This is a genomic window from Chitinimonas viridis, assembly GCF_030409555.1.
Lineage (GTDB): Bacteria > Pseudomonadota > Gammaproteobacteria > Burkholderiales > Chitinimonadaceae > Chitinimonas > Chitinimonas viridis.
In genome coordinates, this window is the sequence record NZ_JAUFPU010000005.1 from 57,672 (window position 1) to 113,801 (window position 56,130).

Sequence of the window (56,130 nt, forward strand, 5' to 3'; positions counted from 1 at the left end):
CCAACGCCCTGGCCGCCGGCAGCATCATCAACTTTGTCCTGCACGATCAGCGGGTACGGTTCGAGATCGCCCTGGGCAAGGCGGAGCACAGTGGGCTCAAGCTGAGCGCCCGTTTGCTGGCCGTTGCCACGCAGGTCAGGAACGGCACGCCATGAAGCTCCGATACGGCTTGCGCTCCATACGCTACAAGCTGCTGCTGACCCTGCTGGCCAGCAATCTCTGCACCCTGCTGGTCGCCGCGGTGGTGCTGACCTACAACGACCTGCACGAATACCGGCAGAACCTCAGCAGCGAGCTGGATACCCAGGCAGAGATACTGGGGCAAGCCAGCATTGCCGCGCTGGAGTTCAACGACCCCAAGGTGGCCCAGGAGAACCTGGCCCTGCTGAAGATCAAACCCGGCATCATCGCAGCCGGTCTATATACCGCGACCGGCACACTATTCGCCGGTTATTCCCGCGAGCACACGCAGCCGCATCGATTCCCCACGCTGCCAGGGCTGGATGGCATACAGACCGCAGATGACGAGATGTGGCTGTACAAACGGGTAGTGAACCAGCAGGAAATACTGGGGACCGTCTATCTGCGTGCCCAATACGACCTGCAGCAGCGACTGGAGCATCATCTGGGCATCCTGGCGGGCGTAGGCCTGTTGAGCCTGCTGGCCAGCCTGCTGATCTCCACCTGGCTGCAGGCCTATGTCAGCAAACCCATCACATCGGTCAGCAACACCGCCCTGCAGGTGGTCAGCAGCCGCGACTTCAGCCTGCGTGCCCACAAGAGTACCGATGACGAGATAGGCTATCTGGTGGATGCCTTCAACGAAATGCTGGCCGAAATAGGCCGCCGCACCGAAGCCATCGAAGCCTCGCAGCAAGCCCTGGAACATGAGGTAGCCGAGCGTCGCGAGACGCAGCTGGCCCTGCAGCACAGCGAGCGCCGCAACCGCTCGCTGCTGACTGCCATGTCGGTGACCATCTGGATTAGCGACAAGCTGGGCGGATTCACCACCGAACAACCAGCCTGGGCCGACTATACCGGCCAGGCCCTTGCCGACTACCAGGGTCTGGGATGGCGTAGTGCCTTTCACCCGGATGACCAGGGCCATCTCGATCGGGCCTGGGCCAGAGCACTTAGCCAGCCGGCTTCGTTTGAGCTGGCTGCGCGCCTGTGGCATGCCGGCTCAGGCCGACATCGCCATATCACCCTGCGCACCGCCCCGCTGTTTGACCAGGCCGGCGAACTGGTGGAGTGGATAGGCGGGATCAGCGATACCGACGATCGCTACGCGGCAGAACAGGCCGTCGCCCAGCTGAATGCCGAACTCGAGCAACGGGTAGCCGAGCGCACCGCCGAGCTGGAAGCCGTCAACAAGGATCTGGAAAGCTTCAGCTATTCGGTCTCGCACGATTTGCGCGCCCCGGTGAGGGCCATCGGCGGCTTCGCGGCCCTGCTCAACCAGCATCAGGGCGCCCAGCTCAACACCGAGGGCCAGCGCCTGCTGGGCATAGTGCGCAGCGAAGCCAGCCGCATGGGCTACCTGATAGACGATCTGCTGGCCTTTTCCCGATTGGGGCGGCAGGCCATGCAGCTGAAGCCGCTGGACATGATGGCACTGGTGCAAAGCACCTACAGCCACCTGGAAAGCCAGCACCAGGGGCCACCCGTACAGTTCAGGCTGGACAACCTGCCCGACACCCTGGGTGATATGAGCCTGCTCAGGCAGGTTTGGGTCAACCTGCTGTCCAATGCTCTCAAGTTCAGCAGCAAGCAGGCGCAGCCCAGCATCGAGGTTGGCGCCATCAGCGATGACGAAAAGCATACCTACTATGTGCGCGACAACGGCACCGGCTTCGACCCCGCCTACAAGCAAAAGTTGTTTGGCGTGTTCCAGCGCCTGCATGATGCTGCCGACTACCCAGGCACAGGCGTAGGATTAGCCCTGGCACAACGCATCATCAACCGCCACAACGGCACCATATGGGCGGACAGCACTCCGGGTGAAGGCGCCACCTTCTACTTCACCCTACCGCGCAGCCATTGAATATCTTGCAGGAGCAGCACCATGGAAGAGATTGAGCACATACACATACTGCTGGTAGAGGACAACCCGCTGGACGCCGAGCTGACCATGTACGGGCTGCGCAATACCATCGCCAATACCATTACCTGGGTGAAAGATGGACAGGAAGCCCTGGACTACCTGTTCCGCCAGGGCGAGTACCAGCACCTGGACGCCGCCATGCCCGGCCTGATACTGCTGGACCTGAAGATGCCCAGGGTGGACGGCACCGAAGTGCTGCTACAGGTCAAGGCCGACAGCCGCACCCGCCGCATCCCCGTGGTGGTCATGACTTCCTCGCGCGAGGAGTCGGATATCCTGCGCAGTTACGACCTGGGGGCCAACAGCTATGTGGTAAAGCCGGTCGATTTCGACGGTATCAGCGACGTGGCCAAGCAGGCCGGCTTTTACTGGATGGTGGTGAATCGGCATTTGCAACAGTGACGGTTGGGCGGGCGCCGGGCATTGCCCGCCGGCATAACTGGAGGCTCCTCTGGCTATGTGCGTACTGTTTTTGCTAATTATCGATGCGATTTGAAAGCAATGGATTTTCACCTTCTGCAATTAATGATAGAAAATGCAGCCAAACAAGCCTTCGATGGTGTTCGCTTGCGTTACCCCGACCAAAAATTCTGCGGTTACGCTCTGTATTCCGACCCGGATGCCATCACAATTTTCCCTGCGGTAAATTCTCTTCAAAACCTAGAGAAACTCGTTGACAGCGACCCAGGAGATGCAGTCTATTATAGATGGAGCCCTGGTGAGTGGGATCACGAGTTCGAGGGTGCCGAACACTTCCAAGATATATGTAGAATATTGCAGGAAGAAGCACATTGCAGTCATTCAACTGAAGCAAGCAAGAGACTTAAGGAGAGAGTTTATGAAGCCTGCGTGCTTGTATTGGAAAATATGAAAATCCAGGGATATTTTTACAATAGCAATGACCCCTTTGCTTTGGTCTTCACCGTTACAGGAGGAGAGACACAAAGTGAAATAGATTGGATTGGAAAATTAAACAACAGCGAAGCACTTAATGAGTTTATTCGATGATCCGACTCCAATGCATAGAACATCTCCTCAATCCACAAAGAAACCGCTCTTCAGGCCCGTGAACTTCCTTGCTGAAACACATGGCTCACCTGTCAAAAAATTTATCTCAAAAGGCAGCAAATAAACCAAATATGAATGTGTGGTTTGGCCTCAATACTATTCGGTCAGATTGTTAGCGCGATCATCGCTATCCACGACGTCAGAGTCTGGATTGCACTGCAGCAATGCTTAAGCCCAAGCTGATTCATCCACGGTAGCAGCCGTTGAAACCAATCTAACCGAACAGTATTGAGACCTGCCCCGCGACCCCTCTAGTTCTTTGAGCGACTTTAAAACAAATATGCAGCCGCGGGCTGAAAAGTGGATTAATGGTAGGCTATAAAGCATTACCATCTGGGTTTCATGAATAAATGAGAGGATGATTACGACTAGGAAAGACTACTCTGATGAAGATGAGTACTACACCCAAGGCTTTGAGCGTGAAGGTGTTCTATCAATCTGGATCGGTTTACTCGGTGATAAAATAGACGCGGGCGCAGATGTTTTACAGGACTTGTGTGGAGTCGGCCATTACCGCCTTGATGATCAAGAAATTAATAGCTTAGACTTTGAAACAGCTGGGATTGATAGATTGCTAGGTGATTTATCTTATTCAAGGTCGTTTCTTGTGCGTGCGGTTGAGGCTGCAAGTAAGAAGGGATTGAGTGAAGCCAAATGGGTCACGGCGCAATATAACTTCGATTATGATCCTTCCCTAGTTTGTAGGCTGGTTGCTGCAGACCCCGTTTTTATCGGGAGTTTCACATACTCGGAGGATGAGTAACCTGTAGTCCCAAACAGTGTATCTACAACTCTGCACTCTGTGAAGTTTAGCAAAAGCAATCGTGCATATGACAGCTATGAAGCATATTTATATGCACGTAGCTCCGAGGCACAAATTCAAAGCGAAATCGCAGAATTTGGCTTGGACAAAAATCATGGCGATATTAAAATCCAGTACGCCGGAGCGAGTATCGGAACGTCGGGGAGGGGGTCCCCCACTGAGTCCGAAGGTAATAAATATTTACCAAGAAGGTCTTGGCTCAACCAATCGGGAGTTTATTGAGCTTATGGCGTAAGAAATCCATCGCTCGAAAACAATGGGCTTGTTTCCTGCAAGCCTTTAATCAAACTTGGATTCTACTGTGGGGTCAATGGCAAAATCCTATGCAATTGAGTACGCCAACCGCTTACTTGGAAAGGACAACCAAATGCAATCAAACGGAATGCTTGCAGAAGAAATCGATTGCCTGGAAAGGGCTATCTTTTATGGAAACTTGGAGCTGTTGAAAGGAAAGAAATGTCCAATATGCAAACAAGGTAAGTTGCTTTATAGCGTTACCAAGAATCTCATTAACATCGAAGCTAAGCCAGGGCGGCGATATAAGGGATCGGTAAATATATACTGCACGGGTCTTTGTAATAAAATGATTACGCATGCGAACGCATTCATCCCTGCTTGGGCGGAAACTATCTCTAATTGGGATGAGCTATCTGACTCTTTGGCTTAATGGGTGCCGAGCAAGCTCAAGCAGCGGTTGGGCTTGCTGTTCCAAACAAGAATGCTCGCGCAGCAAAACACCATGCGGGCCTTTACTATCCCGAGTCTACCGGGATGACTATCGGTCCCAATCAGCCCATCAACGCTGAAACCCGCTTGCCAGCCCGTACGCAACGCCACAAAGCAGAAAGGGGCTACGTTTTCACGTAACCCCTTGATTTTCTGGTGCCGACAACCGGAATCGAACTGGTGACCTGCTGATTACAAGGCAGCTGCTCTACCAACTGAGCTATGTCGGCACAGGGGGCGAATTATACCGATCTATCAGCTTTTGCGAAGATCTTTCGACAGAAAAAATGCATCCGAGAAGAACTCGTCTGCCGGAAGGCCACGGCCGGTGAAGCTGCCGTGGGCGGCTTCCACCATCACCGGGGCGCCGCAGGCGTAGACCTGGTAGCCCGCCAGGTCGGCAAAGTCGTGCAGCACGGCCTCGTGCACAAAGCCGGTACGGCCATGCCAGGCGTCTTCGGGCTTGGGTTCGGACAGCACCGGGATAAAGGTGAAGTTGGGCATCTCGGCCTGCCACTGGCCTGCCAGCTCGGGCATATAGAGGTCGTCCAGCGTGCGGGCGCCCCAGTAGAGGATCATCTCGCGCTGGATATTCTTCTTGATGGCGTATTCGACAATGCTCTTGATGGGGGCGAAGCCGGTACCGCTGGCCAGGAAGATGATGGGCTTGTCCGATTCTTCACGCAGGAAGAAGGAACCCAGCGGGCCGGTGAAGCGCAATATCTCGCGCTCGCGCATCGAGTTGTGGACGTACTCGGAGAATTCGCCACCGGGCACCAGCCGCACATGCAGTTGCAGGTAGTCTTCGGTGTGGGGTGGGTTGGCCAACGAGAAGCTGCGCTTCTTGCCATCCTTGGTATGGATGTCGATGTACTGGCCGGCCAGGAACTGCAGGCGCTCATTGGTAGGCAGCTTGAGCGAGAGCACGGCCACATCGTGCGATACCCGGTCTATCTTCTCTACCCGGCACGGCAGGGTGCGGATCTGAATATCCTTGGTGGCCTGGATTTCGCGGCATTCGATCACCACGTCGCCTTGCGGTTCGGCGCAGCAGAACAGGGCCAGGCCTTGGGCTTCTTCGGTCTTGTTGAGCGCCGAGCCGGAGTGTTCGCGATGGCTGATCTCGCCCTGCAACACGCGGCCCTTGCAGGCGCCGCAGGCACCGTTACGGCAGCCGTAAGGCATGTTGAAGCCGACGCGCATGGCGGCATCCAGCAGGGTTTCGCCTTCTTCTACGGTAATTTGCTGCTTGCTCGGTTCGATGGTGAGCTGATGCGACATGTTGATTCCTGCTGGCGCACACGGTACGGCTACAATCGCACCATGCGTAAAAGAAGACTATTGATCGTGGGTTGCGGCGACGTGATGCAGCGGGCCTTGCCCTGGCTGACGGCACGTTTCCGTGTCTATGCCTTGTGTCGCAGTACCGAGCAGGCCCTGCGGCTGCGCAGCCAAGGCGTGGTGCCGGTGCGCGGCGACCTGGACCAGCGCCACAGCCTGCAACGCCTGGCTGGGCTGGCCGAGTATGTGCTGCATAGTGCCCCGCCACCCAATACCGGCAACAACGACCCGCGCAGCATGCGATTGGCCGCAATGCTCGCGCAAGGCGCGATTCTACCACGGGGGCTGTGCTACATCAGTACCAGCGGGGTATATGGCGATTGTGGCGGCGCACTGCTGAGCGAAAGCCAGCCCTGCCGGCCCGAATCCGCCCGTGCCTGGCGCCGGGTTGCGGCTGAGGCCTTGCTCCGGCGCTATGGCCGGCGCAGTGCTTGCCGGGTAAGCATACTGCGCGCCCCTGGCATCTATGCCGCAGACCGGCTGCCGCTGGAACGCCTGCAAAAGGGCACTGCCGCACTGCGGCCGGAAGACGATGGCTACAGCAACCATATCCATGCCGATGATCTGGCCCACGCCGCCTGCCTGGCCTTGTTCCGTGGCCGCCAGGGACGTGTCTACCACGCTTGCGACGACAGCCGCTGGAAGATGGGGGAGTGGTTTGACAAGGTAGCCGATACCTATCGCCTGCCCCGACCACCCCGGCTATCGCGCGCCGAGGCAGAACAGCAGGTATCGCCGGCTTTGTGGTCGTTCATGCGGGAATCACGCCAGCTGAGCAATCAGCGGCTGCGCAAGGAGTTGCGACTGCGGCTGGCCTACCCTACGCCGCAAACCCTACTCGACCGGCTGGGCGATCAAACGGCCCAGTGATCAGTTGCGCAGCAGCTGGTGTCGCTCGCGCTCCAGTTGCGCAATATAGCGCTGGAGCAGGTTCTCGGTCTGCCGTGGCAGGTCGACAAAGCGAGTGCCCAGCATGGTCTGCACGGTGCCGTCCCGCTTGGTGACCTGGCGCTTGCTGCGTATCTCTATGGTCAGCTCCACCATGCCGAAGGTGCCAAGGTCGACACGGCAGCCGGGGAACACATCCAGCTGCTCCACTTCGACCTGGCCCTGCATCCACAGCCCCATGCCGCCGATGGAGATATCGTGCAGTGGGAGATCCAGCACCCGGCCATTGGGGTGGCGCAGCTTGCACAGCAGCGGCTTGCCTATGGGGGTATCGAGCCGGAAATACTCGCGCCGCTGCAGCTTGATCAGATCGTTGGGGAAGGCGGCTTCAAAAGCCGGGCGCTCGTCGTAATCAACCAGCGAGATGCCGCCATCGAGCACAAACTGGATGCGCACGCCCTCGGGCGCTGCAGCGAATACGATGTGATCGGCACGCAGCAGCGAGCGGTTGATGGCCTCTACCCCGCAGATGTCGAACCAGAAGCGCTGCTGCTTGGTGTCGCACTCCAGTATGGCGGACAAGAAGGAGAACTGGCCGTGATCGAAGTACACCGAGACCAGATCACCCTTTTGCGCCAGCGAACGAAGCACGAAACCGATTTCTACCGGCGTACGCAGCAGAAAGCTGCTGACGTCCACGCCTTCTGGAATCAGCGCAACGGGTGCCTTGCCTTCCTGAGAGGGGTTGTTTTCCGCTTCCGCCACAGTGTTTGGGAGCCTGTTTATATATTGATGATTTCGGGATTTTGCCACAGCCGGCGCGGCATCCACACTAGCGCGATGTTATCCACAGCCCAAAGTCCGGCACCACATCGACCCATTTTTACAACAATAGACCAATGTCATGAGAAAACACCTTTGCCCCTGCACCATAGCTGACAAACAGGCGCAACTTGCCTTCCCTGTCCAGAATATAGCTGCCCGCGCTGTGGTCTACGGTGTAATTTGTCGCATCGGTGCCATTCCGCTGAAAAACAATGCGGAATCGGTCGGTCACCGCCCGAATTTCCGCCGTGCTGCCGCGCAATCCCAGAAAGTCGGGATGGAAGGCAGGCACGTACTGGCTCAGCAGCGCCTGGGTGTCCCGCTCCGGGTCCACCGTCACGAATAGCACCTGCACCTGCTTGGCCTTGTCACCCAGTTGCGCCATGGCCGCCTTCAGTTCGCTCATGGTGGTGGGGCAGACATCGGGGCAATGGGTGTAGCCGAAGAACATCACCACCACCTTGCCCTTGAACTCCTCCAGCCGGCGTTGCTTGCCATGGTGATCGGTCAGCGCAAACGGGCCGCCTATGGGGGCGCCGGTCACATCGGTGGAGAGGAAGGCCGGCTTGGGTGCCTCGCTGCAAGCAGTGAGCGCCAGGCAGGTAGTCAGCAGCAAAGTACCCAGAGTACGCAGGGATATCATCGTAGCGGGATGTGCAGATAGTGATCCACCAACAGCGCGGCAAACAGCAGCGAGAGGTAGAGGATGGAATAACGGAAGGTGCTGCGTGACAATTCATCGGTATAGCTGCGCCAGATGCGCCAGGCGTAGACCAGGAAGATGGCATCGAGTATCAGGGTGGACACCAGATAGATGCCGCCCCCCATGCCGGTGGCCACGGGCAGCAGGGTGACTGCCGTCAGTATCAGCGTGTAGAGCAGCACATGCAGCCGGGTGAAGGCTTCACCGTGGGTGACGGGCAGCATGGGCAGCCCGGCACGGGCATAGTCGTCGCGCCGATAGAGCGCCAAGGCCCAGAAGTGGGGTGGGGTCCAGGCGAAGATGATGAGGAAAAGTATCATCGCATCATGGCTGACTTCGCCCGTGACTGCCGCCCAGCCCAATATCGGTGGCATGGCGCCCGATGCCCCGCCGATCACGATGTTCTGCGGGGTGCTGGGCTTGAGCACAACCGTATAGATGATGGCGTAGCCGACAAAGGTCGCCAGGGTCAGCCACATGGTGAGTGGGTTGGCCCATTGGTGCAGCACAAACAAGCCTATGCCGCCAACCACCAGGGCAAAGCCCAGTGTCTGGCCGCTGGTCACCTGTCCACGCGGCAGGGGGCGGGCCCTGGTGCGGGCCATCAGGGCGTCAATCTTCTGCTCTACCAGGCAATTGATGGCCGCAGCGGCACCGGCCACCAGGGCAATGCCTATGGTGGCGGCCAGCACGGGCAGCCAGGGTGGCAAGGTGGGGGTCGCAAGGAACATGCCGATGACCGCACAGAAGACGATCAGGGCCACCACTCTGGGCTTGGCCAGGGCAAGGAATTCACGCAGCCGGGCTTTCAGGCCCAGTGGCGGTTTGGTCAGGGTCACGGCACTCATCACATTTCTCCTGCGCTTTGCCCTTAGCGGCGCTGCGCCAGCCGGTAATTCAGCACCACCATCAGCAGCAGCAGCATGGCAGCGCCAGCATTGTGCAGCACGGCAACCGACAGCGGCAGATGGAAGACCACATTGCTGATACCCAGGCCTACCTGCAGCAGCAACATGCCAGCAATGGCGAGCGCTAGGCTACGCAAAACACCCTGTGCGTACAAGCGCCAGCTCAGTATGCCAATAAAACAGAACGTCACCAGCGCCCCCAACCTGTGCAGCCAGTGTATGGCGGTCAGGTTGGCCATGCTCAGCAACTCCCCTTCCGGTGTCTGGCCCAGCTCGCGCAGCACATGGAAGGCATCACGGAAATCCATCTGCGGTACCAAGGCACCCTGGCAGGTGGGGAAGTCGGTGCAGACAACGGCGGCGTAGTTGGTGCTGACCCAACCACCCAGGATGATCTGGCAGGACACCACCAACAGGCCGACGAAGGCAGCCAGGCGGAATCCGCCTGCACGCTCTACCCTGGCCCAGTCCCGCTGCCGCAAGGCCAGCCAGGTCAGCATGGCCACCAGGGTCATGCCACCGATCAGGTGGCTGGTGACGATGGCGGGCTTGAGCAGCTTGGTTACCGTCCACATACCGAGCGCACCTTGGAAGCACACCACGAAAAAGATGGAAACCGCCAGCAGGGGCGATTGCCGCAGGCGATCGCGATGCTTGACGGCCATCACGGCCAGCACCAGCACCAGCAGGCCCAGGGCGCTGGCCAGATAGCGATGCACCATCTCTTTCCAGGCCTTGGCCATGCTGACCGGGCCATGGGGTGCCTCAGCATGTGCCGCCAGTATCTCGTCCACCGCATGTATCGGCGTGGCCTTGCCATAGCAACCGGGCCAATCGGGGCAGCCCAGGCCGGCATCAGACAGGCGCACATAGGCGCCCAGCACCACCACGCAAAGCGTCCAGACGACGGCCAGGAGAGTGAGTTTACGAAACATGATCAACCCAGGTTCTCATTGTTCTTCAGGAACTTGCCCACTTCCTTGATCACCCGTACCGGGTCGGCGGTACGTGGATAGCGGATCACCTGGTTGCCCAGCGGATCGATCAGGTAGTAGCCGGTGGCCACGTCGCCCTGCAAGGGAATCGCCTCCAGTGCGCGCACCGTGCGGGCACCATCAGCAGCGGCCACTGCCTGCGCCGATGGCGCGGCGGCATCGGTCACCAGCCACAGCCGTTCTACCCTATCCATGAACTTGCCTTGCGCCATGCGTATCTGGCGCAGGGCATGCAGATCTTTCTGGCAGGCTTGCTGGCAGTCGCCGCTGGCGGCCATGACCAGCACCCAGCGCCCTTTCAGATCAGCCAGCGCTGCCGGCTTGCCGTCCAGCCCTGCTTGCCGGAACGCCGGCACCGGGCCAACCTTGAGCAACTCGCCATAGGTCTTGCCGCCCTCGGGCCGCCAGACGTAATAAGCCAGGTAGGAAGCCAGCACCGGTGCGATGGTGATGGCGATCAGGGCAAACAGTATCCAGCGGCCGTTGCGCTTGGGTTGAGTGGCAGCATTCATGTGTTACGGCGCTTCCAGTGCAAGATAAAAAACAGAACGACGGCCAGGGCCGCAAACAGAAACCACTGGCCTGCATAGGCGTAGTGCTTCTCCACGCCAAAATCCACGGCTGGCCAATCACGGGCCAGCGCATCACTCTCACCTAATTGCTGCGCCAGTGCCGGCACCACCGATGCCGGCACCAGCTTGCGGTACCGTGCCCAGTCCAGATTCTGCCAGACCACGCCACCAGCCTGATCCGCCGCCAGCTCCACATACTGCTGCTGGGGTGGCTGCAGGCGTATCTGCAACACCACAGGCCCGGCCGGTAGCGGTACCTGTGGCTGTACCCCTGGCACCTTGGGCAGCCATCCCCGGTTGACCAGCAACAGGCGACCATCCGCCAACTGCAGCGGTGCCAGGGCATGGAACCCTGCCCTGCCCTTGTGTATCCGGTTGTCCAGGAATATCTGGCCGCTGGCCAGCCATACACCTTCGACCTGATAGCGCCTTTGCCATGCGGACTCCCCAAGCTCGCCCCGCCAGGGCAGCAGTGCCAGTTGGTCCATGGCCTGCTGGCGCTCCGCCAGCGCCTGTTTGTGCTGCCCCCGCCCCAGTTGCCAGCAGCCCAGACGCAAGGTCAGCACCACAAACAGCAAGGTAGCGATGATGATCAGCAGGCGGGGACGACGCAAGGGCATGGCAAGAAGCAGACGGGGATGGCGATAGGGTTGGATACCGAGGGGTGACTGGGCATAAACTCGGGTTTTTCCCGCTTGCGCCCTACATCATGAAAATCATTGTCGTGCTGATGATACTTGGCATCCTGTTTGCACTGGGTAGCGCCATGTTCTCGCTGATACGCAGCAAGGACAGCTCCAAACGTACCGTCAAGGCGCTGACCCTGCGCATTAGCCTGTCGGTCGCCCTGTTTCTGTTCCTGATGCTGTCCTACCGCCTGGGCTGGATACAGCCACACGGCGTGTACTGAGCCAGTGAGCGCCGCCAACCGCAACCGGTTGGCGCTGCAGCTGGCCTTTACAAACAAAATGGTGCAGCCTGCGCTGCACCATTTTTACGCCTTGCGGCAGGCCTTACAGCCAGTACACGAATACAAACAGGATCAGCCACACCACATCCACGAAGTGCCAGTACCAGGCGGCAGCTTCGAAAGCGAAGTGGTGCTCGGCGGTGAAGTGACCCTTGACCGAGCGGAAATACATGACGGCCAGCATCAGCGCGCCGATGAACACATGCATGCCGTGGAAGCCCGTCATCATGTAGAACGAAGCGCCATACACGCCGGAGGCCATGGTCAGGCCCAAATCGCCCCAGGCGTGGGCGTATTCATAGACCTGCAGGCCCAGGAACAAGGCGCCCAGCAATACGGTGAGCAGCAGGCCCAGCTTGAGCTGGCCACGCTTGTTTTCCATCATGCCCCAGTGCGCCCAGGTGAGGGTCACGCCGGAAGTCAGCAGGATCAGGGTGTTCCAGGCCGGCAAGCCCCACGGGCCCATCACCTGGTAGGGTTCGGTGCCATTGGGCGCGACGGACATGGGCCACATGGCCTTGAAATCGGGCCACAGTATCTTGTGTTCCATATTGCCCAGCTCGGGCACCGAGATACTGCGCAGGTAGTAGAGGGTGCCGAAGAAGGCGGCGAAGAACATCACCTCAGAAAAGATGAACCAGCCCATGCCCCAGCGGAAGGAGATATCAACCCGCTTGGAGTAGACACCGCCTTCGGACTCGCGGATCACATCACCAAACCAGCCGAACAGCATCCACAGCAGAATGGCGATGCCGATGGCCAGCGGCACCCAGGAGAACGGCACCGAGTTGACCAGCAAGGCGGCGCCCAGGCCGATGCCGAACAGCGCGACGGCGCCCTTGAATGGCCACCAGGACGGTGCGGGTACGAAATAATCAGGCTGCTGCGTTGTTGCCATGTTGTCTGCTCCCTTTTCGGTCTTGCGTGTCCGCCGCTACTGCGCCGGCACGATGCTTTTTACCAGGATGATCAGGCCGGCAATCAAGACTGCGGCACAGATCAGTGCGGCCAGAATGATCTGGACCGGCTTGAGTTTCTGCAGATCTTCCTTGGAATCCTTGCCTCGCCGTATGCCGGTAAAGGCAGCCAGCACGGCGCCTACGGCGCGCAGGGGATTCATGCTGGACTTCTCTTGCTCACGCATGTTCTAGGCTGCCGGTTGGGCCGTGCCGGCCACTTCAAAGAAGCTGTACGAAAGGGTGATGGTATGGATGTCCTCAGGCAGGCTGGGATCAATCACGAACACCACCGGCATGCGGCGCTTCTCACCGGCCGCAAATTGCTGCTTGCTGAAGCAGAAGCACTCCAGTTTGTTGAAGTATTCGCCAGCCCGCTTGGGGCCATAGCTGGGTATGGCCTGCGCCACGATGGGGCGGGGTCCGTTGTTCTCGATATCGTAGACCACCTGCACCATCTGGCCCGGATGCACCTGCAGCTTGCGCTGCTCCGGCGCAAAGCGCCAGGGCAGGTCGGCCCGCAGGTTGGCATCCAGCTCCACCGTCACCGTCCGGCTGGCCACCACCTGGGTGTTTTCCACCTTGTCGGGGCGCAACAGGTTGTTGATGCCCGTGGCTTCGCAGATCTGGTCATAGAACGGCACCAGCGCAAAACCGAAGCCGAACATGCCAACGGCAATCACGATCAGCTTGGCCATCAATCGGCGGTTATCGGACTGCAGCGTATCCATCAACAGGCCTTATTGACCAAACAACCATAAACGGGCGGCAAAGCCGAGACACAGCACCACCGCAACGCTAACCAGCACCGCGGCGGTACGCAGGTTCTTGCCAGCCATGCTTAGTGCAACTGCTGCTGGGCGGCGAGCTTGTCAACCAGCTCACGCGACGGCGGTTGCTCCCAGGTGTGGAACGGCGCCGGCGACGGCACTTCCCACTCCAGGGTATTGCCGCCTTCCCATGGCTTGGCCGGTGCTGGGCCGGCACCACCACGGATGGTGGGCAGCAGCACAGCGAACAGGAAGTAAATCTGGGCGATACCGAAAGCAAAGGCGCCGACCGAGGCCAGGGCATTGAATTCGGTGAACTGCACGGCATAGTCGGGGATACGACGCGGCATGCCAGCCAGGCCCAGGAAGTGCATGGGGAAGAAGGTCACGTTGAAGGCGATCATCGACCACCAGAAGTGAATCTTGCCGCGGGTTTCGGAGTACATGAAGCCGGTCCACTTCGGCAGCCAGTAGTACACGGCGGCAAACAGCGAGAACAGCGCGCCGGCGACCAGCACATAGTGGAAGTGGGCTACCACGTAGTAGGTGTCATGCAGCTGGATATCCACTGCGGCAATCGACAGCACCACACCGGAGAAGCCGCCCATGGTGAACAGGCAGACGAAGCCGATGGCAAACAGCATGGGGGTCTCAAATGTCATCGAGCCCTTCCACATGGTGGCGATCCAGTTGAACACCTTCACGCCGGTAGGCACCGCGATCAGGGTAGTGGCGTACATGAAGAACAGCTGGGCCGTTACCGGCATACCCACGGAGTACATGTGGTGCGCCCACACCATGAACGACAAGATGGCGATGGACGAGGTGGCGTACACCATGGAGTGGTAGCCGAACAGGGTCTTGCGGGCGAAGGTGGGGATCACCTGGCTGACCACGCCGAATGCGGGCAGCGCCATGATGTACACCTCGGGGTGGCCGAAGAACCAGAAGATGTGCTGGTACAGCACTGGATCACCACCGCCGGCAGCATTGAAGAAGCTGGTGCCGAAGTGACGGTCAGTCAGCACCATGGTCACGGCACCGGCCAGCACAGGCATCACGGCAATCAGCAGGTAGGCGGTGATAAGCGAAGTCCACACGAACATCGGCATCTTCATCATGGTCATGCCGGGGGCACGCATATTGAGGATGGTGGTGATGATGTTGATCGCGCCCATGATGGACGAGATACCCATGATGTGGATGGCGAAGATGGTCAGGTCCATGCCCATGCCCATCTGCGTGGACAGCGGGGCATACAAGGTCCAGCCTGCGGCAGCGGCACCACCTGGCACGGCAAAGCTGATCATCAGCAGCAAGGCCGCCGGTGGCAGTAGCCAGAACGACCAGTTGTTCATGCGGGCGAACGCCATGTCGGGCGCGCCTATCATCAGCGGAATCATCCAGTTAGCCAGGCCGGTAAAGGCCGGCATGATGGCGCCGAACACCATGATCAGGCCATGCAGGGTGGTGAACTGGTTGAACAGCTCAGGCCGGACAAACTGCAGGCCGGGGCTGAACAGCTCAGCCCGGATACAAAGGGCCATCACGCCGCCGGTGAGGAACATGATGAAGGCAAACCACATGTACAGCGTGCCGATGTCCTTGTGGTTGGTCGCTGCCAGCCAGCGGGTCAGGCCGTGTGGATGGTGATCGTGGTGATCATCGCCGTGGGCGTGATCAGGCGTGTGAACGGTAGTGGTCATATTCTTGTCCTCGCTCTGTGCTGCCGTCACATGCTACGGGCGGCTTTGATCTCGGCAGGCTGGATCAGCTCGCCGGTCTTGTTGCCCCAGCTATTGCGGGTAAAGGTTATCGCCGCAGCGATTTCGGTATCGGACAGGGTCTTTTCCCATGCCGGCATGGCGCCCTTGCCCTTCAGCAGCAGATGCACCTGATCAGCCTTGGGGCCAACCACCATCTTGGAGCCATCCAGCGCCGGGAAGGCGCCCTGGCCCTTGCCGTTGGCCTGGTGACAGATGGCGCAGTTGCTGTCGTAGACCTTCTGGCCACGCGCCACCATCTCGGGCAGCGTCCAGACCTTGTTCGGGTCGTCCTGGTTGGCGGCCATCAGCTTCTTCTGCTCGCCCACCCAGGCATCGTACTTCTCTTGCGAAACCACATTCACCACGATGGGCATGAAGCCATGGTCCTTGCCGCACAGCTCTACACACTGACCACGGTACACGCCTTCCTTCTCGGCCTTGAACCAGGTGTCACGTATATAGCCGGGGATGGCATCCTGCTTGACCGCGAAGGCCGGCACCCACCAGGAGTGGATCACATCATTGGCAGTCAGCAGCAGACGTACGCGCTTGCCCACCGGCACCACAACGGGGTTATCCACTTCCAGCATGTAGTCGGCATTGCGTACCGGCTTCTGGCCTTCGTAGTTCTCGTACTGTTCTTGCGGGGTAGCCAGGCGGCTGTGGAAGCTGATGCCCTCGTCGAGGTAGTCATAGCCCCACTTCCACTGGTAGCCGGTGACCTTGATGGTCATGTCGGCACCACGGGTGTCCTTCTGGGCAATGATGACCTTGGTGGCAGGCCAGGCCATGGCCACCAGGATCAGCGCCGGGATAATGGTCCAGACGATTTCCACTGTGGTGCTTTCGTGGAAATTGGCGGCCTTGTGGCCCGCTGCCTTGCGGTGCTTGAAGATGGAGTAAAACATCGCTCCAAATACCACCACGAAGATGACCGAGCAGATCACCAACAGGAAGGTATGGAGGTCATATACCTCTTCACCGAGTTTGGTAACAGGTGTCTGCAGATTGAGCTTGTAGTCTGCCAAGGCAGATAGGCTGGTGCCGAGCGCCAGCGCTGCAAACGACCAGGATGCGCGTTTTTTCATGTTGTCCCCATGACGGAACGCCCACGGATGCAGGCGTCTTTTCCCTCTGCGCCGGTGTTCCGGCGTCGTGTCTGTTTCGCGGCATGTCTTGATGACGATCAAGGCATGTGGCAAAAAGTCGCACGTATGCTAGCAGAGCTGTCGGGGCGGCTCAACGGCAGTTCAGGGCCGAAGTCCTTATTTGATAAGCATTTTGAGCTCGAATCCGAGCATTTGCTCTTGATTCGACTCGGCTTTTTGCCCGGCAGAGAAATTAGGGATCACCCCAAGGCAAGGGGCCGCAATGTGTTGCGTTAAATAGGCAAGATTGTCCTCGCGCGCCCGCATGGCCGGATCCACGCAGTTTGCCACCCAGCCTGCCAACGGCAAGCCCCGTGCCGCAATGGCTGCCACCGTCAGCATGGCGTGGTTCAGGCAACCCAGCCGCAGGCCCACCACCAGGATCACAGGCAGCCCCAGTCTGGCGGCAAGGTCCGCCATGGTATGGCTGTCGTCCAGCGGTGCCAGCCAGCCCCCTGCCCCCTCCACCAGCACCAGTTCTGCCTGCCCTTGCAGTTGCTGGTAGCGTGCCTGTATCAGGCCGATATCGATCGCCACGCCCGCGCCGCGCGCCGCCAGATGCGGCGAAACAGGCGGCACAAAGGCATAGGGATTGGTCAGTGCACGGGGCGCCACCACATTGCCGGCGGCCTCATGGGCCAGCACATCTTCATTATCCAACCCGCCATGCGGTCCCGGCACGCAGCCTGAGGCAACCGGCTTCATGCCAACCGCCTGCACGCCGCCCGCGACAGCCGCGCGCAGCAGGTGGCAAGTGGCAACCGTCTTGCCTACCTCGGTGTCGGTGCCGGTAATGAAATAGCCATGGGCCATATCGACCTCAGGTCTTGGGGCGGGGACGGAACTCGATGACCTGACGGCCATCAGCCAGTTGCGGCTTGGCTTGCGGCTTCCAGGCGTGACCATAGACCACCTCATAGGTGGCCGGCAGCTTGCCATCACGGCGCAACTGCTCATAGGCGGCCTCGGCACGGGCAAAGGCCTGCTTGCCCATCAGGCCGCGGCTACGCCCCATGGCCACATTGTGGGCACCGATGGCTTTCAGATCTCGCATCACGCTGCGGACGTCGGCATAGGTCAGCACGATCTTTTCCATATCCATGACGGGCGCAGAAAAGCCGGCATGACTCAGGGCATCGCCCAGATCGTGCATATCGATAAAGCGGTTAACGTGGGGCTTGTCATCCACCTGGCCAAAAGACTGCTTCAGTTCCAGCAGGGTATCCGGCCCGAATGTACTGAACATCAGCAGGCCCTCCGGCCGCAGCACACGATGGCACTCATGGAATGCCGCATCGGGCTCGTTCAGCCATTGCATGGCCAGACTGCTCCAAACCAGGTCTACCGAATCATTGGCCAGCGGCAGGGACTCCAGATCGGCGCAGACCTGCCAGTGACGCTTGCCGAATACCTTGCCCAGCAAGCCTATCCGGCCTGCCGCCACCTTGAGCATGGCCATGGCCAGATCCAGCTCGATCAGCCTGGCATCGGGATAGCGGCCACGCAGCTTGGGGCCGGCATAACCCGTACCACAGCCTGCATCGAGCATCTGTGCCGGCGCCAGCTTGACCAGTTCCAGCCGCTCGAACATACGATCGGCCACTTCGCGCTGCAGCACCGCCGCGCCATCGTAGGTGCGTGCCGAACGCTCGAAGGCACGGCGTACCTGCGATTTATCGGTGTAGAAACTTTCCATGGGCACTGCCACCTTCAATCCATCAGGCCCGTGCAGCCATGCGGCCATGCACCAGCTTGATCAACATGGGCAAGAGGGAGAGTACCACCACCACCACCACCATCAGCGACAGGTTGTTCTTGATGAAAGGCACGTGGCCAAACTGGTAGCCCAACGTCACCAGCGAACCCACCCAGGCCAGGGTGCCCACCACGCTGAAGAACAGGAATTTGCCGTAGGCCATATGGGCCATACCCGCCACGAAGGGCGCAAAGGTACGGACAATGGGTAGGAATCGGGCCATGGCCACGGTCTTGCCGCCATGACGCTGATAGAACTCCTTGGTGCGCTCCAGGTAATCCCGCCGGAATATCTTGGACGACGGATTGCTGAACAGGCGCTCGCCAGCCCTGCGCCCTATCACATAGTTGACGCTGTCACCCAGTATGGCCGCCACGATCAGGCAGCCAGCCAGCAGGAAGGGATCCATATCGCCCTGTGCCGCCACCGCGCCCGCCACAAACAGCAGCGAATCGCCCGGCAGGAAGGGCATGACGACCAGCCCGGTCTCGCAGAAGATGACCAGGAACAGGATGACGTAGATCCAGGGGCCGTACTGCGACACCATCATGGCCAGAAACTGGTCCAGATGGAGAATGATGTCTATCAGGTTGAAATCCAAGGCTACATCCCGGCAGGTGAATCAGGGCCTTGCCCTAGGCAAAGACCAGCAAGCAGTCGGCTACAAATGGACAACGCCGACAGCACAACCCGAACCCAGGTCGTACTGCCGGCGAGCATCCCGAATCAAACGACCGCTTCTTCCTTGACCCTGACTGGCTTGACCATGCTTTCACGGGTCAGGCCAAACAGCAGCAGCAGGGGCGAGGCCACCAGCACGGAAGAATAGATACCGAATACGATACCGATGGTCAGCGCCATGGCAAAACCATGCAGGGCCGGGCCGCCAAACAGCAGCATGGCCAGCACCATCACTTCGGTCGAGCCATGGGTAATCACGGTACGGCTCATGGTGGCGGTGATGGCGTTGTCTATCACCTCATTGATGCCCTTGCCACGCATACCAGCCTTGCGGAAGTTTTCGCGGATACGGTCGAACACCACCACCGATTCGTTCACGGAGTAACCCAGCACCGCCAGCACCGCTGCCAGCACGGTGAGCGAGAACTCCCACTGGAAGAAGGCAAATACACCGAGAATGATCACCACGTCATGCAGGTTGGCGATGATGGCCGAGACCGCAAAGCGCCACTCGAAGCGGATACCCAGGTAGATGATGATGCCAACGCACACCAAGGCCAGGGCTGTCAGGCCATGGGTCACCAGCTCCTCACCCACCGAGGGGCCGACGAACTCCACCTTGCGGCTCTCGACCTTGGCATCGGTCTTGCGCAACTCGGCCATCACCGTCTCGGATAGCTTGGCGCTGGTGATATTGCTGACATTGGGCAGACGTATCATCACGTCACGCGGGCTACCCAGCAGTTGCACCTGGATTTCCTGGTGCTTGCCACTGAGATTGAGCGCCTCGACCGACTGCCGTACCTGGTTAGGGTCGGCCGCCTGGCTGTAACGCACCTCCAGCACCGTACCACCAGTGAACTCAATACTGAGGTTGAGGCCCTTGTAGAACAGGAAGAACACCGCGAGCAGGAAGGTGGCGAGCGAGATGGTCGTCGTCAGCCGCCCATAGCTCATGAACGGTATGTCTTTTTTAAGGTGGAACATTTCCAACATGATCTTGCTTCCTTATACAGCCAGCGACGTGACCTTGCGGCGGTAGCCGTAGATCAGGTTGACGAGAGCGCGCGACACCACCACGGCCGAGAACATCGAGGTGATGATGCCCAGGCAATGCACCACGGCAAAGCCACGCACCGCGCCCGAACCAAAGATCAACAACGCCACACCGGCAATCAGGGTGGTGATGTTGGAATCCAGAATGGTGGCCCAGGCATGCTCGTAACCGGCCTTGATGGCCGTCTGCGGTGGCACGCCAGCCCGCACTTCTTCCCGAATGCGCTCATTGATCAGCACATTGGAGTCAATCGCCATGCCCAGGGTCAGCGCGATGGCGGCAATACCGGGCAAGGTCAGGGTGGTGCTCAGCACCGACAGCAACGCGATCAGGAACACCAGGTTGGCGCCCAGGGCCAGCGAAGCCGTCACGCCGAACATGCGGTAGTAGATGACCATGAACAGGACCACGGCACCAAAACCGTAGAACATCGAGTTGAAGCCCTTCTCGATATTCTCCTTACCCAGGCTTGGGCCTATGGTGCGCTCTTCCACCACTTCCATGGGGGCGGCCAGAGAACCGGCGCGCAAGAGCAGTGCAGTATCGTTGGCATCGGCCGTGGACATGGAACCGGTGATCTGTACTCGGCCACCGCCGATTTCGCCGCGTATGACCGGGGCAGTCACCACCTGGCCCTTGCCCTTTTCCACCAGCACCATGGCCATGCGCTTGCCGATATTTTCAGCCGTCAGCTGGCGGAAGATATTGGCTCCTGCCGAATCCAGGCCAATATGCACGGCTGGCTGATTCTGATCATCAAAACCAGCCTGGGCATCATTGATGTTCTCGCCAGTCAGCTCTACATCAGTCTTCAGCAGAATGGGGCGGTTGCCTCGTGGATCCAGCTCCTCCAGCAGCTCGTAACCCGCGGGCACCTTGCCGGCCAAGGCTTCCGACAGCTTGGCAGCATCCTCTTCCACCATGCGTACTTCCAGCGTGGCGGTACGACCGATGATGTCCTTGGCACGAGCAGTGTCCTGCACGCCGGGCAACTGCACCACGATGCGATCAGCACCTTGCTGCTGGATCACTGGCTCGGTGGTGCCGAGCTCGTTAACCCGGTTATGCAGGGTGGCGATGTTCTGTTTCACTGCATCAGATTGAATCCGGCGCTGCTCCTCATCCGTCAGCGTCAGCAACAGGCGATAGCCGCCTTCGCCGCTTTGCTGGGCAATCTGCACGGTAGGCAGCGAACGCTCGATTGCCTTGCGGCTCTCCGCCAGGGTCGCCTCATCGCGCAACTGTATTTCCACCCCGGTGGCCAGGCGCTTGATGCTGCCGGCACGTATCTTCTTGTCCTTGAGTTCGCGCCGCACATCCCCGGCCACCCGCTCATAGGCCTTATCCACTGCAGCGCGCATATCCACCTGCATCAGGAAATGCACGCCACCGCGCAAGTCCAGACCCAGGGCCATGGGCTTGGCGTGCAACTGGGCCAGCCAGCCTGGCGTGTTGGGCAGCAGGTTCAGCGCTACAACGTAATCGTCGCCAAGCGCCTCTTGTATGGCCGTCTTGGCCTTCAGCTGCGCCTCGGTGCCGGCAAACTTCACCTTCAAGCTATTGTTCTCGAGGAAGGCACCCTCGGGCTGGATCTTGGCTGCCTGCAGCAGCTTTTCGATCCTGTCCATCACCGCCGTATCGACCTTCACGCTGGAGCGCGTACCGGATACCTGTACAGCAGGGGTTTCGCCATAGCGATTGGGAAGGGCATAGATCAAACCGGCCACCAGGGCGATCAGGATGATCAGGTTTTTCCAGAGAGGATAACGATTCATGGCGGGGCAACCCGTGCGGCACATGGCCGAATGAAGAACGGGCAGCCCACAGGGCTGCCCGATTGAAACTTAGCGTTGAGCTTTGATCGTGCCTTTTTCCAGCTTGGCCGCAACAGCGCCACGCTGAATGACGATTTCCACGCCATCGGCGATCTCTATGGTCAGGTGCTGTTCGCCAGCCTTGACCACACGACCCAGGATGCCGCCATTGGTGACCAGCTCATCACCCTTGCCGATGGCGTCTATCATGGCCTTTTGCTCCTTCATGCGCTTTTGCTGCGGACGAATCAGCATAAAGTAGAACAGCACGAAGATGACGGCCATGGGGGCCAGTTGCAGCAACAGCGAGCTCTCAGCAGCCTGGGCTGGTGCAGCGTAAGCGGGGGAAATGAACATGGGTAAATCCCGGTAAGCATTGAAAAAACAAGCCGCGCATTCTAGCCCCCCACGGGGGCAAAATCCACCAGCGACCGATGACGATAGCGTATTAGATGATGGTCGGCGCAACAGTTCACAAGACTGGCGACTAAAATAAGCAGCAGATGCAGGCCACCGCAAGCCAGCACATCCACAAAAAGGACTCCGACATGCGCATCACCCCCTTACTCCTGGCCTGCCTGATGGCCGCCCCCGCACTGGCCGGCGATGCCGTGGCAGAGGCTTATAACGCCGAAAAGACCCGCATCGCCGACACCTACAAGCTAGCCATGGCGGAATGCAAGGAACAACGTGGCGCCCATCACAAGCAGTGCAAAAAGACGGCGGACCGCGCGCGGCAGGATAGCCTCAAGATGGCCAGCCGCGAGCGCGATGCCGCCCTCAAATGCCGCAACAGTTGCGGCCTGGTCACCGAAGTGAAGCAGCAGGAGCGTGACGGTGACAGCACGGGTGTGGGCGTAGTGGGCGGCGGCGTGGCCGGTGCCGTGATAGGCCGGCAGATCGCTGGCAGCGATGCCAGCAGTTCCACCAAGAACGTTGCCACCGCCATCGGCGCCGTAGGCGGCGCCCTGCTGGGCAAGAAGATCGAGGAGAAAGCCCGTCGCCACAAGGTCTGGCAGGTGAGCTTCCGCCTATACAACGGCGAAGTCGCCCATGCCGAGTTCAACGAAGACCCCGGCATGCAGCCCGGCGACAAGGTGGCCATCAAGGACGGCAAGCTGATGAAGCGCTGATCCGGCCAAGCACGGCCCAGAGGCGGCGGCTAACTCAGCGCCCCTCCTCCATGTCAGTCCACGCCGCGCCCACGCTCGGCATGGAATTGCGCCACAAACTCGGCAAACTGGCCGGCCTCGATAGCCGCACGCATTTGCGCCATCAGCCACTGGTAGTAGTGGAGGTTGTGGATGGTATTGAGCCGCGCGCCCAGTATCTCGCCCGTGCGGAACAGATGGTGCAGGTAGGCGCGGCTGAAATTGCGGCAGGCATAGCAGCCACAGCTTTCGTCCAACGGCCGCACATCGTCCTTGTAGCGTGCGTTCTTGACCTTGACATCACCCCAGCGGGTAAACAGCCAGCCATTACGGGCATTGCGGGTAGGCATGACGCAGTCGAACATATCTATGCCCTGCGACACCCCGTAGACCAGATCCTCCGGCGTGCCCACCCCCATCAGGTAACGGGGCTTGTGGGCAGGCAGCCTGGGGGCGGTATGCGCCAGGATGCGGGCAAAGTCCTCCTTGGGCTCGCCCACGCTCAGCCCGCCGATGGCAAAGCCGTGGAAGCCCATCTCCTCCAGCCCCGCCAGGCTTTCTTCGCGCAAGCGCTCATGCATGCCACCCTGCACGATGCCAAACAAGGCATTGGGGTTCTGCAGCCGCTCGAACTCCTCCTTGGAGCGCCGGGCCCAGCGGGCCGACATGCGCATGGAGGCGGCTGCCGTCTTCTCATCAGCCGGATAGGGCGTGCACTCGTCGAAGATCATGACGATATCGGAGTTGAGCACATCTTGTATCTGCATTGACACCTCAGGCGTCAGAAACAGCCTGTCGCCATTGACCGGCGACTGGAACTTGACCCCTTCCTCGCTGATCTTGCGCAGGGCGCCCAAGCTGAACACCTGGAAACCACCCGAGTCCGTCAGGATGGGCTTGTCCCAGCCCATGAAGCGATGCAGGCCCTCGTGCTTGGCGATCACCTCCAGACCCGGCCGCAGCCAGAGGTGGAAGGTATTGCCCAGAACGATCTGCGCGCCTATCTCGTCCAGCTCGTTCGGTGCCATGGCCTTGACCGTGCCATAGGTACCCACGGGCATGAAGACAGGTGTCTCCACCACACCATGATTGAGTTCCACGCTACCACGGCGGGCGCCGTGGCTAGTGGTCTTGAGGGTAAAGCTCAGGCCGTTGTCCGGCATGGTATGACTCCTTGCACCACCGGATACACAGCCCGGCGCGCGTCAGGGTTAGAAGAATAGGAAACCGCGAGCCATGCTCAGCGGGTATAGAAGATAGGGTTGCCGCCGTTGTGTTCGGCCATGGTCAGGCGCATCGGCGCACCGCTGTCGACCCGATTGACATCCACATTGCCCTCATAGCCCGAACCGGTATCTATATGGCAATGCGATTGATGGATGACCGGGTAGGGTACCGGGTTATGACCGCAATAGGTCAGCGACAGCCCCTCCCGCCAACTGGGGCCACGGTGTTCCAGCGCCGCTACGGCAGCCTCATCCGCCAGATTGCGACTCCAGATCAACCGCTCCACCGCCTTGTCATCGGCACTGTCTAGCTTGGCATCCAGGTCCGCGTCGCGGTACAGCGACATATCGGCCGGCGATTGCAGCAAGGCGGCATGCACCACATTGAATCGCTCGGAGGTGCCAGGCCCCACCACCAGCACATGAGGCAGGCGCTCCACCACCCGTGCGGCCGACTGCAGGGCCGGGTCACGCTTGAGTATGGAACCCAGGGCCCAGCCGCCACCATTGGCCACCGACAAGGCGATGGCAGCATCGTCTCCGGTCAGGGCGTTGAGCAGCATCTGCTCATGATTACCCAGCACGCAATAGAACCAGGGCTGAGCCAGCAGCTTGAGGCAGCCCATGGCATCCGGCCCCCGATCCACCAGGTCGCCGGTGGCGAACAATCTGTCGCCCCTATCCGGATTAAAGCCGGAGAGCACCAGCAACACCTCCAGATCCCGCCGGCAGCCATGCAGATCGCCCACGACAAAATCGCGACCTTTTTCGTTGCGCGGCAAGAAGGCGACGCGTGGCGTCACAGGGGCGGTATCGGGCATGACAGGATTATGGCAGCAGACGGCAGGTTTTACCGCCGCTCCAGCAGCATTGCATCTCCGTAACTGAAGAAACGGTATTCCTCACGCACAGCATGAGCATAGGCCAATTGCATGCGCTCGTAGCCTGCAAAGGCCGACACCAGCATCAGCAGGGTGGATTTGGGCAGGTGGAAGTTGGTGATGAGGGCATCCACCAGCCGGAACTCGTAACCCGGCGTGATGAAAATGTCAGTATCACCCTCGGGCTCGGCCATATCGCCATGCTGGCACGAGGCCTCCAGCGCACGCAAGCTGGTGGTGCCCACCGCCACGATGCGGCCACCCTGCTCGCGGGTACGGCGTATGGCGGCCTGTGTTTCGGCAGGTATGCTGTAACGCTCATGGTGCATGCGGTGCTCGGCCAGATTCTCCACCCGCACGGGCTGGAAAGTACCTGCCCCCACATGCAGGGTCAAACGGGCATGCGCCACACCCTGCCCCGCCAGCACCGCCAGCATGGCATCGGTAAAGTGCAGGCCGGCCGTCGGTGCTGCCACCGCACCAGGCTCCCGCGCGAATACGGTCTGGTAGCGCTCGGCATCGGCGCCATCAGGCGTGTGTTCTATATAGGGCGGCAAGGGCAAGGCGCCGGCAGCGTCCAGCACCGTCAACACCGGCTGCTCAAAACGCAGATGAAAAAACTCCCCTTGCCGCGCCAGCATCTCCGCCCGCCAAGTGCCGCCAAAGTGCAGCCAGCTACCGGGCTTGGGCGACTTACTGGCGCGCACCATGGCCAGCGCCTCATGCTCGTTCAGCACCCGCTCCACCATGGCCTCAACCTGGCCGCCACTGTCCTTCTGCCCCAACAAGCGCGCCTTGATGACGCGGGTATCGTTCAGCACCAGCAGATCGCCGGCGCGGAGCAAGCTGGGCAGCTCGGCAAATCGCCTATCCGCCATCCCCGCCTGCACGGGCAGATGAAGCAGGCGGCTACCGCCACGCTCGGCAGGGGGAAACTGGGCGATCAGGTGATCGGGCAGGAAATAATCGAAATCGGAGAGCTGCATGGCTAAAAAATTCGGCATATTCCAGGAAAACACGCCATTATATCAGCCCACTTGCCGCCGCCCCCGATCCTGCGCCAGTCTCTAGGACATCAGCGTAAACCCTTACGCAGCGCACATTTCCGCAACAAGTACGGCCTATTTTCGAGCGGGCGCTTGACCGAATTTTCGGCGATCTGTAGACAACGTGCGCGTATCTGCGGCAAACTCGCCGCCATGACTCAGCCGACACAGCACAATTTGGCTGGACAGCCCAAAGACATTTTGGTAGTGCACGGACCGAACCTCAATATGCTCGGCCGCCGCGAACCACAATACTATGGCGCTGACACCCTTGCCAGCATAGACGCTCGTCTTATCGAGCAGTCGCGTGCTGCCGGCTTGTCCTGCACCACCTTTCAAAGCAATAGCGAAGCTGCGCTGATAGAGCGTATCCACGCCGCCTTCACCGACGGCACCGGCTTCGTCATCATCAACCCGGCCGCCTATACCCATACCAGCGTCGCCCTGCGCGATGCGCTGGCGGCGGTCAAGTTGCCATTTATCGAAGTCCATCTCTCCAACGTCCACGCCCGCGAGCCGTTCAGGCATCACTCGTATTTTTCCGACCTCGCGGTGGGCGTTATCTGCGGGCTGGGCGCAGCCGGCTACGGTTATGCGCTGCAGCACGCGATTGACTATCTGAATCGCCAAATGTCGACCTGACGCAAGCCTTCAGGCCAGACAAGACAAACCAATACCTAAAAAAGGGAACGGGCATGGATCTACGCAAGCTCAAGAAGCTGATCGACCTCGTGGAAGAATCCGGCATTGCCGAGATTGAAGTCACCGAAGGCGAAGAGAAAGTCCGCATCACCCGCGTATCGCAAAACGCCCCGGTGATGTACGCACAAGCCCCCATGCAGCAATACAGCATGCCCAGCAGCGCCCCCGCTGCACCCGCTGCTGTGGAAGCCCCGGCTGCCAGCGCCCTGCCCGAAGGCACGCCGCTCAAGTCGCCCATGGTCGGCACCTTCTATCGCGCCTCCAGCCCTGGCGCCAAGGCTTTTGTCGAAGTGGGCCAGCAGGTCAATGTCGGCGACACCCTCTGCATCATCGAAGCCATGAAGCTCCTGAACGAGATCGAAGCGGAAACCGCTGGTGTCGTCAAAGCCATCCTGGTCGACAATGGCTCGCCCGTCGAATACGGCGAGCCGCTATTCATCATCGGTTGAAATTCTGTGAGGCTGGAGGGATAGGACCCGAGGCTGCCACTGCGCCCGCGCCCCATCCCCGGCTCCTCACCCCTCACGGAGTTAATCCATGTTCGAAAAAATCCTGATTGCCAACCGGGGGGAGATAGCCCTCCGCATCCAGCGCGCCTGCCGCGAGATGGGCATCAAAACCGTGGTCGTCCACTCCGAAGTCGACCGCGAGGCCAAGTACGTCAAGCTGGCCGATGAATCGGTCTGCATCGGACCAGCACCGTCGCCACAGTCCTACCTGAACATCCCCGCCATCATTGCCGCAGCCGAGGTCACCGACGCCCAGGCCATCCATCCCGGCTACGGTTTTCTCAGCGAGAATGCCGATTTTGCCGAGCGGGTGGAGCAAAGCGGCTTTGTCTTCATCGGACCGCGCCCTGAATCCATCCGCCTGATGGGCGACAAGGTCAGCGCCAAAGATGCCATGAAGGCCTCAGGCGTCCCTTGCGTGCCAGGCTCTGACGGCGCGCTGCCGGACGATAACGAGGAAATGCTGAAGATAGGCCGCCGCGTCGGCTATCCCGTCATCATCAAGGCCGCCGGCGGCGGCGGCGGTCGTGGCATGCGGGTGGTCCGGCAAGAGGAAGACCTGATCCGGTCGGTGGAAATGACACGCACCGAAGCCGGTGCAGCCTTTGGCAACCCGACGGTGTATATGGAGAAGTTCCTCGAGAACCCTCGCCATATCGAGATACAGGTACTGGCCGACGAATACGGCAATGCCGTGTTCCTGGGCGAGCGCGACTGCTCCATGCAGCGGCGCCACCAGAAGGTGATAGAAGAAGCCCCCGCCCCCGGCATTACCGACAAGCAACGCAAGCGGGTAGGCGAAGCCTGTGCAGAGGCCTGCCGCCGCATCGGCTACCGTGGCGCCGGCACCTTCGAATTCCTGTTCGAGAACGGCGAGTTCTACTTTATCGAGATGAACACCCGGGTACAGGTGGAGCACCCGGTGACCGAGCAGATCACCGGCATTGATATCGTGCAGGAACAGATACGTATCGCGGCAGGCGAAAAGCTCCGCTTCAGCCAAAAGGATATCGTGCTCAAGGGTCACGCCATGGAATGCCGCATCAATGCGGAAGACCCGTTCAAGTTCATCCCCAGCCCGGGCAAGATCACCACCTACCATCCGCCAGGCGGCCCTGGTATTCGGGTCGATTCGCATATCTACCAGGGCTATACCGTCCCCCCCAACTATGACTCCATGGTGGGCAAGGTGATCGCCACCGGCGATACCCGAGAGCAGGCCATGGCACGCATGCGCATCGCCCTGTCAGAGATGGCGGTGGAGGGCATCAAGACCAATATCCCCCTGCACCAGATGCTGTTCACCGACAAGGGCTTCGTCAAGGGCGGCACATCCATCCATTACCTGGAGCACCTGCTGGCCGAGGCCAAGGGCTAAGCCAGGCCAACGTGGCTTGAGCGCATGACTGCCCGCAATAGCTGTTAAAATCCACAGTGGCCGAGCCTTGATGCTCGGCCACTGTCATTTCACGCTGCCCCTGGAGTATCGCCATGCCCTGGCAAGAACTGCGTATCCACGCCGATTCCACCCACGCCGAAGCCCTGTCTGACGCCCTGTTTGACCTGGGTGCGCTCAGCGTCAGCATCGAAGACGCCACCGCCGGCACCGAGCTGGAGAAACCCATTTTTGGCGAACCCGGCATGCCGCTGGAGCAGTTGTGGGAACAAAGCGTGGTGGTGGCCCTGCTGGAAGAGGACAGCGATGCCGCCTTGATGGTGGTGGCCGCCGCGGGCACAGCCGGCATCGCCTTGCCGCGCCATAGCGTCAGCCGGGTGGAGGAGCAGGACTGGGTGCGGCTGACCCAGTCGCAGTTCGAACCAATACAGGTATCGGACCGGCTGTGGATCACTCCTACCTGGCACGAGGCCACGCCCAATGCCATCAATATCGCGCTGGACCCAGGCCTGGCCTTTGGCACCGGCAGCCACCCCACCACCTGGCTATGCCTGCAGTGGCTGGATCGCCAGGTGCGCCAGGGCGAGAGTGTGCTCGACTATGGCTGCGGCTCGGGCATCCTGGCCATCGCCGCAAAGCTGCTGGGGGCTGGTGAGACCCATGGCGTGGACATAGACGAACAAGCCATGACCGCCAGCCGGCAGAATGCCGAGCAGAATCACGTCGGCGCCGACTTCTTCCTGCCCGATGCCGCCCCGGATCGCACTTACGACCTGGTTGTCGCCAATATCCTGACCAACCCGCTCAAGATGCTGATGCCGCTGCTGGCCAGCCGTTGCCGCAGTGGTGGCCGCCTGGTGCTATCCGGCATCCTGGCGGAACAAGCCGACGAAATCATTAGCCTTTACGCCCCCGCATTCGAGCTGGCGGTATCCGCCGAGCGCGAGGGCTGGGTGCGGATTGCAGGTACACGCAGCTAAGTCGGCATGACACTTTACGCACACCCCGGCCCCGCCTCATGCGGATAGTTAGACACGCCCGCAGAAGCTGCGGCTAAAATCCGGCTCCATGTACCACATCACGCGCTGCCCCAACTGCCGCACCAGCTTCCGCGTCACCGACGCCCACCTCAGTGCCTTTGATGGCAAGGTGCGCTGCGGGCGATGTGCCTTCGTCTTCGACGCCCTGAGCCAGTTGCAGGGGGAATCGCGGCCTCGTGAGGCAGCCAAACCAGCGGCAGCAGCCCCATCGCCCAAGGCCACACCTGTACCGGCGCCGGAGCCCGCGGTAGCGCAGCCCAAGCCCGAACCGGCCAAGCCGACCGCCGCCGAAACCCAGGCACAGGAAGACGCAGCCTACGGCCTGGACAGCGTCACCAGCCAGTTGGAGGCGGCAGCCGAAGCAGAACGTGATGGCAAGGATGATTCGCTCGCCAGCCAGAGCCTGCAACACCTGGCCAGCGTACTGTCGCAGGCCGGCCTGCCCGCCAGCCTGGCAGACAATGCCCCCAAGGCAGCCACAGCCCAAGCCGAGCCGGACGGGATGCTGGAGCTGGACCTGAACTTCCGCGAGGCCGAGCATGAGGCAGCGGTCGCGCCTACGCCTGTCCATGATCATCTGGGTGACGACCACGGCCTGCATGATCTGCCCGCCGGTGGCATAGAAGTCATCGAGATTCCTCCCGCAGAAGCAGCCGCCGCCTTTTCCAGCGCAGACTTCGAGGCCTGGCATAGCGCAACCAGCGCCAGCGTGGAAGCTGCCCTGCCTCCGGCCGAGACGGCCGAGCCTGAACCCGCCGTAATAGCTGCTGCATCGCCCCTGGCCGGCGACACAGCCAGTGGCACCTATCGCCCCATTCTGACGGCACAGGACGAAGCCATGCTGCGCGTGCCAGGCGGCCCCTCGCCCTGGCGCTGGTTGTGGAGCATACCGGCCCTGCTGGCCGCCATTGCACTGGGCGGCCAGCTTGCCTACCGCTACCACACCGACCTTGCCATCCAGCTCCCCGGCATGGCCCCCAAGCTGCAGCGGTTCTGCGCCATGGCAGGCTGCACCATGACCCTGCCATCGCGAGCCGAGTTCCTGCGTACAGAATGGAATGAGCTGGTATCGCTACCCGAGCACCCCAATCTGATCCAGCTGAATGCCACCCTGCGCAACCAGGCCAGCTACGCCCAGGCCCTGCCCATGCTGGAGCTGACCTTGACCGACGATAACGACCGTATCGTCGCCCGCAAGGCCTTCTCCCCGCGTGACTACCTGGCCCCGCTGGCCGATGGCACCCCATCCCCACTGCCAGCCAACCTGGCTGCCAATGGCGAGTTGCGGGCCTTCCTGCAACTGGACCTGGGCGATATGCGCTCCAGCGGCTACACCCTGAGCTGGTTCTATCCGGTACGGCACTAGCCGGGTGCCACAAGCCGGTATGGCACAGGCCCGGTGAATTCCACGCAACCGGCTTGCTTTCATGGCTGCGGCTGTCGATACTGTAGATGCCATCAAACGGAGGACAACAAACATGGCCACTGTGCTACTCAACGGCGAGCCGATAGGCGTGGGCGGCCGCTTTCCGCGCGTAGGCGACACCGCGCACAGCTTTATGCTGGTGGACACCAACCTAGGTGATGTCCCGCTGTCCAAGTTCATCGGCAAGCGCAAGATCATCGCCGTGGTACCCAGCGTGGATGCCGAAATCGGCCTGAGGATCACCCGCAGGCTGGAAAGCATCGCCGATGGCTTCCCCAACACCAAGTCCTTCGTGGTGTCGGTTGATACCCCCTATGCCATGGCCCGGGTGATTGCCACCGAGGGCATACGCAAGGTGCACCTGCTCTCTACCCTGCGCGGCCGTGATTTCCACAAGGATTACGGCGTCATGATCACCGATGTGCCACTATCGGGCATGATGTCCACCGCCCTGTTTGGCCTCGACGAAAACGATACCGTGCTGTTCGCCGAACTGGTGCAGGACGTCAATGCGGAACCGAACTACGACAAGCTGGCCGAAGCCATGCTGGCGCAGGAATGACAGACATCGATTGAACCCGATGCTCACCGTATCCCATGACACCATTCCCGCTCCGGCGGGAATGGTGTTTTCTAGGCTACCGAATCCCGCTGGTACGACCGCCTACCCAACCGGGAAGCTGCGCCGCCCGGCACCAACCTACCCGTTTTTCTAACCAGGAGTCCCTCCATGTCCACCGTTACCCTGCGCGGCAACCCCATCCCCGTCAATGGCACCTTCCCCGTGGTTGGCAGCACCGCCCCCGCCTTCAAGCTGGTCGGCGCCGACCTGGCTGACGCCACGCTGGAGACCTTTGCCGGCAAGCGCAAGGTGCTGAACATATTCCCCAGCATCGATACCCCGACCTGCGCCATGTCCACCCGCAAGTTCAATGCCGAAGCAGACAAGCTGGCCAACACCGTGGTGCTGTGCATCTCGGCCGACCTGCCATTTGCCCAGAAGCGCTTCTGCGGCGCCGAAGGCCTGAGCAATGTGGTAACGCTGTCCACCATGCGTGGCCGTGAATTCATTACTGACTACGGCGTCGACCTCGCCGGCGGCCCGCTGGCCGGCGTGACCGCGCGCGCGGTAGTCGTGCTGGATGAAGCCAACAAGGTGATCCACGCCGAACTGGTTGGCGAAATTGCCGATGAGCCCAACTACGAAGCAGCCCTGGCCGTGTTGAAGTAAGCGCAGTTCGCAGGCCACCAATAGGTGGCCTGTTTCATTTTCCAGCCCCATCCAGCCAGTGATCCCAATATGGCCTACCGCCATTCCCTAGCCGCTCGCGCAGAAAATCCACACAAGCCCTGACCTTGGGTGAGAGATAGCGGTTGGGCAGGTAGACTGCCAGGGCGGTCTGCGGTGGTACGGCGTAGTCCTGCAACAGGGGTCGCAAGCTGCCGTCGGCAAGCTGTCCCGAAGCGGCGAAACTGGGCAAGCGCACTATACCCAAGCCACCCAGCGCCGCCAGCAACAGGGCCAGGCTATTGTTCATGCGTAGCGGCCCGCTGACCGGCTGCTGCCAGGGCTGCCCCTGCAGCAGGAATGGCCAAGCTCCGCCCGGCGTCAGTGCGGGATAGGTAAGGCAGGCATGCCCTGCCAGGCCTGAGGGCTGCATGGGTGTGCCATGCTGGGCCAAGTAGGCTGGGCTGGCGCAGACCACCCAGCGTATGGGCGCCAGCGCGCGCGCCACCAGCAGGGGGTCAGGCTTGTCGGTCACCCGTATGGCCAGGTCGTAGCCTTCTTCAGCCAGGTCCACCAGCCGGTCGCTCAGTTGCAAATCTACCTGCATGCCAGGGTGGCGCTTCAGCAACTCGGGCATATGGCGTGACAGATGCTCGCTGCCAAAGCTGATAGGCGCTGTAATGCGCAGCACGCCTACCGGCTGGGCATGCAGCCTGTCCACCGCCCTACGTGCCTCACCGGCCTCCAGCAATACCCTGCGGCAATGTTCATAATAAGCCATGCCCACCTCCGTCAGGGACTGCCGGCGGGTAGTGCGCTGCAGCAGCTTGGCTGCCAGCCTTGCCTCCTGTGCCACCAAGGCCTTGCTGACCGCCGACTTCGACAGCGCCAGCCGCTCGGCCGCCGCCGTCAGGCTGCCGGCTTCCACCACGGCGGCGAACAGCGCCATGCCGGCCAACTCGTCTGGGCTGATGTAATTGTCTTCCATGAGAAACAATATTGTTCTTTTTTGAATATTTATCAACTCAAAGAACGAATCTACACTGCAGTCACTCGAAGTTGCTGCCACTCAATCACGGGTTGCAGCCCCTGAACCCTTATGGAGAACATCATGCGTGCTGTCGCCCTGACCCAATACCTGCCTATCAGCCACCCCGAATCGCTGCTGGATATGGAACTGCCCCGCCCTGCCCAACCCAGCGGCCATGACCTGCTGGTGCGTATCGAAGCCATCGCTGTCAATCCGGTGGACTTCAAGATCCGTGCCCCCAAGGACACGGTGGAAGCCAATCCCAAGATACTGGGCTGGGATGCCGCTGGCGTAGTGGAAGCCGTAGGTGAGGCCGTTACCCTGTTCCAGCCTGGCGACAAGGTTTATTACGCTGGCGATATCACCCGCCAAGGCAGCAACGCCGAATACCAGCTGGTGGATGAGCGCATCGTCGGCCCCATGCCCACCACGTTGGACTACAGTGCCGCCGCCGCCCTGCCACTGACGGCCATCACCGCCTGGGAGGCCTTGTTCGAGCGGCTGCGGCTGGACCGCCACGGTCGGGATGCCGGCAAGACCCTGCTGATAGTCGGCGGTGCCGGTGGTGTGGGCTCCATCGCCATACAGCTGGCCAAGCTGGCAGGCCTGAAGGTCATCGCCACCGCCAGCCGGCCGGAATCCCGGGCCTGGTGCCAGACCCTGGGGGCAGACCATGTGGTCAGGCATGGCAGCGAACTGCTGGATGCCGTGCGCGCTGAGGGCTTTGCCCAGGTGGATTACATATTCTGCACCAGCGATACCGACGCCTACTTCGATACCCTGGCCGAACTGGTCGCGCCGCAAGGTGGCATCGTGTCCATCGTGGAAGCCGGCAAGCCACATGACATCGAGAAGCTCAAGGCCAAGAGCGCCTTCTTCGCCTGGGAGATGATGTTCACCCGCTCATTGTTCCAGACCGCCGACATGGTAGAGCAGCATCGCCTGTTGGTTGAGGTGGCCCGGCTTATAGACAGCGGTACGCTCAAGACCACCCTGGGTGAGAAACTGGGCAGTATCAATGCTGCCAACCTGCGCCGCGCCCATGCGCTGCTGGAAGAAGGCAAGGTCATAGGTAAGCTGGTGCTGACAGGCTTTTGAGAGCTTGGTATGAACTGACGCCATTGATGGGCGTTACGGAGATGACAGGCGCCAGGGAGACCCTGGCGCTAAACCGCAGCGCAGCCTGATACGTTGAGCTCTCCCTTGTTTTCTTCCACACACCCCGCCCGCGCCGCCGCGCGGGAGCCTCGCTGACGCTCGTTATCAGTTTGAATTGGCTTCAGCGCCTGTTATGGACTGAAGTCATAGACGGGTGATTAACGGATGGTGCTGGCGCCAGGGAGACCCTGGCGCTAGACGTCAGTGCAACCTGAACCGGCGGCCTCCCCCCCGATTGCCCCCTAGCCACCGCGGCGGAAGTCCACTTGCACGATGTATGCAGACCACCTCGCTGACGCTCATGGCAGGCAACTTTGCCTGGCAGGCCATAGGCGCTAAGCTCATGGCCTTTTGTGTTGCGACACCGTCATGCTGCCCTGGCCCCTGCCTCATCTGCTGCACTCTCCCTGGCTGCTGCCACTGCGTGGCGTCCTGGCCGAGTTGGATTGGCAGCAGTTCCCCTGCCATGCCGACTGGCAGGCGCTGCCGCCTTCCTTGCAGGCGCTCAATCAGGCCGGGTTGCCAATAGGCTTTGCCGACCCTGCCGAACTGGCCGATGGCAACTACGAGCTGCGCATCGCCCAGCAAGGCCTGGTGGCTACCCGGCCCGACAACTGGCACGACTGCTTCAACGCGCTATGCTGGCTGGCTTGGCCGCGAACCAAGGCGGCGCTGAACCAGCAGCATGTGGATGAGCTGGCCTGCCAGGCGGGATCGCTGCGTAGCCGGGCCCGTGATGCCGCTACCCTGTTCGATGAATCCGGGCTGGTGCTGGCTGTAGCGGACCCCACCTTGGCCGAAGCGCTGCGGATACACGATTGGCCGCAGCTCTTCCAGGCCCGCCGAGGGGACTGGGGCCGGCTGATGGAACCCTGGAGCGTGGGCCACGCCCTGATGGAAAAAAGCCTGGCGCCATTCAAGGGCATCGTGGCCAAGGTCATGCTGGTGGCGGTCACGGCCGACTGGTTCGAACTCGACCACCCTACCCGGCTACAGTGGCTGGACAGTCAGCTGGCCGAGGCCATAAGCCGCGGCCAGTTGCAGAATCCACGCGCCTTGCCGCCCCTGCCTGTACTGGGCATACCCAGCTGGTGGCCGGAGCAGACGACAGATTTCTATGCTGACGAGACCCATTTTCGTCGCAAGCGCAGCGTCGTTCATCAACGCTGAATGCATTTCGCCCGCCTAAACCGCATTTCATCGCAAAGCACTCCGCGACCTCGAGCAGACGCGCTAACTTTCGCCTCGCCAGCCAGTCAGCCGGCTTTAGGGGGAGAGAAAGATGTTCAGTCCGTTTACCTTGGGCCGCCGTGCCCCAGCCGTACCCAGTACGCTGCAAGGCAAGGTCGTACCGTTGCGCACACCTCAGCCCAGCAAACCCATACGTGACCCGGCGGTGCGAATCGCCTAAGCTCGAGGCATGCCCACCGCAGCCCACACTACGCTAGCTACCGGAGAGGTGCGCCGTTCACTCTGGCGCAACCTCCTGGTCACCCTGCTGTTCAACACCCTGGCCGGGGTGTTCTTTGCCTTGTCCAGCGACTCGCCCACCTGGCGGGTGATGCTGACCATACAGGTCATCGGCTTCTCGGTTTTTGCTGCCATTACCTTCACCTTTTCGGTGATCAAGCCTGCGCCCGCGCGCGAGCCCTGGTACTTCGCCGCGGCCGTGTTCATTGGTGCGCTGGTGGGGCTGGCCTTCAACTGGGTGGCTCGGGTGGACGAACTGGCGGATGTCATCAGCCAGTACCCGCACTACCTGGCTTTCAGCCTGTTCTTCTTTCTGCTGGCTGCCGGCGTCATTGGCAGCATCCTGTGGGGCCGGGAGAAAACCAGCCGGATGGAATCGGCCTACCACCTGGAGCAGGCCAAGCGCGCCGAGCAGGACAAGCTCCTGATACAGTCGCAGCTGCGCATGCTGCAGGCGCAGATAGAGCCGCACTTCCTGTTCAATACCCTGGCCAGCGTGCAAAGCCTGATCGATATTGCGCCAGACCGCGCCAAGCAGATGCTGGGCCTGTTCAACGACTATCTGCGCGCCTCGCTGGCCCGTACCCGCAACGAGCACAGCACGGTCAGGCAGGAGCTGGACCTGCTGCAGGCCTATCTGGGCATACTCAAGATACGCATGGGCGAGCGCCTGGATTTCAGCCTGAGCTGCCCCGAGCCGCTGCTGGATGCCCACCTCCCCCCCATGCTGCTGCAGCCCCTGGTGGAAAACGCCGTCAGCCACGGGCTTGAACCCAAGGTGGAGGGCGGCACGGTACAGGTCACCCTGGATATCGATGGCGGTCGACTGGTCGCCAGCGTCATCGACAACGGCCTGGGCCTGCCGGAAGAAGTCCGCGGCCAGGGAGTGGGGCTGAGCAATGTACGCGCCAGACTGGCTACACTGTACGGTAGCGCTGCCGGGCTGTCATTGCAGTCCAGCCCGGCGGGTGGCGTCACTGCCCGGCTGGAACTGCCGCTGAATCACGGATAAAGACATACCGATGCAAACACCCACCGCCCTGATCGCCGACGACGAACCCCTGCTGGCCGACTATCTCAGGATCAAGCTGGGCCAGCTATGGCCCGAGCTGGACATCATCGCGGTGGCCCGCAATGGCCTTGAGGCCGCTGCCGCCATGCGCGAGCACGAGCCCGACGTGGCCTTTCTGGATATCAAGATGCCCGGCCTGACCGGCCTGGAGGTGGCCCGTTCGGCCGATGGCTGCCACTGTGTGTTTGTCACGGCCTTCGATCAGTATGCCGTCGAAGCTTTCGAGCGCGATGCCATTGATTACCTGCTCAAGCCATTCAGCGACGACAGGCTCAGCCGCACCATCACCAAGCTGCGCGACAAGTTGGCCAGCCAGCGCCCGGCCAATAACGGCGCCCTGCTGGACAGCCTGCGCGCAGCCTTGGGTGGCGGCCTGCCCATCACCCCCGGCAGCCACCGGCTGACCTGGATACGGGCCGGTCAGGGCAACGAGGTCAAGCTGATCGCGGTAGACGACGTCTGCTACTTCCACGCTGCCGACAAATACACCACCGTAGTGACCCGCGAGGGCGAGTACCTGATACGCACCTCCTTGAAAGAGCTGCTGGAGCAGTTGGACGCCGACCAGTTCTGGCAGGTACATCGCGCCACCCTGGTCAATGTGCGCGATATCGCCGAGGCCTGCCGCGACTTCACCGGCAAGGTAACGCTGACCCTGAAGTCCCGCCCGGAGAAGGTGGCCGTCAGCCGCGCCTATGCCCATCTGTTCAAGCAGATGTAAGAGCCTGCAAAGTCTTTTCGCCGCGCGCCGGCCCGCTGGGCTGATCTGGAAAACGGCCAGGTACAAGGCGTGGTGCGCAGGCAATAACTAGTTATTGCCAAGCGCCAAAACGCAGTGAATAGCCGTTTTCCAGACAGCCCTTCGGGTTCGCAGCCTTGCCGGCGAATGGCCGCGTTGCAAGCCGCTTACGGTACCCGTACCGCTGCGCGTCCTGCGCCTTGCCCTTCATCCGGCAAGGCTGCGAGCCCAGCGGGCCGCGACGCGGTGAAAAGACTTTGAACAGGCTCCAGGCCATCCCCACGGGCGAAAAAAAGCCGCTACCCAGGGTAGCGGCTGTTCCATTCGCGGCGCGCCCAGGTATCAGGCGCCGCGGTGCAAGCTTGCCAGCAGCTTGTCCTTGTCCTGCCACATCTCGTGCACCCAGGCCTGCACCTTGGCGCGGAACACAGCGTCGCCACCGTAATCGCCACGGGTCAGCTCGGCCGGAATAGGCCTTTCCTTCACCAGCACCACAATCTGCTTGACCCGGCCAGCCAGGAAGTCCCAGAAGCTCGGTGGGCCATCGGGATAGTAGATGGTGACATCGATCAGTGACTGAAACTTCTCCCCCATGGCGTTCATGGCCAGGGCAATGCCGCCGGCCTTGGGCTTGAGCAAATGGGTGTAGGGCGACTGCTGCTGCGCATGCTTGGCAGCGGTATAACGGGTGCCTTCGAGAAAGTTGATGACCGAGGTCGGCACCAGGGCGAACTTCTCACAGGCGCGGCGGGTGGTCTCCTGATCCTGGCCACGGGCTTCCGGATGCTTCTTGAGATAGGCCTCGCTGTGGCGCTTCATGAAGGGGAAATCCAGCGCCCACCAGACCAGGCCAATCACAGGCACAAAAATCAGTTGTTGCTTGAGAAAGAACTTGAGGAAGGGAATATGGCCCTTGAGGGTATGCTGCAGGACAAAGATGTCGACCCAGCTCTGGTGATTGGAACTGACCAGGTACCAGCCCTTGGGGTTGAGCTTCTCCAGTCCCTCCAGCCGCCAGCTGATCTTCTGCGCCAGTGCAATCCAGACACTGTTGTTGTAGACCCAACCCTGTGCCAGGGTATTGAGCACCCTATCCACCGCCTTGCGGATGGCGGTGAACGGCAGCACGAACTTGATGATAGCCAGGGTCAGTATCATGAACCCATAAACCAGCACATTCAGCGCCAGCAGCAAGGAGGAAATCAGGCCGCGCAGGAACGCGGGAAGGAAGTTCAGCATGGCGAACCTATCTACTGCTTGATAATGCGCCGCATTGTATGCCAATACGGCGGCGGTTTCGGTTGATGCCGGTCAGCTTTCCTGGTGCCCACGCATCAATCGCACATAGTGCTGGGCCGAGTAGGCAAAGTGTGCGATCTCCTCGTCGGTCAGCGCCCTGACTTCCTTGACCGGACGGCCCAGGTAGAGGTGGCCGGAACGCAGCACCTTGCCCGGCGGTACCAGCGAGCCTGCACCTATCATCACCCGTGGCTCGATCACGGCGCGATCGAGCACGATGGTGCCGATGCCGATCAGGCATTCATCGCCTATGGTGCAGCCATGCAGAGTCACCTGGTGGCCTATGGTTACTCGCTCGCCTATGATCAGCGGCGCGCCCAAGGGGTCTTCCGGCCGCTTGTGGCTGACATGCAGGCAGGCCAGGTCCTGCACATTGGAATCCCGTCCGATATGGATATGATTGACGTCGCCACGAACGATGGCGCCCGGCCAGATAGAGGCGTTCTCGCCCAGCACCACCTCGCCCACCACCACGGCAGCTTCATCGACATAGGCAGAGTCGGGCACAACAGGCTTGATACCTTTGAACGGACGTACGGCCATGGTTAAACTCCAATCCAATACAAGCGCCCGAGTATAGCCGAGAGCCATGTGCTAGCCCATGCCAGCCCTTGCCTTGGGGGCAGATCGCCCCCATCTAGCCTCAATCAGACTTCCTATCGTTACCGGACCGAGCCTACGCCATGACCAACCCCCTACTCGATTTCTCTGCCTTGCCGCAGTTTGGCGCTATCCTGCCCGAACACATCACCCCCGCCATCGAGCAGTTGCTGGCCGAGGCCCGTGCAGCCGTGCAGGCGGCGGAGACCGTCAGCCCTGTCAGCTGGAATAACTTTGTACGCCCGCTGGATGACGCCAACGAGCGCCTGGGGCGTGCCTGGGGACAGGTGAGCCATCTCAATGCCGTGGTCAATACCCCTGCACTGCGCGAAGCCTACAATGCCAACCTGCCCAAGCTAAGCCAATTTGGTGCCGAACTGGGGCAGAACCTGGCCTTGTTCGCCCAGTACAAGCTGTTGGCGCAAGGCCCCGAGTATGCGGGCTATGACGCCGCCAAGAAGCGCATCATCGAAAACGCCCTGCGCGACTTTCGTCTTGGTGGTGCCGAGTTGGCCGATGAGCAGAAGGCGCGTTTTAGCGCCATCAAGGAGGAGCTGGCCAATCTGTCGGCCAAGTTCGAACAGAACCTGCTGGATGCCACCGATGCCTTCGCCCTCCATGTGGACAGCGAGGCCGAGCTGGCCGGGCTGCCCGAGGATATCAAGGCCATGTGCCGTGCCGCCGCCGAGAAGGATGGCAAGCCCGGCTACAAGCTGAGCCTGCACATGCCCGTGTATCTGCCGGTGCAAAGCTACTGCGACAATCGAGAGCTGCGTGCCCAGCTCTACCGCGCCTACAGCACCCGTGCGTCTGAGTTTGGCCCGGCCGAACTGGACAACAGCGCCCTGATTGATCGCATCCTGGCCCTGCGTGGCGAGCTGGCCGCCATGCTGGGCTTTGCCAACTATGCCGAGTATTCGGTCGCCACCAAGATGGCCGACACCCCGGACGAAGTGCTGGTCTTCCTGCGAGACCTGGCTGCCCGTGCCAAGCCGCACGCCCAGCGCGACCGCGCCGAGCTGGAAGCCTACGCCGGTGAGCACCTGGGCCTGGCCGACCTGCAGATGTGGGATCTGGGCTATGCCACCGAGAAGCTGAAGGAAGCCCGCTACAGCTTTTCTGAGCAGGCTGTGAAGCAATACTTCACCGAGCCCCGGGTGCTGGCCGGCCTGTTCAATGTGATAGAGACCCTGTTTGGCCTGAAGGCAGAGGCCGACACCGCGCCGGTATGGCATGAAGACGTGCGCGTCTACCGCCTGGTCGATCAGGCCGGCAAGCTGGTAGGGCAGTTCTATTTCGATCTCTACGCCCGCGAAGGCAAGCGTGGCGGCGCCTGGATGGATGACTGCCGCAACCGCAGGCTGAAGTCTGAAGGCCTGCAAACCCCGGTCACCTACCTGACCTGCAATTTTGGTCGCGGCGCCGACGGCAAGCCGGCCACCTTCAGCCACGATGAAGTCATCACCCTGTTCCACGAAATGGGCCATGGCCTGCATCTGCTGCTGACCGAGGTCAATGAACTGGGTGTCGCAGGCCTCAACGGCGTGGAGTGGGATGCCGTGGAGCTGCCCAGCCAGTTCATGGAGAACTTCTGCTGGGAATGGGAACGTCTGGTGGCCATGACCGAGCATGCCGAAACCGGCGAACCCCTGCCGCGCGAGCTGTACGACAAAATGCTGGCAGCCAAGAACTTCCAGAGCGGTATGGGCAACGTGCGCCAGCTGGAGTTTGGCCTGTTCGACATGGCCCTGCACAGCCGCGACAGCGCCAGCCAGGAAACCGTGCTGCAACTACTGCAGCGCGTCCGTGAGGAAGTCGCCGTCAACCTGCCGCCCGAGTGGAATCGCTTCCCCAATCTGTTCAGCCATATTTTTGCAGGTGGCTACGCAGCGGGCTATTACAGCTACAAATGGGCCGAGGTGCTGAGCGCCGACGCCTATGCCGCATTCGAAGAAGCGCCGACGCAGATCAGCCTGACCGGCCAGCGCTTCCGCCAGGAAGTCCTGGCCGTTGGCGGCAGTCGTCCGGCTATCGATAGCTTCAAGGCATTCCGCGGGCGTGCACCCAAGATAGACGCCTTGCTGCGGCACTACGGCATGGCCAGTTAGGCGCAAGTTTCTAATCTGCGGCGCTAGCGGCCGGGCCGGATCATACCGGCAACAAAAAACCCGACACGCATGTCGGGTTTTTTGTTGCCGCAGAGACAAGCTTAGAAAGCAGCTTGCAGGCCCACAGACATTGCAGAGCGCTTCTCATCGCTCAAGCCAGCCGTGTAGCTATAGCTGAAGTAGGCATTCACCGTCTTGCTCAAGCTAGCCGAAGTACCGACGTTGATCACCGCATAGCTGGTGTCCGGCGTGTAGACCTCAGTGGCGAAGCTGGCTTGCTGGCCGATCTGGGCCGCGCGCACGGTACGGTCTTCGTCCTTGCCTTCGCTATAAGCCATCACCGAGGCATAGGGCTTGAAAGTGCCCCAGTCGGCGTTCAACTTGACCCCAGCGCCCAGCAGCATGGAATCGATGCGCTGCTTGTCATAGCGCATGGAGGTGCTGCAGGACGTCGCATTGGCAATGTCACCGCACTTTTCGGCATAACCACCGACGCTGGTCTCGCTGACGGCCAGGCTCAGCGTGGGCGTGACGCTGTAATCGCCCAGCGACAGCTGATAGCCACCCACTACGCGCAATGCAGCCTGGCTACCTGTGGTGTCACCCTTTTCGGTACGGCTCAGGGTGCCCAGCTGGATGTTGCGGCGGATCTCGCGGAAACGGGCCGAGCCGAAGGAGGCATCGGCAGCCACGCTGATGGGGCCGCTTTCGTAGCGGACAAAGCCAGTCAGCAGGCGGGTGTTGGTATCGAAACCACCGGCCTTGTTGCCGAAATCGGTATCGCTGTTGGCCTGGGTAAAGGCCATACCGATCGAGGTACCTGCATTGAACTGGTAATCCAGGCCTGCAGTCAGCGCGGCATTGCGGCCGTTGCTCTGCATGCCCAGGCTGTTGGCATCATGGTCATTGCTCAAGCGGGTAATACGGGCAAAGGTGTCGAGCACCCCAACCGAACGAGCTTGGCCCACACGCTCATCCAGCACGGCTTGTGCCGCATTGCGGGCAATGGGCTGGGTATGTGCCAGTTGGGCAGCGTAGTAAGGCGCATCCAGTGTGGACATCAGCACCTGCGCCAGCAGGGCATGCGTCTTGGGCGTGGGGTGGAAGCCATCGGCAAAGAAGAAGTTCTCGGCACCCGGGGTAAAGCCGGCCGCGCCTTGGACGCAATTGCTGGCATCGGCGCAAGCCGTACCCGTGACATTGCTGTAGCCGAAGGCTGTGGGGTTGGCCAGCACTTCAGTCATCATGCGGTAGGCATCGATGGCGACAACGTCACCCACCTTGCCCAGGCCAGCATTCAGGGTGTTGTTGAACACGCTGCCTGCCAGCGAATTGGCCGAGGCCAGCGCTGCCGAGGCGGTGGAACCCACCTTACCCTGGATAGGAGCAACCAGATTGGCGGCCACTGCCGCAGGGGCCGCTGCACGCAGCTGCGCGGCCGCTGTGGCGTTGATCAAACCGGCACCGACCAGTGCGTCCACAGCGGCATTCACTGCCGTGGTGGCGTAGCTGGTGGCAATGGCATTCTCGGCATTGGTAGCCGCCACAGCATAGGTCGCCAGCGTGGTGCTGCTGCCATTCAGGGTGGTCTTGACCGCACCTGCGCCGGCAGTCTGCATACCTGTCAGGGTAGTAGCCTGGCCATTGGCAGCCTGGATGGCACCGCTCATCAAGCCTATCAGTGCAGCATTGCTACCCTGGCCCATTTGCTGTGCCAAGCCACCAGCGATGGTGTTGGCGGTAGTGGCATTGTTGACGCCGCCGTACAGCGCGCTGGCCACGCCTGCTGTCACCTGGCCGTAGACTTGGCTGGTCAGTTTGGGGGTGCGGCTGATATCCACGGCATTGCCGACGATGATGTGCTTGGCGCCCGCTGCCTTGAGACGCTGTACCTGCGCCACCACGGCTTCAGCAGCCAGGGCACCATTGGTGCTAGCGGTAGCCGGGTTAGCCAGGGCAGCAGCCAGGTCGTTATTTCCTACCCAGACCATGTACAGCGCATTAGGATCAGCCTTGCCGGTGTTGCTGGCCAGATGGGCACCAATCTGGTTGGGCACCAATTTGGTTTGCACCGGATCATTGGCAGCCAGGCTGCCAGGCAGCACCACACCACCGCCTTCGGCGAAGTTGTTGCCGCCGGCCGTGACCTTGCCCTGCCCCAGGTCGATCGCCAGTACAGACTTCAGGGTGAAACCGTAGTGGCGCGCCAGGATGTCGGCATACAGGTCGTTGACCGAGCCATCCGGCTTGCGGGTGGTCCAGCGATTGTTCTGCGGCACGCCAGGCAGGCCAAAGTAAGCGCCGGTATCGGTCAGGCTGTCGCCAAAGAAATAGATGTTGGAGTAGTTGCCTGCCGCCTGGGCTGCCGGGGCAAAGGCAGCGGCTACCAGAGCGGATGTGATCAGGGTGCGTGCAAGGCCAAAGCGCTTCATGGGATTTTTCTCTCTCCGGGTGTGATATCAAGGGCACAGAACCCCGCCACTCCTCAAGGGGAAATGCAGGGTAATTGCCCGGTGTGCTTTAGAATTCGGGTGTAACGGCAGTAACGCTTGGTCAAGCGCTTGTCAGGTAGCGGTGACGCGTGCCGGGCTCCTGGCCACAAGCCGCGTGCTTACTCGCTTCCAAGGCATTCCGCCGCCACTATAAGACATTTCAGAGTTATTACACTAGATGCCTATCCTAGACATAGACGTGATCGTCATCGGCGCAGGTGCTGCCGGCATGATGGCAGCAGCCAGCGCAAGCCAGCGTGGACGCGGTGTTGCGCTGGTCGACCATAGCGAGCGCTTGGCCGAGAAGATTCGTATCTCGGGCGGTGGGCGTTGTAATTTCACCAATATTCACTGTGCGCCCGACCGCTATCTGTCGCGAAATCCCCACTACTGCAAATCGGCACTGGCCCAATACAGCCAGCAGGATTTCATCGACCTGGTCAACCGCTACGGCATAGACTGGCATGAGAAGAAACTCGGCCAACTGTTTTGCGACCACTCTGCCCAGGACATCATCAACCTGCTGAAGAGCGAGTGCGACCTGGTGGGTATCGAATGGCGCATGGGTACCCAGGTTCTCGGCGTCAGCCAGACCGATACCGGCTTCCTGGTGGAGACCAGCCGCGAAACCTGGCGCTGCCAGAGCCTGGTCATCGCCTCAGGCGGGCTATCCATCCCCCCCATCGGTGCTACCGGCCTGGGCTACGAGATCGCCAAGCAGTTTGACCTGCCCATCACGCCGCTGGCTGCAGGCCTGGTGCCACTCACCTTCGAACCCAAGGATCTGTATGGTGAGTTGGCCGGGGTATCACTGGATTGCGACGCCCACGGTGGCGAGGGTCCGCATTTCCGCGAGAACGTGCTGTTTACCCATCGAGGGGTATCGGGGCCTGCCATCTTGCAGATTTCATCGTACTGGACACCCGGCCGGGAAATCACCCTGGACCTGCTGCCAGGCCGTGACGTCACCCAGTTGTTCGAGGACGCCAAGCGCTCCGATGCCCTGCTGCCCAATATCCTGGCCGACTGGCTGCCCAAGCGCTTTGCCCAGGCCTTCTGTGCCGCCCATGTGGCCATCAAGCCCATGAAGCAGTACACCCCGGCCGAGCTGGCACTGCTGGCCAGCCATCTGCATGGCTGGCGGGTCAAGCCCAGCGGTAGCGAGGGCTACAAGAAGGCCGAAGTGACACGGGGCGGCGTGGATACCGACGCACTCTCGTCCAAGACCATGATGGCGCGCAAGGTGCCGGGCCTGTTCTTTGTAGGCGAGGTGGTGGACGTAACGGGCTGGCTGGGCGGCTATAATTTCCAATGGGCCTGGTCATCGGGCTGGGTAGCCGGCCAGAACGCCTAGTACGCAACAGTGCCGAAGCCGGTAGCATCCATTCGGCCCGCACTGCCTGAACGACGGGCGCTAAGAGTCTATTCATGATTTTTCACCGGGGTGAAAAATTCGTGAACAGGCTGTCACTGCTCAAACAATTCCCCCTGCGGCCTGGCCTTGGCCTGTAACAACTTGCGTACCGGCGTAGGGATACCGGCCTTCAGTGCCTCGCTACGCCGCAACCACGCCAGATCAGCATCGGCCACCCTGTGCTGCCCGCCCGTCACCCGTAAGCGCAGCGGGGTAATGGTCAGGCGGAAGTGGGTAAAGGTATGCACCAGAGCGGGTAGCGTCTCGGCCAGTTCCACATCCAGGCCGAAACGCTGCCGGCACAGCAACTGCGCCTCGGCCGCCGAGGCCGCTTCCGGCAGACTCCACAAACCGCCCCAGATACCGGTAGGCGGGCGCCGCTCCAGCAGCAAACGCCCTTCATGTTCCAGCAACAGCATGACAGTCTGGCGCTCGGGTATGGCCTTGCGCGGCTTGCGGGTGGGCAACTCCGCCTGGCGCCCCTCGATATGTGCGCGGCAGTCCTCCCGCAAAGGGCAGGCCTGACAGCGTGGTTTGCTACGGGTGCAGAGGGTCGCGCCCAGGTCCATCATGCCCTGGGTATAGGCCGGCATATCTGCGGCCTGCTCCGGCAGCAGCGCCTCGGCCAGGGCCCATAGCTGCTGCTCCACCTTCCTCTCGCCAGGAAATCCCGCCACGCCTGCCCAGCGGGTGAGTACCCGTTTGACGTTGCCATCGAGTATGGGACTGCGCTCGGCAAAGCAAAATCCGGCAATGGCCGCTGCGGTGGAACGCCCCACGCCGGGCAGCATCTCCATCTCTGCCGCCGTGGCCGGGAAGCTACCGGCAAACGCACTCATCACCTTGCCGGCCGCTGCATGCAGATTGCGCGCGCGGGTGTAGTAGCCCAACCCGGCCCAATGGGCCAGCACCTCATCCAGGGGTGCCGCTGCCAGGCTAACTACGTCAGGGAAGGACTCGGTAAAGCGCTGGTAATAGGGAATCACCGTCGCAACCTGTGTCTGTTGCAGCATGATCTCGGACAGCCAGACCCGATAGGGGTCGGCCACCTGCCAGGGCAGATCATGGCGACCGTGGTTGCGCTGCCAGCGGGTCAAGCGTTCGGCAAAGGGTAGGAGCTCTAGGGGCATGGCCTGACAAATCCGGGAGGGTCGGCTGCGTGATACGCTTGGATATCCCCCGCGTCAACCCTGTAAACGGAATGCAGCATGAGCTACACCCTACACCCCAAGGCCGTCAGGCTGGAATTCTCCGCCCAGGCCATGGCCCACGACAACCTTTCTGGCGCCGTTTTCACGGGCGAGTGGCTATGGGTGGCAGGTGATGAATCCTGTGCGGTAGAGCGATTGCAACTGCTGCCACGGCAAGGTGCCGAGACACTGCGCTTTGGCCAGTCCACCAGCTTCAGGCTGGCCGACCTGCTGGACCTGCCTGGCGAGCCAGACGAAGAAGCCGACCTGGAAGGCATGGCACTGGCAGGCGGCTATCTGTGGGTGGTGGGTTCGCACGGCCTCAAGCGCAAGAGCCCCAAGCAGGGTCGCAGCCATGTCGACAATGCGCGCCGCCTGGCCAAGCTGAGCCTGGATGGCAACCGCCGCCTGCTGGCAAGGCTGCCGCTGGCCGAAGACAGCAAGGGCCGCCCCACACTGCAGCGCACCACCCTGGATGGTCGCCAGGCCGCCCGCCTGGGGGGCAATGCCCGCGACAACCAGCTAACCGATGCACTGGCGTGCGACCCACACTACGGCCCCTATCTGCACCTGCCCGGCAAAGACAATGGCTTCGACATCGAAGGGTTGGCCGTGCTGGGCGACAGGCTGCTGCTGGGCCTGCGCGGCCCTGTATTGCGTGGCTGGGCAGGGCTGCTGGAGCTGCGTATCGTGGCTGACGGCGACCAACTGTGCCTGGCTCCGCTGGGCGAGGACGCACCCTTGCTGCGCAAGCATTTTCTGGATCTAGAAGGGCTGGGCATACGCGACCTGCATCTGGCAGGCGACGACCTTTACCTGCTGGCCGGCCCCACCATGGTGCTGGATGGCGAGATACGGCTCTATCGCTGGAAAGATGCCCGCAAGCACCTGAGCAGCAACCAGGAGGCGGCGGTGTTCTGGAGCGAGTTCGAGACCTGCGCCACCCTGCCCCATGGCCGTGGCTGCAACCGTGCCGAGGCGTTCTGCGCCGTTCCCATGAACCTCGCCCGCCGGCCCAGCTGGCTGGCGCTGTACGACGCACCGGGCAAGAACCGGCGCGAGGGAGAAGCCGCAGTATTTGGAGATCTGCTGGAGGATATCTGAGCCAGGCAGGCGACAACTGGCGGCCCCCTGGGCGCCAATGCGGCACACCTCCGGCACCCCGCCCAGGGCCGGGGATCAGCCCTCTCCCTGGAAACCCTGCCAGTCAAGCAACAAAACGAAAAGGGCTTACAAGCTGTTGCTTGTAAGCCCTTTGGTATTACTGGTCGGAGCGAGAGGATTCGAACCTCCGACCCCTTGCACCCCATGCAAGTGCGCTACCAGGCTGCGCCACGCTCCGACTCGAAGGAGGCCGAATTATACCGGTCTTTTTCCCTCTGGCAAGCTAGTTTGCAAGAAAATCTCGCAAATCTTCCAAGTCATGCCGCAGCCGGGCCAAGGAGGCCGCTGCGGCCGTCTCGGCTTCGGCCTCGTGTTCGAGGGCCGCAGCCAAGCTGGTTTCTCCGTGTTCCGCCGCATCCAGCGCCTGATGCTCCAGGCGATTGCGTGCCCCGCTGATGGTGAATCCTTCTTCATACAGCAAGGTACGGATGCGACGAACCAACAGCACCTCATGGTGCTGGTAGTACCGCCGATTGCCGCGCCGCTTCACCGGCCGCAACTGGGTGAATTCCTGCTCCCAGTAACGCAGCACATGTGGCTTCACCCCGCACAACTCGCTGACTTCACCTATGGTGAAGTAGCGCTTGGCGGGGATGGGCGGCAGCTCAGCTCTCGGTAACGAGCTTTCCGTCTGCATAGTTGTCTTCCACCATGCCCTTCAGTTTTTGGCTGGCGTGGAACGTCACCACGCGGCGGGCCGAGATGGGTATCTCTTCGCCCGTTTTAGGGTTGCGGCCAGGGCGCTGCGGCTTGTCACGCAGCTGAAAATTACCAAAACCGGACAGCTTCACACTCTCCCCGGATTCAAGCGACTGGCGGATCTCTTCGAAGAAGGCTTCCACCATGTCTTTGGCTTCACGTTTGTTCAAGCCAACCTTGTCAAATAGCAGGTCGGCGAGTTCGGCTTTAGTCAGTGTCAATGTCATGATTTTTGATGCGGATTTCGTCGCGAAAACCTAGCTTCGGAGCTGGGCTTGGACGTGTTGTTGCAGCGCGGCGACGAGCTGGGAGACGGCGGAATCGATGTCCGCGTCCGAAAGCGTTTTCTGAGTATCTTGCAATATCACCTTGAATGCAAGGCTCTTTTTCCCTTCCGGCACCCCGGCACCACGATAGACATCGAAGCCTTCTATGGCAGTGACATAGGGCTGCTTGACGCTCGCCATGGCATCCAGCACCTGCTGGTACTGCACTGCGTCATCCACCACAAAAGCCAGGTCACGGCGCACCGGCTGGAACTTGGAAATCGGCTGCGACCGTATCAGGTCACGGCCGGTCAGCGCCCCCAGGTCCAACTCGAACAGCACCGGAGCGGCATTCAGATCGTAGCTTTGCACCCACCTAGGATGGAGTTCGCCCAGCACGCCAATGATGGCGCCATCCAGCACGATCTGGGCACAACGACCGGGGTGGAAGGCTGGATGCTCGGCCCGCTCGAAGCGCGCCACGCGCGGTGCCAGCAGTGCCTCCACATCGGCCTTCACATCATAGAAATCCACCCTGGCCGCCTTGCTGCCCCACTGCTCGGCCAAACGCGGCCCATGAGCCAGGCCCGCTACCTTCTCTGGCTGCTGGGTCGCCTCCACACCATGGAACACCCGGGCTACCTCGAACAGGCGCACACGCTCGTGCTTGCGGTTGAGATTGGCCACCAGGGTGCTGACCAGACCGCCTATCAAGGTAGAGCGCATCACGCTCATCTGGCTGGCAATCGGGTTGAGCAGGCGCACCGGCTGCAGGTTGGCAGCGAAGTCCGCCTCCCATTTCTCTTCTACAAAGGCGTAGCTCACCACCTCTTGGTAATCGCGTGCGGCCAGCGCCTGCTTAACCAGCAAGGACGGACGCAGCTTGCCATCCTGCTTGAGCATGGCCTGGCCGGATACTGGTGGGCGAGTGGGTATCTGGTCGTAGCCGTACATGCGGGCCACTTCCTCGATCAGGTCTTCCTCGATATTGATATCGAAGCGGTAGCTGGGTGGTGTCACTGCCAGCGTCTCGCCATCGCGCACCACCGCCAAGCCCAGCTTTTGCAGCATAGCCACGATCTCATCAGCGGCCACCGTTACCCCCAGCACCCGTGCCACCCGCGCGACCCGCAGGGTCACTGCCGGGCGTGCTGGCAGGGCAGCCAAGGCCTCGGTCACGCCGCCCGGCTGTCCACCGCAAATGGCCAATACCAGCTCAGTGGCACGCTCCAAGGCATTGCGGCAGTTGCCAAAGTCCACGCCGCGCTCATAGCGGTGGCTGGAATCCGAGCTGAAACCCAGGCGACGGCCCTTGCCAGCAATGATTTCCGGCGCAAAGAAGGCCGATTCCAGGAACACATCCTGGGTCTCGCCCACCTGTACCGAGGTGGGCATGCCGCCCATGATGCCTGCCAGTGCAACCGGGCCATTGCCATCGGCAATCACCAGCATGTCAGGCTCCAGCGTCAGTTGCTTGCCATTGAGCAGCTCAAGCTGCTCGCCCGCTTGGGCGAAGCGCACCACGATATCGCCCTGCAGCTTGGCGTTATCGAAGGCATGCATGGGCTGGCCCAGTTCCAGCAGAATGTAGTTGGTAATATCAACCAGGGCCGAGATGGAACGCAGGCCGCTGCGCTCCAGCTTGCGCTTCATCCAGTCCGGCGTCGCTGCGGCAGCATTCACCCCGCTTATCACGCGGCCGGCATAGCGCGGGCAAGCCGTGGCGGCATCCAGCTTCACGCCGCGCTTGTCGTCCAGCACCGGGGCGACTGGCTTGATGGTAACAGCCTGGTAGCTGCTGCCGGTCAGCGCAGCTACTTCACGGGCTATCCCGCTCAGGCTCAGGCAATCAGCACGATTGGGGGTGAGCTTGAGCGTGAGGATGCGGTCGTCCAGATCGAAGTACTGGCGGAAAGACTGGCCTACCGGCGCATCGGCGGGCAACAGCAGCAAGCCATCGCTCTCCTCGCTGACGCCCAGCTCGCGGGCCGAGCACAGCATGCCAAAGCTCTCCACGCCACGCAGCTTGGCTTCCTTGATCTTGAAATCGCCGGGCAGGCTGGCGCCCACCAGCGCGCAGGGCACCTTCACCCCCACGGCGACATTGGGTGCACCGCAAACTATCTGCAGCGGCTCGCCGCCCTGCCCCGAGTCTACCTTGCAGACGTTGAGCTTTTCGGCATTCTCGTGCTTGCGCACTTCCAGCACCTGCGCCACCACCACCTTGTCAAAAGCCGGTGCGGCGGCGTCGTTTTCTTCCACTTCCAGGCCGGCCATGGTGAGCAGTTCGGCCAGTTGGGCATTATCCAGCGCGGGGTTAACCAGCTCGCGCAGCCAGGATTCAGAGAATTTCATGGCTTGATCCCTCAGTATCTTGTCGGTTGGGGCCGGCACGGCCCCGTATGCATTGCCGCCAGCCCACAGATGGGCTGGCCCAGTCGGCTTAGCGGAACTGGTTCAGGAAGGTCAGATCGTTATCGAAGAACAGGCGCAGGTCGTTGACGCCGTAATACAGCATGGCAAAACGATCCAGACCGATACCGAAAGCGAAACCGGTGTATTGCTCTGGGTCTATGCCCACATTGCGCAGTACATTGGGATGCACCATGCCGCAGCCACCGACTTCCAGCCAGCCGCGCTCGCCCAGCACATCCACCTCGGCCGAGGTTTCGGTGAAGGGGAAGAACGAAGGACGGAACCGTACCTGCAGGTCATCGCGCTCGAAGAAGCGACGCAGGAAGTCGATCAGCGTTGCCTTGAGGTCGGCAAAGCTGACGCCTTCGGCGACCCACAAACCTTCCATCTGATGGAACATAGGAGAATGGGTTGCGTCCGAATCCACCCGGTAGACACGGCCAGGGGCCACGATCTTGATGGGCGGCTGGTGGTTCTGCATATAGCGAACCTGGATGGGGCTGGTGTGGGTACGCAATACCAGCGGCTCGCCATCACGGCCGCCTTCCACGTAGAAGGTATCCTGCATGGAACGGGCAGGATGGCCCTTGGGCGTATTCAGCGCCTCGAAGTTATGCCAGTCGTCCTCGATCTCGGGGCCGTCAGCCACCTCAAAGCCCATGGACTGGAACAGTGCAACGATGCGCTCCTTGACCAGGGTCACCGGATGCAGGCCACCCGCCAACTGACCACGCCCAGGCAGGGTCACATCCAGCGCCTCGGCGGCCAGCTGTTGCGCCAGCTTCTCGGCTGCCATGGCTTCGCGGCGGCCGTTCAGCGCCTGCTCAAAAGCCGTCTTGGCCTGGTTGATCACCGCGCCCTGTGCCCGCTTCTCTTCTGGCGGCAGCGCAGCCAGCTGCTTGAGCAGGTCGGTCAGCGCCCCGGATTTACCCAGGTAGCGCGCCTTCACGTTCTCCAGCTCGACTGGATCGTGGGTGGCCGCCAGGGCGGCCAGACCTTCATCGACTATCGCTTGAACATTGTCCATCTTGCATCGCTCCTCATCACTGGCGATGGATTCTCTAGGCGAAAACCCATGGCGAGTGGGGCGACAAAAAAAGGGAGGCTTTCGCCTCCCTTTTTCAGCTACCGGTAGCTCAGGCCGCGAGGCTAGCCTTGGCTTGCGCAACAATGTGCGCAAACGCGGCCTTGTCGAACACGGCGAGATCGGCCAGCACCTTACGATCAACATTGATCGAAGCGCGCTTCAGGCCGTTCATGAACTTGCTGTAGCTCAGACCCAATTCACGCGATGCGGCGTTGATACGGGCGATCCACAGCTGACGGAATTGACGCTTCCGCTGACGGCGGTCACGGTAGGCGTATTGACCGGCCTTCATCACCGCCTGTTTGGCGATGCGATAGACGTTCTTACGACGACCACGATAGCCCTTGGCGAGAGCGAGGACTTTCTTATGGCGAGCGCGGGCTGTTACACCACGTTTGACGCGAGGCATGGTTTATTCCTTTCCCGAGAAGATTAAGCGTACGGCAACATGGCGCGCACGGAAGCCATATTGGTCGGGTGGACCATGGTCGTGCCGCGCAGTTGGCGCTTGTTCTTGGTGGTCTTCTTGGTCAGGATGTGGCGCTTGAACGCCTTGGAGCGCTTGACGCCCCCATTACCCAACACCTTCAAACGCTTCTTGGCGCTCGATTTGGTCTTCATCTTCGGCATGACGTACTCCGTTTTTGCCTTAGTTAGATTTGGCACAGGGCGGCGCTTGCACGCACTTAATACCCAACACCACGGTTATTACAACAAGGCACCCGGATTCACACCCGGGCAGGGCTTGTTGCCACCCTTTATCCTGCCAAAGAAAGAAAGGTCAGACCTTCTTCTTGGGCGCCAGCATCATGATCATCTGACGGCCTTCCAGCTTGGGGAACTGCTCCACCAAAGCCAGCTCACCCAGATCGGTTTCAATGCGCTTGAGCTGCGCCATGCCGATCTCTTGGTGGGCCATCTCGCGACCGCGGAAGCGCAGGGTGATCTTGGCCTTGTCACCCTCTTCCAGGAAGCGCGTTACATTGCGCAGCTTGACCTGGTAGTCGTTCTCGTCGGTACCCGGACGGAACTTCACTTCCTTGATCTGTACCTGCTTGACCTTGAGCTTTTGCTCATGGCGCTTCTTGCTCTCGCGGTACTTGAACTTGCCGTAGTCCATCAAGCGACAGACAGGCGGAACAGCATTCGGGGCGATCTCAACCAGATCAACCTCGCGCTCTTCTGCCATACGCAATGCTTCGGCAAGGCTCACAATACCGAGCTGCTCGCCTTCCTCGTCGTTCAGACGCACTTCGCGGGCGGTGATTTCACCATTGATCCGCGGCTCTTTATCCTGAGCGATAGCGCTTACTCCCAAGTAAAAAACGAAAACCGCGCGACCCGAACGAAACGGCCCCGTATTTCAACGGGACCGTCGGACTCAGACCTTGATCATCTCCGCATTCCAGCGCTCAACCAGCGCCGCCAGCGTCATCTGACCCAGATCTTCACCACCGCGGGAACGCACGGCAACTAATCCAGCAGCTTTTTCCTTATCCCCAACGACCACCTGATAAGGTAGCTTCTGCAAGCTATGTTCGCGTATTTTAAAGCCTATCTTGTCACTTCTCAAGTCCGACTCGACTCTAAATCCCTGTTTTTTGAGGCTTGCCGTAATTTCAGCCGCATAATCGGCCTGGTGTTCGCTGATACTCATGACCACCGCCTGGGTTGGCGCCAGCCAAAGCGGGAACGCACCAGCATGGTTCTCGATAAGAATACCGAGGAAACGCTCCAGCGAACCGAGTATGGCACGGTGCAACATCACCGGCCGCTTGCGGGCACTTTCTTCCGAGCTGACATACTCGGCATCCAGGCGCTCCGGCAGCACAAAGTCCAGCTGCAGGGTGCCGCACTGCCAGGATCGGCCCAGCGCATCCTTGATGTGGTACTCCACCTTGGGGCCATAGAAGGCCCCCTCGCCCGGCAGTTCCTCCCACGCCACGCCGCAGGCCCGCAAGGCATCCCGCAGGCCATTCTCAGCCTTATCCCAGGTCTCATCCGTGCCGGCACGCTTCTCCGGCCGCAGGCTCAGCTTGACCGCCACATTGTCAAAGCCGAAGTCGCGGTAGACCGACATCGCCAGCTCATTGAACGCGCGCGACTCCTCCACGATCTGCTCTTCGGTGCAGAAGATATGCGCATCATCCTGCACAAAGCCACGCACCCGCAGTATGCCGTGCAAGGCACCAGACGGCTCGTTACGGTGGCAGGCGCCAAACTCAGCCAGGCGCATGGGCAGGTCGCGGTACGAGCGCAGGCCGCTGTTAAAGATCTGCACATGGGCCGGGCAGTTCATGGGCTTCACTGCGTAGTCGCGCTTTTCCGACTCCGTGGTGAACATATTCTCGCGATAGTTTTCCCAGTGACCAGACTTCTCCCACAGCACCCTGTCCATCACCATGGGCGTGCGCACTTCCTGGTAGCCCGCAACCGACAGACGCTTGCGCATGTACTGCTCGACCGATTGCCACAGACTCCAGCCCTTCGGATGCCAGAACACCATGCCAGGCGCCTCGTCCTGCATATGGAACAGGTCCAGCTGCTTGCCCAGCTTGCGGTGGTCGCGCTTCTCGGCCTCTTCCAGCATGTGCAGGTACTGCTCCAGATCTTCCTTCTTGGCCCAGGCCGTGCCATAGACACGCTGCAACATCTCGTTACGGCTGTCGCCGCGCCAGTAGGCGCCCGCCAGCTTCATCAGCTTGAACACCTTGAGCTTGCCCGTGGACGGCACATGCGGGCCACGGCACAAGTCGGTGAACTCGCCCTCGCGATACAGCGACAGCGCCTCGTTGGCCGGAATGCTCTCGATGATCTCCGCCTTGTAGTGCTCGCCTATGCTCTTGAAGTAGGCCACCGCATCGTCGCGGCTCAGCTCGTAGCGCTCCACCGGGATATCACGCTTGGCCAGTTCACCCATCTTCTTTTCTATGGCCTCGAGATCCTCAGGCGTAAAGGCACGCTTGTAGCTGAAGTCATAGAAGAAACCATGCTCGATGACCGGACCTATGGTCACCTGGGCATCCGGAAACAGCTCCTTCACGGCAAACGCCAGCAAGTGCGCCGTAGAGTGGCGTATCACTTCCAGCCCCTCGGCATCCTTCTCGGTGATGATGGCCAGTTGCACATCGCGATCGATCAAGTAGGAGGTATCGACCAGTTTGCCGTCCACCTTGCCGGCCAGCGCTGCACGGGCCAGGCCGGCGCCTATGCTGGCGGCGACGTCAGCGACGCGCACTGCCTGATCGAAACTACGTTGCGAGCCGTCGGGAAGCGTAACGATGGGCATTTCATTCACCTTTGCGGTTGAGGTTGCCGGTTGGCCTTTCAGCCAGTTGACGATGCATATGCGTAGAGTAAGGACGAAAAAAAAGTGCGACCTAAGTCGCACTTTTCTTTTGAACAAACGAATTTCCGAAAGCCGACTCAGCCCAAGTAGAGAGTGCCGGTA

General features: G+C 60.9%; 57 protein-coding genes and 2 tRNA genes (1 of these 59 cut by a window edge). 23 read left to right on the forward strand and 36 right to left on the reverse strand.

Translation table 11 applies throughout. The features are described 5' to 3' along the window. The 5 genes from QWZ03_RS07150 to QWZ03_RS07170 all read left to right on the forward strand — a co-directional run. Positions 1-155 carry the end of a TOL_0243 family YfiR-like periplasmic protein gene (locus QWZ03_RS07150; protein ID WP_290332102.1) on the forward strand. Its footprint begins 361 nt before the window's first position, so the window shows 155 of its 516 coding nt (coding positions 362-516); its start codon lies off the left edge, out of view; it ends in the stop codon at positions 153-155. Then, entirely contained in the window at positions 152-2,044 is a 1,893-nt protein-coding gene (locus QWZ03_RS07155) for a sensor histidine kinase, YfiR-like protein-associated (RefSeq protein ID WP_290332103.1), read from the forward strand. The genes QWZ03_RS07150 and QWZ03_RS07155 overlap by 4 nt, the downstream gene beginning before the upstream one ends. Before the next feature lie 21 nt (positions 2,045-2,065). Further along, positions 2,066-2,506, forward strand: a complete 441-nt coding sequence (locus QWZ03_RS07160) for a response regulator (protein WP_290332104.1) — start codon at positions 2,066-2,068, stop codon at positions 2,504-2,506. Positions 2,507-2,527: 21 nt separating this feature from the next. After that, complete coding sequence (locus QWZ03_RS07165) at positions 2,528-3,112, forward strand: DUF4303 domain-containing protein (RefSeq protein ID WP_290332105.1); 585 nt, start codon at positions 2,528-2,530, stop codon at positions 3,110-3,112. Between the two features lie 418 nt (positions 3,113-3,530). Further along, complete coding sequence (locus tag QWZ03_RS07170) at positions 3,531-3,935, forward strand: hypothetical protein (protein WP_290332106.1); 405 nt, start codon at positions 3,531-3,533, stop codon at positions 3,933-3,935. A gap of 940 nt (positions 3,936-4,875) precedes the next feature. Here the strand turns inward: QWZ03_RS07170 and QWZ03_RS07175 are convergent. After that, positions 4,876-4,951 (reverse strand) — tRNA-Thr (locus tag QWZ03_RS07175). Positions 4,952-4,976: 25 nt separating this feature from the next. Next, a complete protein-coding gene (locus QWZ03_RS07180) occupies positions 4,977-6,002 on the reverse strand; it encodes a CDP-6-deoxy-delta-3,4-glucoseen reductase (RefSeq protein WP_284194638.1) in 1,026 nt (341 codons plus the stop codon). A gap of 42 nt (positions 6,003-6,044) precedes the next feature. On the opposite strand from QWZ03_RS07180, the gene QWZ03_RS07185 reads away from it, so the two are divergent. Continuing rightward, a complete protein-coding gene (locus QWZ03_RS07185; RefSeq protein WP_290332107.1) occupies positions 6,045-6,932 on the forward strand; it encodes an NAD-dependent epimerase/dehydratase family protein in 888 nt (295 codons plus the stop codon). Here the strand turns inward: QWZ03_RS07185 and QWZ03_RS07190 are convergent, their stop codons facing one another. The 6 genes from QWZ03_RS07190 to QWZ03_RS07215 form a co-directional block, all read right to left on the reverse strand. Next, positions 6,933-7,715 carry a flagellar brake protein gene (locus QWZ03_RS07190; protein WP_290332108.1) on the reverse strand — a complete coding sequence of 261 codons (783 nt, stop codon included), beginning with the start codon at positions 7,713-7,715 and terminating at the stop codon, positions 6,933-6,935. A 118-nt stretch (positions 7,716-7,833) separates the two neighbouring features. Then, complete coding sequence (locus QWZ03_RS07195) at positions 7,834-8,418, reverse strand: SCO family protein (protein ID WP_284194641.1); 585 nt, start codon at positions 8,416-8,418, stop codon at positions 7,834-7,836. Continuing rightward, complete coding sequence (gene cyoE / locus QWZ03_RS07200) at positions 8,415-9,326, reverse strand: heme o synthase (RefSeq protein ID WP_284194642.1); 912 nt, start codon at positions 9,324-9,326, stop codon at positions 8,415-8,417. The genes QWZ03_RS07195 and cyoE overlap by 4 nt, the downstream gene beginning before the upstream one ends. 23 nt (positions 9,327-9,349) lie before the next feature. Continuing rightward, the gene (locus QWZ03_RS07205; RefSeq protein ID WP_290332111.1) at positions 9,350-10,321 is read right to left on the reverse strand and encodes a COX15/CtaA family protein; all 972 of its coding nucleotides are present in this window, start codon (positions 10,319-10,321) and stop codon (positions 9,350-9,352) included. A 2-nt stretch (positions 10,322-10,323) separates the two neighbouring features. Then, complete coding sequence (locus tag QWZ03_RS07210) at positions 10,324-10,893, reverse strand: redox-active disulfide-containing membrane protein (RefSeq protein WP_290332112.1); 570 nt, start codon at positions 10,891-10,893, stop codon at positions 10,324-10,326. After that, the gene (locus tag QWZ03_RS07215) at positions 10,890-11,573 is read right to left on the reverse strand and encodes an SURF1 family protein (protein WP_290332113.1); all 684 of its coding nucleotides are present in this window, start codon (positions 11,571-11,573) and stop codon (positions 10,890-10,892) included. Before QWZ03_RS07215 ends, QWZ03_RS07210 begins: the two co-directional genes overlap by 4 nt. Before the next feature lie 89 nt (positions 11,574-11,662). On the opposite strand from QWZ03_RS07215, the gene QWZ03_RS07220 reads away from it, so the two are divergent. Continuing rightward, positions 11,663-11,863 carry a twin transmembrane helix small protein gene (locus QWZ03_RS07220; protein WP_284194646.1) on the forward strand — a complete coding sequence of 67 codons (201 nt, stop codon included), beginning with the start codon at positions 11,663-11,665 and terminating at the stop codon, positions 11,861-11,863. 103 nt (positions 11,864-11,966) lie between these two features. Here the strand turns inward: QWZ03_RS07220 and QWZ03_RS07225 are convergent, their stop codons facing one another. The 11 genes from QWZ03_RS07225 to yajC all read right to left on the reverse strand — a co-directional run bounded on the left by QWZ03_RS07225 (position 11,967) and on the right by yajC (position 22,228). Then, on the reverse strand, positions 11,967-12,821 hold the full coding sequence (locus QWZ03_RS07225; RefSeq protein ID WP_284194647.1) for a cytochrome c oxidase subunit 3: 855 nt from the start codon (positions 12,819-12,821) through the stop codon (positions 11,967-11,969). Positions 12,822-12,857: 36 nt separating this feature from the next. Then, positions 12,858-13,043, reverse strand: a complete 186-nt coding sequence (locus QWZ03_RS07230) for a DUF2970 domain-containing protein (RefSeq protein WP_284194648.1) — start codon at positions 13,041-13,043, stop codon at positions 12,858-12,860. A 27-nt stretch (positions 13,044-13,070) separates the two neighbouring features. Next, on the reverse strand, positions 13,071-13,610 hold the full coding sequence (locus QWZ03_RS07235; RefSeq protein WP_284194649.1) for a cytochrome c oxidase assembly protein: 540 nt from the start codon (positions 13,608-13,610) through the stop codon (positions 13,071-13,073). A gap of 110 nt (positions 13,611-13,720) precedes the next feature. Beyond that, positions 13,721-15,355 (reverse strand): cytochrome c oxidase subunit I, encoded by a 1,635-nt coding sequence (gene ctaD, locus QWZ03_RS07240; RefSeq protein ID WP_284194650.1) that lies wholly within the window; start codon positions 15,353-15,355, stop codon positions 13,721-13,723. A 26-nt stretch (positions 15,356-15,381) separates the two neighbouring features. Then, positions 15,382-16,503, reverse strand: coding sequence for a cytochrome c oxidase subunit II (gene coxB / locus QWZ03_RS07245; protein ID WP_284194651.1), 1,122 nt, complete (start codon positions 16,501-16,503; stop codon positions 15,382-15,384). Between the two features lie 177 nt (positions 16,504-16,680). Beyond that, positions 16,681-17,376, reverse strand: coding sequence for a dethiobiotin synthase (bioD, locus tag QWZ03_RS07250; RefSeq protein ID WP_290332114.1), 696 nt, complete (start codon positions 17,374-17,376; stop codon positions 16,681-16,683). 7 nt (positions 17,377-17,383) lie between these two features. Further along, the gene (bioC, locus tag QWZ03_RS07255; RefSeq protein ID WP_290332115.1) at positions 17,384-18,259 is read right to left on the reverse strand and encodes a malonyl-ACP O-methyltransferase BioC; all 876 of its coding nucleotides are present in this window, start codon (positions 18,257-18,259) and stop codon (positions 17,384-17,386) included. 22 nt (positions 18,260-18,281) lie between these two features. Beyond that, complete coding sequence (locus QWZ03_RS07260) at positions 18,282-18,920, reverse strand: DedA family protein (protein ID WP_290332116.1); 639 nt, start codon at positions 18,918-18,920, stop codon at positions 18,282-18,284. Positions 18,921-19,045: 125 nt separating this feature from the next. Continuing rightward, a complete protein-coding gene (gene secF, locus QWZ03_RS07265; RefSeq protein ID WP_290332231.1) occupies positions 19,046-19,993 on the reverse strand; it encodes a protein translocase subunit SecF in 948 nt (315 codons plus the stop codon). 15 nt (positions 19,994-20,008) lie between these two features. Continuing rightward, positions 20,009-21,832 carry a protein translocase subunit SecD gene (gene secD, locus QWZ03_RS07270; protein WP_290332117.1) on the reverse strand — a complete coding sequence of 608 codons (1,824 nt, stop codon included), beginning with the start codon at positions 21,830-21,832 and terminating at the stop codon, positions 20,009-20,011. 69 nt (positions 21,833-21,901) lie between these two features. After that, positions 21,902-22,228, reverse strand: coding sequence for a preprotein translocase subunit YajC (gene yajC / locus QWZ03_RS07275; protein ID WP_284194656.1), 327 nt, complete (start codon positions 22,226-22,228; stop codon positions 21,902-21,904). Between the two features lie 191 nt (positions 22,229-22,419). Between yajC and QWZ03_RS07280 the strand changes: the two genes are divergently transcribed. After that, a complete protein-coding gene (locus tag QWZ03_RS07280) occupies positions 22,420-23,004 on the forward strand; it encodes a glycine zipper 2TM domain-containing protein (RefSeq protein WP_290332118.1) in 585 nt (194 codons plus the stop codon). 53 nt (positions 23,005-23,057) lie between these two features. Here QWZ03_RS07280 and tgt read toward each other — a convergent pair whose 3' ends face one another. The 3 genes from tgt to queA form a co-directional block, all read right to left on the reverse strand. Continuing rightward, on the reverse strand, positions 23,058-24,185 hold the full coding sequence (gene tgt / locus QWZ03_RS07285) for a tRNA guanosine(34) transglycosylase Tgt (RefSeq protein ID WP_290332119.1): 1,128 nt from the start codon (positions 24,183-24,185) through the stop codon (positions 23,058-23,060). Positions 24,186-24,262: 77 nt separating this feature from the next. Then, positions 24,263-25,069, reverse strand: coding sequence for a metallophosphoesterase (locus tag QWZ03_RS07290; RefSeq protein ID WP_290332120.1), 807 nt, complete (start codon positions 25,067-25,069; stop codon positions 24,263-24,265). A 29-nt stretch (positions 25,070-25,098) separates the two neighbouring features. After that, a complete protein-coding gene (queA, locus tag QWZ03_RS07295; RefSeq protein ID WP_308447530.1) occupies positions 25,099-26,115 on the reverse strand; it encodes a tRNA preQ1(34) S-adenosylmethionine ribosyltransferase-isomerase QueA in 1,017 nt (338 codons plus the stop codon). A 213-nt stretch (positions 26,116-26,328) separates the two neighbouring features. On the opposite strand from queA, the gene aroQ reads away from it, so the two are divergent. The 7 genes from aroQ to tpx (QWZ03_RS07330) all read left to right on the forward strand — a co-directional run bounded on the left by aroQ (position 26,329) and on the right by tpx (QWZ03_RS07330) (position 32,479). Next, complete coding sequence (gene aroQ / locus QWZ03_RS07300; protein WP_284195779.1) at positions 26,329-26,817, forward strand: type II 3-dehydroquinate dehydratase; 489 nt, start codon at positions 26,329-26,331, stop codon at positions 26,815-26,817. A 53-nt stretch (positions 26,818-26,870) separates the two neighbouring features. Next, complete coding sequence (accB, locus tag QWZ03_RS07305) at positions 26,871-27,326, forward strand: acetyl-CoA carboxylase biotin carboxyl carrier protein (RefSeq protein WP_290332122.1); 456 nt, start codon at positions 26,871-26,873, stop codon at positions 27,324-27,326. 88 nt (positions 27,327-27,414) lie between these two features. Next, entirely contained in the window at positions 27,415-28,764 is a 1,350-nt protein-coding gene (gene accC / locus QWZ03_RS07310; RefSeq protein WP_290332123.1) for an acetyl-CoA carboxylase biotin carboxylase subunit, read from the forward strand. Between the two features lie 113 nt (positions 28,765-28,877). Continuing rightward, positions 28,878-29,762 carry a 50S ribosomal protein L11 methyltransferase gene (gene prmA, locus QWZ03_RS07315; protein WP_290332124.1) on the forward strand — a complete coding sequence of 295 codons (885 nt, stop codon included), beginning with the start codon at positions 28,878-28,880 and terminating at the stop codon, positions 29,760-29,762. Between the two features lie 88 nt (positions 29,763-29,850). Further along, positions 29,851-31,188 (forward strand): DUF3426 domain-containing protein, encoded by a 1,338-nt coding sequence (locus tag QWZ03_RS07320; RefSeq protein WP_290332126.1) that lies wholly within the window; start codon positions 29,851-29,853, stop codon positions 31,186-31,188. A gap of 112 nt (positions 31,189-31,300) precedes the next feature. Continuing rightward, positions 31,301-31,810 carry a thiol peroxidase gene (gene tpx, locus QWZ03_RS07325; RefSeq protein ID WP_290332127.1) on the forward strand — a complete coding sequence of 170 codons (510 nt, stop codon included), beginning with the start codon at positions 31,301-31,303 and terminating at the stop codon, positions 31,808-31,810. A gap of 168 nt (positions 31,811-31,978) precedes the next feature. Beyond that, on the forward strand, positions 31,979-32,479 hold the full coding sequence (gene tpx / locus QWZ03_RS07330) for a thiol peroxidase (protein WP_284194666.1): 501 nt from the start codon (positions 31,979-31,981) through the stop codon (positions 32,477-32,479). Between the two features lie 34 nt (positions 32,480-32,513). Here the strand turns inward: tpx (QWZ03_RS07330) and QWZ03_RS07335 are convergent, their stop codons facing one another. Then, complete coding sequence (locus QWZ03_RS07335; RefSeq protein WP_290332128.1) at positions 32,514-33,464, reverse strand: LysR family transcriptional regulator; 951 nt, start codon at positions 33,462-33,464, stop codon at positions 32,514-32,516. A gap of 123 nt (positions 33,465-33,587) precedes the next feature. On the opposite strand from QWZ03_RS07335, the gene QWZ03_RS07340 reads away from it, so the two are divergent. The 5 genes from QWZ03_RS07340 to QWZ03_RS07360 all read left to right on the forward strand — a co-directional run bounded on the left by QWZ03_RS07340 (position 33,588) and on the right by QWZ03_RS07360 (position 37,927). Further along, the gene (locus QWZ03_RS07340) at positions 33,588-34,604 is read left to right on the forward strand and encodes a zinc-binding alcohol dehydrogenase family protein (protein WP_290332129.1); all 1,017 of its coding nucleotides are present in this window, start codon (positions 33,588-33,590) and stop codon (positions 34,602-34,604) included. A gap of 429 nt (positions 34,605-35,033) precedes the next feature. Continuing rightward, positions 35,034-35,834, forward strand: a complete 801-nt coding sequence (locus QWZ03_RS07345; protein ID WP_290332130.1) for a DUF3025 domain-containing protein — start codon at positions 35,034-35,036, stop codon at positions 35,832-35,834. Between the two features lie 112 nt (positions 35,835-35,946). Beyond that, the gene (locus QWZ03_RS07350) at positions 35,947-36,075 is read left to right on the forward strand and encodes a hypothetical protein (protein ID WP_290332131.1); all 129 of its coding nucleotides are present in this window, start codon (positions 35,947-35,949) and stop codon (positions 36,073-36,075) included. 9 nt (positions 36,076-36,084) lie between these two features. Further along, positions 36,085-37,146 (forward strand): sensor histidine kinase, encoded by a 1,062-nt coding sequence (locus QWZ03_RS07355; protein WP_290332132.1) that lies wholly within the window; start codon positions 36,085-36,087, stop codon positions 37,144-37,146. Between the two features lie 10 nt (positions 37,147-37,156). Continuing rightward, a complete protein-coding gene (locus QWZ03_RS07360) occupies positions 37,157-37,927 on the forward strand; it encodes a LytR/AlgR family response regulator transcription factor (protein ID WP_284194671.1) in 771 nt (256 codons plus the stop codon). Between the two features lie 360 nt (positions 37,928-38,287). Here the strand turns inward: QWZ03_RS07360 and yihG are convergent, their stop codons facing one another. Next, positions 38,288-39,184, reverse strand: coding sequence for a 1-acylglycerol-3-phosphate O-acyltransferase, YihG family (gene yihG / locus QWZ03_RS07365; RefSeq protein WP_290332133.1), 897 nt, complete (start codon positions 39,182-39,184; stop codon positions 38,288-38,290). A 72-nt stretch (positions 39,185-39,256) separates the two neighbouring features. Then, complete coding sequence (locus tag QWZ03_RS07370; RefSeq protein ID WP_290332134.1) at positions 39,257-39,787, reverse strand: gamma carbonic anhydrase family protein; 531 nt, start codon at positions 39,785-39,787, stop codon at positions 39,257-39,259. Positions 39,788-39,927: 140 nt separating this feature from the next. On the opposite strand from QWZ03_RS07370, the gene QWZ03_RS07375 reads away from it, so the two are divergent. Further along, positions 39,928-41,952 (forward strand): M3 family metallopeptidase, encoded by a 2,025-nt coding sequence (locus QWZ03_RS07375; protein ID WP_290332135.1) that lies wholly within the window; start codon positions 39,928-39,930, stop codon positions 41,950-41,952. 101 nt (positions 41,953-42,053) lie between these two features. Here the strand turns inward: QWZ03_RS07375 and QWZ03_RS07380 are convergent, their stop codons facing one another. Continuing rightward, entirely contained in the window at positions 42,054-44,384 is a 2,331-nt protein-coding gene (locus tag QWZ03_RS07380; protein ID WP_290332136.1) for an autotransporter domain-containing protein, read from the reverse strand. A gap of 238 nt (positions 44,385-44,622) precedes the next feature. Between QWZ03_RS07380 and QWZ03_RS07385 the strand changes: the two genes are divergently transcribed. Next, a complete protein-coding gene (locus QWZ03_RS07385; protein ID WP_290332137.1) occupies positions 44,623-45,798 on the forward strand; it encodes a BaiN/RdsA family NAD(P)/FAD-dependent oxidoreductase in 1,176 nt (391 codons plus the stop codon). A 113-nt stretch (positions 45,799-45,911) separates the two neighbouring features. Here QWZ03_RS07385 and mutY read toward each other — a convergent pair whose 3' ends face one another. After that, complete coding sequence (mutY, locus tag QWZ03_RS07390) at positions 45,912-46,988, reverse strand: A/G-specific adenine glycosylase (RefSeq protein ID WP_290332138.1); 1,077 nt, start codon at positions 46,986-46,988, stop codon at positions 45,912-45,914. A gap of 78 nt (positions 46,989-47,066) precedes the next feature. On the opposite strand from mutY, the gene QWZ03_RS07395 reads away from it, so the two are divergent. Then, on the forward strand, positions 47,067-48,152 hold the full coding sequence (locus QWZ03_RS07395; protein WP_290332139.1) for a DUF3616 domain-containing protein: 1,086 nt from the start codon (positions 47,067-47,069) through the stop codon (positions 48,150-48,152). 161 nt (positions 48,153-48,313) lie between these two features. Here the strand turns inward: QWZ03_RS07395 and QWZ03_RS07400 are convergent. From QWZ03_RS07400 to thrS, 9 genes are all read right to left on the reverse strand, one after another. Beyond that, positions 48,314-48,390, reverse strand: a tRNA-Pro gene (locus tag QWZ03_RS07400). Between the two features lie 45 nt (positions 48,391-48,435). Continuing rightward, positions 48,436-48,849, reverse strand: coding sequence for a MerR family transcriptional regulator (locus tag QWZ03_RS07405; RefSeq protein WP_284194679.1), 414 nt, complete (start codon positions 48,847-48,849; stop codon positions 48,436-48,438). Further along, a complete protein-coding gene (locus tag QWZ03_RS07410) occupies positions 48,818-49,132 on the reverse strand; it encodes an integration host factor subunit alpha (RefSeq protein ID WP_308446991.1) in 315 nt (104 codons plus the stop codon). The genes QWZ03_RS07405 and QWZ03_RS07410 overlap by 32 nt, the downstream gene beginning before the upstream one ends. A gap of 36 nt (positions 49,133-49,168) precedes the next feature. After that, positions 49,169-51,532, reverse strand: a complete 2,364-nt coding sequence (pheT, locus tag QWZ03_RS07415) for a phenylalanine--tRNA ligase subunit beta (RefSeq protein WP_290332140.1) — start codon at positions 51,530-51,532, stop codon at positions 49,169-49,171. A gap of 88 nt (positions 51,533-51,620) precedes the next feature. Further along, the gene (gene pheS / locus QWZ03_RS07420) at positions 51,621-52,619 is read right to left on the reverse strand and encodes a phenylalanine--tRNA ligase subunit alpha (RefSeq protein WP_284194682.1); all 999 of its coding nucleotides are present in this window, start codon (positions 52,617-52,619) and stop codon (positions 51,621-51,623) included. 109 nt (positions 52,620-52,728) lie between these two features. Continuing rightward, positions 52,729-53,088, reverse strand: a complete 360-nt coding sequence (gene rplT / locus QWZ03_RS07425) for a 50S ribosomal protein L20 (protein ID WP_284194683.1) — start codon at positions 53,086-53,088, stop codon at positions 52,729-52,731. Positions 53,089-53,111: 23 nt separating this feature from the next. Further along, on the reverse strand, positions 53,112-53,309 hold the full coding sequence (gene rpmI, locus QWZ03_RS07430) for a 50S ribosomal protein L35 (RefSeq protein WP_072429375.1): 198 nt from the start codon (positions 53,307-53,309) through the stop codon (positions 53,112-53,114). Between the two features lie 151 nt (positions 53,310-53,460). Continuing rightward, a complete protein-coding gene (infC, locus tag QWZ03_RS07435; protein WP_284194684.1) occupies positions 53,461-53,997 on the reverse strand; it encodes a translation initiation factor IF-3 in 537 nt (178 codons plus the stop codon). 63 nt (positions 53,998-54,060) lie between these two features. After that, the gene (gene thrS / locus QWZ03_RS07440) at positions 54,061-55,968 is read right to left on the reverse strand and encodes a threonine--tRNA ligase (RefSeq protein ID WP_290332141.1); all 1,908 of its coding nucleotides are present in this window, start codon (positions 55,966-55,968) and stop codon (positions 54,061-54,063) included. Positions 55,969-56,130: the final 162 nt, after the last annotated feature.

Excerpts from the sequence above, each read along its gene's own strand:
- QWZ03_RS07155 (WP_290332103.1), top strand. The coding sequence starts at position 152 with ATGAAGCTCCGATACGGCTTGCGCTCCATACGCTACAAGCTGCTGCTG.
- QWZ03_RS07160 (WP_290332104.1), top strand. The coding sequence starts at position 2,066 with ATGGAAGAGATTGAGCACATACACATACTGCTGGTAGAGGACAACCCG.
- QWZ03_RS07170 (WP_290332106.1), top strand. The coding sequence starts at position 3,531 with ATGATTACGACTAGGAAAGACTACTCTGATGAAGATGAGTACTACACC.
- QWZ03_RS07180 (WP_284194638.1), bottom strand. The coding sequence starts at position 6,002 with ATGTCGCATCAGCTCACCATCGAACCGAGCAAGCAGCAAATTACCGTA.
- QWZ03_RS07185 (WP_290332107.1), top strand. The coding sequence starts at position 6,045 with ATGCGTAAAAGAAGACTATTGATCGTGGGTTGCGGCGACGTGATGCAG.
- QWZ03_RS07195 (WP_284194641.1), bottom strand. The coding sequence starts at position 8,418 with ATGATATCCCTGCGTACTCTGGGTACTTTGCTGCTGACTACCTGCCTG.
- cyoE (WP_284194642.1), bottom strand. The coding sequence starts at position 9,326 with ATGAGTGCCGTGACCCTGACCAAACCGCCACTGGGCCTGAAAGCCCGG.
- QWZ03_RS07205 (WP_290332111.1), bottom strand. The coding sequence starts at position 10,321 with ATGTTTCGTAAACTCACTCTCCTGGCCGTCGTCTGGACGCTTTGCGTG.
- QWZ03_RS07210 (WP_290332112.1), bottom strand. The coding sequence starts at position 10,893 with ATGAATGCTGCCACTCAACCCAAGCGCAACGGCCGCTGGATACTGTTT.
- QWZ03_RS07215 (WP_290332113.1), bottom strand. The coding sequence starts at position 11,573 with ATGCCCTTGCGTCGTCCCCGCCTGCTGATCATCATCGCTACCTTGCTG.
- QWZ03_RS07220 (WP_284194646.1), top strand. The coding sequence starts at position 11,663 with ATGAAAATCATTGTCGTGCTGATGATACTTGGCATCCTGTTTGCACTG.
- QWZ03_RS07225 (WP_284194647.1), bottom strand. The coding sequence starts at position 12,821 with ATGGCAACAACGCAGCAGCCTGATTATTTCGTACCCGCACCGTCCTGG.
- QWZ03_RS07230 (WP_284194648.1), bottom strand. The coding sequence starts at position 13,043 with ATGAATCCCCTGCGCGCCGTAGGCGCCGTGCTGGCTGCCTTTACCGGC.
- QWZ03_RS07235 (WP_284194649.1), bottom strand. The coding sequence starts at position 13,610 with ATGGATACGCTGCAGTCCGATAACCGCCGATTGATGGCCAAGCTGATC.
- ctaD (WP_284194650.1), bottom strand. The coding sequence starts at position 15,355 with ATGACCACTACCGTTCACACGCCTGATCACGCCCACGGCGATGATCAC.
- coxB (WP_284194651.1), bottom strand. The coding sequence starts at position 16,503 with ATGAAAAAACGCGCATCCTGGTCGTTTGCAGCGCTGGCGCTCGGCACC.
- bioD (WP_290332114.1), bottom strand. The coding sequence starts at position 17,376 with ATGGCCCATGGCTATTTCATTACCGGCACCGACACCGAGGTAGGCAAG.
- bioC (WP_290332115.1), bottom strand. The coding sequence starts at position 18,259 with ATGGAAAGTTTCTACACCGATAAATCGCAGGTACGCCGTGCCTTCGAG.
- secD (WP_290332117.1), bottom strand. The coding sequence starts at position 21,832 with ATGAATCGTTATCCTCTCTGGAAAAACCTGATCATCCTGATCGCCCTG.
- yajC (WP_284194656.1), bottom strand. The coding sequence starts at position 22,228 with ATGTTCATTTCCCCCGCTTACGCTGCACCAGCCCAGGCTGCTGAGAGC.
- QWZ03_RS07280 (WP_290332118.1), top strand. The coding sequence starts at position 22,420 with ATGCGCATCACCCCCTTACTCCTGGCCTGCCTGATGGCCGCCCCCGCA.
- tgt (WP_290332119.1), bottom strand. The coding sequence starts at position 24,185 with ATGCCGGACAACGGCCTGAGCTTTACCCTCAAGACCACTAGCCACGGC.
- QWZ03_RS07290 (WP_290332120.1), bottom strand. The coding sequence starts at position 25,069 with ATGCCCGATACCGCCCCTGTGACGCCACGCGTCGCCTTCTTGCCGCGC.
- queA (WP_308447530.1), bottom strand. The coding sequence starts at position 26,115 with ATGCAGCTCTCCGATTTCGATTATTTCCTGCCCGATCACCTGATCGCC.
- aroQ (WP_284195779.1), top strand. The coding sequence starts at position 26,329 with ATGACTCAGCCGACACAGCACAATTTGGCTGGACAGCCCAAAGACATT.
- accB (WP_290332122.1), top strand. The coding sequence starts at position 26,871 with ATGGATCTACGCAAGCTCAAGAAGCTGATCGACCTCGTGGAAGAATCC.
- accC (WP_290332123.1), top strand. The coding sequence starts at position 27,415 with ATGTTCGAAAAAATCCTGATTGCCAACCGGGGGGAGATAGCCCTCCGC.
- prmA (WP_290332124.1), top strand. The coding sequence starts at position 28,878 with ATGCCCTGGCAAGAACTGCGTATCCACGCCGATTCCACCCACGCCGAA.
- QWZ03_RS07320 (WP_290332126.1), top strand. The coding sequence starts at position 29,851 with ATGTACCACATCACGCGCTGCCCCAACTGCCGCACCAGCTTCCGCGTC.
- tpx (WP_290332127.1), top strand. The coding sequence starts at position 31,301 with ATGGCCACTGTGCTACTCAACGGCGAGCCGATAGGCGTGGGCGGCCGC.
- tpx (WP_284194666.1), top strand. The coding sequence starts at position 31,979 with ATGTCCACCGTTACCCTGCGCGGCAACCCCATCCCCGTCAATGGCACC.
- QWZ03_RS07335 (WP_290332128.1), bottom strand. The coding sequence starts at position 33,464 with ATGGAAGACAATTACATCAGCCCAGACGAGTTGGCCGGCATGGCGCTG.
- QWZ03_RS07340 (WP_290332129.1), top strand. The coding sequence starts at position 33,588 with ATGCGTGCTGTCGCCCTGACCCAATACCTGCCTATCAGCCACCCCGAA.
- QWZ03_RS07345 (WP_290332130.1), top strand. The coding sequence starts at position 35,034 with ATGCTGCCCTGGCCCCTGCCTCATCTGCTGCACTCTCCCTGGCTGCTG.
- QWZ03_RS07350 (WP_290332131.1), top strand. The coding sequence starts at position 35,947 with ATGTTCAGTCCGTTTACCTTGGGCCGCCGTGCCCCAGCCGTACCCAGT.
- QWZ03_RS07355 (WP_290332132.1), top strand. The coding sequence starts at position 36,085 with ATGCCCACCGCAGCCCACACTACGCTAGCTACCGGAGAGGTGCGCCGT.
- QWZ03_RS07360 (WP_284194671.1), top strand. The coding sequence starts at position 37,157 with ATGCAAACACCCACCGCCCTGATCGCCGACGACGAACCCCTGCTGGCC.
- yihG (WP_290332133.1), bottom strand. The coding sequence starts at position 39,184 with ATGCTGAACTTCCTTCCCGCGTTCCTGCGCGGCCTGATTTCCTCCTTG.
- QWZ03_RS07370 (WP_290332134.1), bottom strand. The coding sequence starts at position 39,787 with ATGGCCGTACGTCCGTTCAAAGGTATCAAGCCTGTTGTGCCCGACTCT.
- QWZ03_RS07375 (WP_290332135.1), top strand. The coding sequence starts at position 39,928 with ATGACCAACCCCCTACTCGATTTCTCTGCCTTGCCGCAGTTTGGCGCT.
- QWZ03_RS07380 (WP_290332136.1), bottom strand. The coding sequence starts at position 44,384 with ATGAAGCGCTTTGGCCTTGCACGCACCCTGATCACATCCGCTCTGGTA.
- QWZ03_RS07385 (WP_290332137.1), top strand. The coding sequence starts at position 44,623 with ATGCCTATCCTAGACATAGACGTGATCGTCATCGGCGCAGGTGCTGCC.
- mutY (WP_290332138.1), bottom strand. The coding sequence starts at position 46,988 with ATGCCCCTAGAGCTCCTACCCTTTGCCGAACGCTTGACCCGCTGGCAG.
- QWZ03_RS07395 (WP_290332139.1), top strand. The coding sequence starts at position 47,067 with ATGAGCTACACCCTACACCCCAAGGCCGTCAGGCTGGAATTCTCCGCC.
- QWZ03_RS07405 (WP_284194679.1), bottom strand. The coding sequence starts at position 48,849 with ATGCAGACGGAAAGCTCGTTACCGAGAGCTGAGCTGCCGCCCATCCCC.
- pheT (WP_290332140.1), bottom strand. The coding sequence starts at position 51,532 with ATGAAATTCTCTGAATCCTGGCTGCGCGAGCTGGTTAACCCCGCGCTG.
- pheS (WP_284194682.1), bottom strand. The coding sequence starts at position 52,619 with ATGGACAATGTTCAAGCGATAGTCGATGAAGGTCTGGCCGCCCTGGCG.
- rplT (WP_284194683.1), bottom strand. The coding sequence starts at position 53,088 with ATGCCTCGCGTCAAACGTGGTGTAACAGCCCGCGCTCGCCATAAGAAA.
- rpmI (WP_072429375.1), bottom strand. The coding sequence starts at position 53,309 with ATGCCGAAGATGAAGACCAAATCGAGCGCCAAGAAGCGTTTGAAGGTG.
- thrS (WP_290332141.1), bottom strand. The coding sequence starts at position 55,968 with ATGCCCATCGTTACGCTTCCCGACGGCTCGCAACGTAGTTTCGATCAG.